Annotated in this window: 50 protein-coding genes, 1 other RNA gene and 1 pseudogene; 44 read left to right on the top strand and 8 right to left on the bottom strand. The window is 64.9% G+C overall.

Annotated elements, in window-relative coordinates; genetic code table 11:
* Positions 1–204: 204 nt before the first annotated feature.
* Positions 205–711 carry a glycine zipper 2TM domain-containing protein gene (locus tag QZ609_RS05435; protein ID WP_295492019.1) on the bottom strand — a complete coding sequence of 169 codons (507 nt, stop codon included), beginning with the start codon at positions 709–711 and terminating at the stop codon, positions 205–207.
* A gap of 161 nt (positions 712–872) precedes the next feature.
* On the opposite strand from QZ609_RS05435, the gene ubiG reads away from it, so the two are divergent.
* The 4 genes from ubiG (at position 873) to ssrA (ending at position 6,527) form a co-directional block, all read left to right on the top strand.
* Complete coding sequence (gene ubiG, locus QZ609_RS05430) at positions 873–1,589, top strand: bifunctional 2-polyprenyl-6-hydroxyphenol methylase/3-demethylubiquinol 3-O-methyltransferase UbiG (protein WP_295492017.1); 717 nt, start codon at positions 873–875, stop codon at positions 1,587–1,589.
* Positions 1,586–2,275, top strand: coding sequence for an HAD-IA family hydrolase (locus tag QZ609_RS05425; RefSeq protein ID WP_295492016.1), 690 nt, complete (start codon positions 1,586–1,588; stop codon positions 2,273–2,275). The genes ubiG and QZ609_RS05425 overlap by 4 nt, the downstream gene beginning before the upstream one ends.
* A gap of 99 nt (positions 2,276–2,374) precedes the next feature.
* Positions 2,375–6,136, top strand: coding sequence for a DUF748 domain-containing protein (locus tag QZ609_RS05420; protein WP_295492014.1), 3,762 nt, complete (start codon positions 2,375–2,377; stop codon positions 6,134–6,136).
* A gap of 32 nt (positions 6,137–6,168) precedes the next feature.
* Positions 6,169–6,527: a transfer-messenger RNA gene (gene ssrA, locus QZ609_RS05415) on the top strand.
* A 285-nt stretch (positions 6,528–6,812) separates the two neighbouring features.
* Here ssrA and QZ609_RS05410 read toward each other — a convergent pair.
* From QZ609_RS05410 to QZ609_RS05385, 6 genes are all read right to left on the bottom strand, one after another.
* On the bottom strand, positions 6,813–7,262 hold the full coding sequence (locus QZ609_RS05410) for a LacI family transcriptional regulator (RefSeq protein ID WP_295492012.1): 450 nt from the start codon (positions 7,260–7,262) through the stop codon (positions 6,813–6,815).
* A complete protein-coding gene (locus tag QZ609_RS05405; protein ID WP_295492010.1) occupies positions 7,259–8,614 on the bottom strand; it encodes a recombinase family protein in 1,356 nt (451 codons plus the stop codon). Before QZ609_RS05405 ends, QZ609_RS05410 begins: the two co-directional genes overlap by 4 nt.
* Entirely contained in the window at positions 8,611–9,111 is a 501-nt protein-coding gene (locus QZ609_RS05400) for a DUF2924 domain-containing protein (protein ID WP_295492008.1), read from the bottom strand. Before QZ609_RS05400 ends, QZ609_RS05405 begins: the two co-directional genes overlap by 4 nt.
* Complete coding sequence (locus QZ609_RS05395; RefSeq protein WP_295492006.1) at positions 9,111–9,326, bottom strand: hypothetical protein; 216 nt, start codon at positions 9,324–9,326, stop codon at positions 9,111–9,113. Before QZ609_RS05395 ends, QZ609_RS05400 begins: the two co-directional genes overlap by 1 nt.
* 291 nt (positions 9,327–9,617) lie before the next feature.
* Positions 9,618–10,526 (bottom strand): ImmA/IrrE family metallo-endopeptidase, encoded by a 909-nt coding sequence (locus QZ609_RS05390; RefSeq protein ID WP_295492004.1) that lies wholly within the window; start codon positions 10,524–10,526, stop codon positions 9,618–9,620.
* The gene (locus QZ609_RS05385; protein WP_295492002.1) at positions 10,523–10,846 is read right to left on the bottom strand and encodes a helix-turn-helix domain-containing protein; all 324 of its coding nucleotides are present in this window, start codon (positions 10,844–10,846) and stop codon (positions 10,523–10,525) included. The genes QZ609_RS05390 and QZ609_RS05385 overlap by 4 nt, the downstream gene beginning before the upstream one ends.
* Positions 10,847–11,012: 166 nt before the next feature.
* Between QZ609_RS05385 and QZ609_RS05380 the strand changes: the two genes are divergently transcribed.
* From QZ609_RS05380 to QZ609_RS05310, 15 genes are all read left to right on the top strand, one after another.
* Positions 11,013–12,281: a hypothetical protein gene (locus QZ609_RS05380; protein WP_295492000.1), complete on the top strand. Its 1,269-nt coding sequence runs from the start codon at positions 11,013–11,015 to the stop codon at positions 12,279–12,281.
* Positions 12,244–13,248, top strand: coding sequence for a hypothetical protein (locus QZ609_RS05375; protein WP_295491998.1), 1,005 nt, complete (start codon positions 12,244–12,246; stop codon positions 13,246–13,248). The genes QZ609_RS05380 and QZ609_RS05375 overlap by 38 nt, the downstream gene beginning before the upstream one ends.
* 183 nt (positions 13,249–13,431) lie before the next feature.
* A complete protein-coding gene (locus QZ609_RS05370) occupies positions 13,432–13,644 on the top strand; it encodes a helix-turn-helix domain-containing protein (RefSeq protein WP_023873750.1) in 213 nt (70 codons plus the stop codon).
* Positions 13,641–14,111: a hypothetical protein gene (locus tag QZ609_RS05365; protein WP_295491995.1), complete on the top strand. Its 471-nt coding sequence runs from the start codon at positions 13,641–13,643 to the stop codon at positions 14,109–14,111. The genes QZ609_RS05370 and QZ609_RS05365 overlap by 4 nt, the downstream gene beginning before the upstream one ends.
* A 20-nt stretch (positions 14,112–14,131) precedes the next feature.
* Entirely contained in the window at positions 14,132–14,431 is a 300-nt protein-coding gene (locus tag QZ609_RS05360) for a hypothetical protein (protein ID WP_295491993.1), read from the top strand.
* A complete protein-coding gene (locus QZ609_RS05355) occupies positions 14,428–15,321 on the top strand; it encodes an ATP-binding protein (protein WP_295491991.1) in 894 nt (297 codons plus the stop codon). Before QZ609_RS05360 ends, QZ609_RS05355 begins: the two co-directional genes overlap by 4 nt.
* 1 nt (position 15,322) lies before the next feature.
* Positions 15,323–15,928, top strand: a complete 606-nt coding sequence (locus tag QZ609_RS05350) for a hypothetical protein (RefSeq protein ID WP_042549014.1) — start codon at positions 15,323–15,325, stop codon at positions 15,926–15,928.
* A 15-nt stretch (positions 15,929–15,943) separates the two neighbouring features.
* Positions 15,944–17,617 carry a DEAD/DEAH box helicase gene (locus QZ609_RS05345; RefSeq protein WP_295491989.1) on the top strand — a complete coding sequence of 558 codons (1,674 nt, stop codon included), beginning with the start codon at positions 15,944–15,946 and terminating at the stop codon, positions 17,615–17,617.
* Positions 17,618–17,772: 155 nt separating this feature from the next.
* Positions 17,773–18,036, top strand: a complete 264-nt coding sequence (locus QZ609_RS05340; protein WP_295491987.1) for a DUF6511 domain-containing protein — start codon at positions 17,773–17,775, stop codon at positions 18,034–18,036.
* Positions 18,036–18,791: a hypothetical protein gene (locus tag QZ609_RS05335; RefSeq protein ID WP_295491985.1), complete on the top strand. Its 756-nt coding sequence runs from the start codon at positions 18,036–18,038 to the stop codon at positions 18,789–18,791. Before QZ609_RS05340 ends, QZ609_RS05335 begins: the two co-directional genes overlap by 1 nt.
* Positions 18,788–20,977, top strand: coding sequence for an AAA family ATPase (locus tag QZ609_RS05330; protein ID WP_295491983.1), 2,190 nt, complete (start codon positions 18,788–18,790; stop codon positions 20,975–20,977). Before QZ609_RS05335 ends, QZ609_RS05330 begins: the two co-directional genes overlap by 4 nt.
* Positions 20,978–21,249: 272 nt before the next feature.
* Positions 21,250–21,762, top strand: coding sequence for a hypothetical protein (locus tag QZ609_RS05325; RefSeq protein ID WP_295492021.1), 513 nt, complete (start codon positions 21,250–21,252; stop codon positions 21,760–21,762).
* A gap of 1 nt (position 21,763) precedes the next feature.
* Positions 21,764–21,976: a hypothetical protein gene (locus QZ609_RS05320; RefSeq protein ID WP_295491981.1), complete on the top strand. Its 213-nt coding sequence runs from the start codon at positions 21,764–21,766 to the stop codon at positions 21,974–21,976.
* Positions 21,969–22,349: a DUF6362 family protein gene (locus QZ609_RS05315; protein ID WP_295491979.1), complete on the top strand. Its 381-nt coding sequence runs from the start codon at positions 21,969–21,971 to the stop codon at positions 22,347–22,349. Before QZ609_RS05320 ends, QZ609_RS05315 begins: the two co-directional genes overlap by 8 nt.
* Before the next feature lie 191 nt (positions 22,350–22,540).
* Positions 22,541–23,803, top strand: a complete 1,263-nt coding sequence (locus tag QZ609_RS05310; RefSeq protein ID WP_295491977.1) for a site-specific DNA-methyltransferase — start codon at positions 22,541–22,543, stop codon at positions 23,801–23,803.
* On the opposite strand, the gene QZ609_RS05305 is transcribed toward QZ609_RS05310, so the two are convergent.
* Positions 23,785–24,258 (bottom strand): DUF3489 domain-containing protein, encoded by a 474-nt coding sequence (locus QZ609_RS05305; RefSeq protein ID WP_295491975.1) that lies wholly within the window; start codon positions 24,256–24,258, stop codon positions 23,785–23,787. The genes QZ609_RS05310 and QZ609_RS05305 overlap by 19 nt on opposite strands.
* A 107-nt stretch (positions 24,259–24,365) precedes the next feature.
* Between QZ609_RS05305 and QZ609_RS05300 the strand changes: the two genes are divergently transcribed.
* From QZ609_RS05300 to QZ609_RS05185, 25 genes and pseudogenes are all read left to right on the top strand, one after another.
* A complete protein-coding gene (locus QZ609_RS05300) occupies positions 24,366–24,764 on the top strand; it encodes an HNH endonuclease (RefSeq protein ID WP_295491973.1) in 399 nt (132 codons plus the stop codon).
* 119 nt (positions 24,765–24,883) lie between these two features.
* A complete protein-coding gene (locus QZ609_RS05295) occupies positions 24,884–25,345 on the top strand; it encodes a phage terminase small subunit P27 family (RefSeq protein ID WP_295491970.1) in 462 nt (153 codons plus the stop codon).
* Between the two features lie 5 nt (positions 25,346–25,350).
* Complete coding sequence (locus QZ609_RS05290; RefSeq protein WP_295491968.1) at positions 25,351–25,965, top strand: glycosyltransferase family 2 protein; 615 nt, start codon at positions 25,351–25,353, stop codon at positions 25,963–25,965.
* Positions 25,955–27,664 carry a terminase TerL endonuclease subunit gene (locus QZ609_RS05285; RefSeq protein WP_295491966.1) on the top strand — a complete coding sequence of 570 codons (1,710 nt, stop codon included), beginning with the start codon at positions 25,955–25,957 and terminating at the stop codon, positions 27,662–27,664. Before QZ609_RS05290 ends, QZ609_RS05285 begins: the two co-directional genes overlap by 11 nt.
* Positions 27,664–28,956 carry a phage portal protein gene (locus QZ609_RS05280; RefSeq protein ID WP_295491964.1) on the top strand — a complete coding sequence of 431 codons (1,293 nt, stop codon included), beginning with the start codon at positions 27,664–27,666 and terminating at the stop codon, positions 28,954–28,956. The genes QZ609_RS05285 and QZ609_RS05280 overlap by 1 nt, the downstream gene beginning before the upstream one ends.
* The gene (locus QZ609_RS05275) at positions 28,946–29,869 is read left to right on the top strand and encodes a S49 family peptidase (protein WP_042549006.1); all 924 of its coding nucleotides are present in this window, start codon (positions 28,946–28,948) and stop codon (positions 29,867–29,869) included. The genes QZ609_RS05280 and QZ609_RS05275 overlap by 11 nt, the downstream gene beginning before the upstream one ends.
* 128 nt (positions 29,870–29,997) lie before the next feature.
* On the top strand, positions 29,998–31,383 hold the full coding sequence (locus tag QZ609_RS05270) for a phage major capsid protein (RefSeq protein ID WP_295491961.1): 1,386 nt from the start codon (positions 29,998–30,000) through the stop codon (positions 31,381–31,383).
* Positions 31,384–31,411: 28 nt separating this feature from the next.
* Positions 31,412–31,867: a hypothetical protein gene (locus tag QZ609_RS05265; protein WP_295491959.1), complete on the top strand. Its 456-nt coding sequence runs from the start codon at positions 31,412–31,414 to the stop codon at positions 31,865–31,867.
* Between the two features lie 69 nt (positions 31,868–31,936).
* Positions 31,937–32,566: a hypothetical protein gene (locus QZ609_RS05260; RefSeq protein WP_295491957.1), complete on the top strand. Its 630-nt coding sequence runs from the start codon at positions 31,937–31,939 to the stop codon at positions 32,564–32,566.
* Entirely contained in the window at positions 32,566–33,207 is a 642-nt protein-coding gene (locus QZ609_RS05255; RefSeq protein ID WP_295491955.1) for a head-tail connector protein, read from the top strand. Before QZ609_RS05260 ends, QZ609_RS05255 begins: the two co-directional genes overlap by 1 nt.
* Entirely contained in the window at positions 33,204–33,587 is a 384-nt protein-coding gene (locus QZ609_RS05250; protein WP_295491953.1) for a head-tail adaptor protein, read from the top strand. The genes QZ609_RS05255 and QZ609_RS05250 overlap by 4 nt, the downstream gene beginning before the upstream one ends.
* An 8-nt stretch (positions 33,588–33,595) precedes the next feature.
* On the top strand, positions 33,596–34,033 hold the full coding sequence (locus tag QZ609_RS05245; protein ID WP_295491952.1) for a hypothetical protein: 438 nt from the start codon (positions 33,596–33,598) through the stop codon (positions 34,031–34,033).
* The gene (locus tag QZ609_RS05240; protein WP_295491950.1) at positions 34,033–34,716 is read left to right on the top strand and encodes a hypothetical protein; all 684 of its coding nucleotides are present in this window, start codon (positions 34,033–34,035) and stop codon (positions 34,714–34,716) included. Before QZ609_RS05245 ends, QZ609_RS05240 begins: the two co-directional genes overlap by 1 nt.
* A gap of 82 nt (positions 34,717–34,798) precedes the next feature.
* Positions 34,799–35,095, top strand: a complete 297-nt coding sequence (locus QZ609_RS26730; RefSeq protein WP_365900976.1) for a DUF2635 domain-containing protein — start codon at positions 34,799–34,801, stop codon at positions 35,093–35,095.
* The gene (locus tag QZ609_RS05235) at positions 35,092–36,660 is read left to right on the top strand and encodes a phage tail sheath subtilisin-like domain-containing protein (protein WP_295491948.1); all 1,569 of its coding nucleotides are present in this window, start codon (positions 35,092–35,094) and stop codon (positions 36,658–36,660) included. The genes QZ609_RS26730 and QZ609_RS05235 overlap by 4 nt, the downstream gene beginning before the upstream one ends.
* Positions 36,661–36,673: 13 nt before the next feature.
* Positions 36,674–37,042, top strand: coding sequence for a phage tail tube protein (locus QZ609_RS05230; protein ID WP_042549277.1), 369 nt, complete (start codon positions 36,674–36,676; stop codon positions 37,040–37,042).
* The gene (locus QZ609_RS05225) at positions 37,039–37,413 is read left to right on the top strand and encodes a phage tail assembly protein (protein ID WP_295491945.1); all 375 of its coding nucleotides are present in this window, start codon (positions 37,039–37,041) and stop codon (positions 37,411–37,413) included. The genes QZ609_RS05230 and QZ609_RS05225 overlap by 4 nt, the downstream gene beginning before the upstream one ends.
* A gap of 101 nt (positions 37,414–37,514) precedes the next feature.
* Positions 37,515–39,320 (top strand): hypothetical protein, encoded by a 1,806-nt coding sequence (locus QZ609_RS05220; protein ID WP_295491943.1) that lies wholly within the window; start codon positions 37,515–37,517, stop codon positions 39,318–39,320.
* Between the two features lie 15 nt (positions 39,321–39,335).
* Positions 39,336–40,598 carry a DNA circularization N-terminal domain-containing protein gene (locus tag QZ609_RS05215; RefSeq protein WP_295491941.1) on the top strand — a complete coding sequence of 421 codons (1,263 nt, stop codon included), beginning with the start codon at positions 39,336–39,338 and terminating at the stop codon, positions 40,596–40,598.
* A 1-nt stretch (position 40,599) separates the two neighbouring features.
* Positions 40,600–41,895 carry a phage baseplate assembly protein gene (locus QZ609_RS05210; protein WP_295491940.1) on the top strand — a complete coding sequence of 432 codons (1,296 nt, stop codon included), beginning with the start codon at positions 40,600–40,602 and terminating at the stop codon, positions 41,893–41,895.
* A gap of 10 nt (positions 41,896–41,905) precedes the next feature.
* Complete coding sequence (locus QZ609_RS05205; protein WP_295491938.1) at positions 41,906–42,544, top strand: phage baseplate assembly protein V; 639 nt, start codon at positions 41,906–41,908, stop codon at positions 42,542–42,544.
* Positions 42,545–42,547: 3 nt separating this feature from the next.
* Positions 42,548–43,015, top strand: a complete 468-nt coding sequence (locus tag QZ609_RS05200; RefSeq protein WP_295491935.1) for a phage GP46 family protein — start codon at positions 42,548–42,550, stop codon at positions 43,013–43,015.
* Positions 43,008–44,069, top strand: a complete 1,062-nt coding sequence (locus tag QZ609_RS05195) for a baseplate J/gp47 family protein (protein ID WP_295491933.1) — start codon at positions 43,008–43,010, stop codon at positions 44,067–44,069. The genes QZ609_RS05200 and QZ609_RS05195 overlap by 8 nt, the downstream gene beginning before the upstream one ends.
* On the top strand, positions 44,060–44,683 hold the full coding sequence (locus QZ609_RS05190) for a putative phage tail protein (RefSeq protein WP_295491931.1): 624 nt from the start codon (positions 44,060–44,062) through the stop codon (positions 44,681–44,683). Before QZ609_RS05195 ends, QZ609_RS05190 begins: the two co-directional genes overlap by 10 nt.
* A gap of 8 nt (positions 44,684–44,691) precedes the next feature.
* Positions 44,692–45,120: pseudogene (locus QZ609_RS05185) on the top strand (hypothetical protein); the annotation flags it as partial.

Raw genomic sequence — 45,120 nt, 5'->3', positions numbered from 1 at the left:
CCTGCCAGCAACCGAACCGCCGCGTGGACGTCGAAGTGGTCGGCACCCGCAAGGCACAGTAATTCGGTACCTGCAGGTCAAAAAAAGCCCAGCGAAAGCTGGGCTTTTTTTTCGCCCCTATTCCGGGCAAACCAGCGGGATCAGACCATAAAAAGCGGTGATGCCCCGCGTCACCGCTTTTTGCTTTGGCTGACGCCCGTGCATTTAGTAAGACGGCGTTGCCTGATCGTTGGCGACCATTGCGCGATCACCCACCCGAAGGTTGTTCGGACTGCGCTGCGTGACGGTGGCGAGACGGCCATCGTCCAGACGCACGTTCACACGATAGACGGTCTGCCCACCGGCACCCGCTGCGCGTTCAACCTGGTTGCCGGCCAGCGCGCCGAGCGCGGCGCCACCAATCGTCGCGACCGTGTTGCCGGTGCCGCCGCCGACCTGATGCCCCAGCACACCACCCGCCACACCACCGATGATGGTGCCGAGAATGCCCGGGCTATTGACCGGCGCCTGCATCGGCTCGATCGACTCGACCCGGCCATAGAGGGCGCCCGGCTGCTGCTGCGGCTGGCCGCCGTAAGCGGGTGCGGGGGCCGGCGCATAGCCGCCACCATAACCGCTGCCATATCCACCGCCGTAACCCGGGGCGGCACAGCCCGCCAGCACGGCGAGGCCCGCGACGCCGAGTCCCGCCAGAATGCGTTTCGATTTCATGATTTCTCCTAGAGCGAGGGTGATCATTGGAGAGAGTGCACGCGTATTTGTTCGCCTTTGTTTCAATGTGAAACCATTTAATCGCGTTGTGTGATTTGGTCGGTGCCGGGCTTTTTGGTACATTTCCTCACCTAGCCGTTTGAGCCCAGGCGCAGCGCACCATGACCACGACCTACGCGAACGCCGATCCCGGCGAACTCGAAAAATTCAGCGAACTCGCCCACCGTTGGTGGGACCCGAACAGCGAGTTCAAACCCCTGCACGAAATCAATCCGTTGCGCCTCGACTGGATCCAGTCGATCGCACCGCTGGTCGGCAAGCGTGTCGTCGACATTGGCTGCGGCGGCGGCATCCTCTCCGAGAGCATGGCGCGCGTTGGCGCCAACGTCAAAGGCATTGACCTGTCACGCAAAGCCTTGCGGGTGGCGGATCTGCACAGCCTTGAAGCCGGCGTTGCCGTCGATTATGAGGAGATCGCAGCAGAAGCACTTGCTGCGCGCGAGCCTGGCAGCTACGACGTCGTGACTTGCATGGAAATGCTCGAACATGTGCCCGATCCGGCGTCAGTTGTGCGAGCTTGCGCGACATTGGTCAAGCCGGGCGGCCACGTGTTCTTCTCGACCATCCACCGCAACGCCAAGGCGTATCTGCTGGCGGTGATCGGCGCGGAGTACGTGCTGAACCTGCTGCCGCGCGGCACGCACGATTACGACAAGTTCATCCGCCCTTCCGAGCTGGCGACGTTTGCGCGCACGGCGGGGCTGGAGCCGCAGCAGATGCGCGGCCTCGAATACAACCCGATCACAGGTCGCTATGCGCTCACGCAGGACACCAGCGTCAACTACCTGATGGCCACGCAGCGGCCGGCGGCGGCATGATCATCGGCAAATTTCCGAATCCGTTGGGTGCGGTGCTGTTCGACCTGGACGGCACCCTGGCTGACACGGCGCCCGACCTCGCTGCGGCCGCCAACAAGGTCCGTACCGACCGCGGCCTCGAACCCCTGGCCTACGAGGCGCTGCGCCCGATGGCCTCGCACGGGGCGCGCGGGCTGATCGGTGTGGCCTTCGGCGTGGGCCCCGGCGATGCGGAGTTCGAATCGCTCAAGCACGCGTTCCTGGCCAACTACGAGGCGGACATCTGCGTGCACACGCGCCTCTTTCCGGGCATGGACGATGTGCTGGCCGAACTGGGCCGCGCGGGTGTGCCGTGGGGCATCGTCACCAACAAGCAGGCGCGGTTCACGGTGCCGCTGGTTGCGCAGCTGCGCTTTCCGGTGCCGCCGGTCTGCGTGGTCAGCGGCGATACGACTCCGCATAGCAAGCCCCACCCTGCACCGCTGCTGCATGCCGCGCAATCGATCGGGGTATCGTCGCAGCATGTGGTGTACGTGGGCGACGATGTGCGCGATATCGAGGCCGGACGCGCCGCCGGCATGCCTACCATTGCCGCCAGTTACGGCTATTGTGGTAACGGGCCGCCGCCCGCCGAGTGGCAAGCCGATGCGCTGATCACGCACGCGACCGAGCTGATCCCGCTGCTGTTCGACGCGCAGCGCGCCTGATTGGCCCACCGCATGACACTTGACCGCCGCCTCCTCACCAGGACGCGGCGGTCGACTCACTGACGACGTACGCCACGCCGTGGCCGAACTGACACCAGTATGACGACCTCCCCCGATTCGCGTCCTGAGCAGCACTCCAACAACAACGGCCTGCGTGCACGGCTGGGCCGCTTGCGCGACACCCCAGGCTGGCAGCGCGCTGCGCAATTCGGCGCGCGGATGCGCACGTCGCGGCGCACCAGGCGTATCGGGCTGGGCGTGCTGATCTTCCTGGTGGTGTTCGGGCTGCTGGGCGCGGTGGGCGGGCCGCCGCTGCTGCACTATCTGGCCGAGACCCAGCTGAGCAAGGTGCTGGACCGGCCGGTGACGGTCGGCAAGATCCGCCTGAACCCGTACACGCTGCGGCTGGAAGTGGACCAGCTGCACATTGCCGAGCGCGACGGCAAGACGCCCTTTATCGACATCGGCCACCTGCATGTGAATGCGGCGTGGAGTTCGGTCTTCCGCCGCGCACCGGTCATCGAAGAGCTGACGGTGGATGCGCCACGCGTGCGCATCGTGCGCACCGCCGAGCAGCGTTTCAACTTCTCCGACATCCTCGACCGGCTGAATCAGCCGGAGGTGCCGCCCAAGCCCAAGTCAACCGAGCCGGCGCGCTTCGTGCTGGCCAACCTGAAGCTCAACGACGGTGCGATCCAGTTCATCGACCAGCCGCTGGGCGCGCAGCACACGGTGGATGGCCTGCAGATCGGCGTGCCGTTCCTGGCCAGCCTGCCGGCCGATGTGGACATCTTCGTACAGCCGCTGCTGGCTGCGCGCGTCGATGGATCGCCGCTGCATTTCGCGGGCAAGACCAAGCCGTTTGCAGAATCGTTGCAATCGGACCTGACCATCAAGATCGACGGCCTGGACCTGCCGCGCTACCTCGGCTATGTGCCCGGCCCGTTGCCGGTGGCCATCCCGCAGGGCAAATTGAGCACGGACCTGACCATCGATTTCCAGAAGCCCAAGACCGGCGCCCCGGTGCTGCGCGTGCATGGCACGGCGGGGCTCGACAACCTGGAAGTGACCGACCCGAAGAAGGCGCCGCTGGTGGCCGCCAAGCAAGTGCGCGCGACGCTGGCCGACGTGCGCCCGCTGGACAGCGTCTACCACCTCGATGCGCTGTCGCTCGACGGCGTGCGCGTCGATGCCGCGCGCGCGGCGGATGGCGCCATCAACTTCGCACGGCTTGGCGGCAAGCCGGCACCGACCGAGGCCAAACCCACCTCGCCCGAACCCGCCAAGCCGAAACCACTCGACGTCGTCGTCAGCAAGCTGCAGCTCGCCAACAGCAGCGTGCACTGGCGCGATGCCACCACGCAGCCGGCGGCCGACCTGACGCTGGAAGACCTCCACGGCGACGTGGCAGTGCGCACGCTCGGCGGCCCGACCACACTCGACGTGGGCGCCAAGCTGGCGCAGGGCGGCACGCTCAACGTCAAGGGCAGCACGTCGCTGGAGAAGAACAACGGCGAGCTGGAACTGAAGCTCGACGGCGTGAAGCTGGCCGGCATCGGGCCGTACCTGCGCCAGGCCGGTGCGCCGCAACTGCAGAGCGGCGCGCTGTCGGCCGACGGCAAGGTCGCGCTCGATTTCGGCGCGGACAAGTTCAACGTGCGCGCCGAGCCGTTGACCGCTAGCCTGGCCGATCTCGCCATGGCGCCGGCTTCGGGCAAGGACACGGCATTGCGCGCCAAGCTGTTGCGCGCCGATGTGAAGAGCTTCGACCTGGCTGCGCGCACGATCGTGCTGAACGAAGTGCGCACCGATGGCCTGCAGCTCGACGCGCTGCGCAAGAAAGACGGCACCACCACGCTGACGCTGCTCGACAGCACGGCGCCTGCCGCGGCCAAGCCCGCCGCCGCAAAATCGAACGCCGCCGCCGAGAAGCCATGGGCGGTCACCGTACAGACGCTGAAGGTGGACAACAGCGCCGTCGGCTTCGAAGACCAGACCAACTCGCGCCCGGTCAAGGTACGCGTCGAGCCGCTGAACGTGGTCGTGCAGAACGCCTCGACCGATCTCGGCAAGCCGGTCAACGTGCAGATCGGCGCGGGACTGGGCAGCAAGGGCAAGCTCGATGTGCGCGGCGATGTCGTGCCGCAACCGCTCAAGGCCGACCTGCGCGTGAACACGCAGAACCTGTCGCTGGCGGGCTTCGACCCGTACCTCGACAAGGCCCTGAACGCCGCCATCACCAGCGCGCTGCTGACGATGGACGGACGCCTCGTGCTCAACCAGGGCAAGGCGCTGACCGTCAACTACCAGGGCAACGCGACGCTGGGCAACGTGCGCCTGCAGGACCGCGTGAGCGCCGACGACTTCCTGCGCTGGCGCTCGCTCGCGCTCAACCGCATCCAGGCGAATTACGACGGCACCACACCGCACGTGCGCGTGGGCGCGGTGGCGCTCTCGACGTTCTATGCGCGGATCATCATCAATCCGAACGGCCGCCTGAACCTGCAGGACATCCGCGTGCAGCCGACCGAGGAGCGCCGCTCGCTGACGCAGTCGGAACCGGCCTCGGCACCTGCAGCGCAGACTGCCGCACCTGCCCCAACGCCTGCGGTGGCGGAAAGCGCGGCCCCCGCATCGTCGATGGCGGCAACCAGCGCACCTGCGCCCAAGGCCAGCGGCGCCGACCTGCGCATCGATGCCATCACACTGCAGGACGGCAACATCCGTTTCACCGACAACTTCGTCAAACCGAACTACACCGCCAACCTGACCGCCATCGGCGGCTCGGTCGGCACCATCAGCACGGCCGCCAACCAGCCACCCGCCGATGTGACCCTGCGCGGCAGCGTGGACAGCACCGCGCCGGTCGACATCCACGGCAAGGTCAACCCGCTCGCGCCCACCGCCTTTGTGGACCTGACCGCCAAGGCCGACGGCGTGGAGCTGACCAACCTCACGCCCTACTCCGCCAAGTACGCCGGCTACCCAATCACCAAGGGCAAGCTGACGATGGACCTGCACTACCTGCTCGACGGCGGCAAGCTGACGGCCGACAACCACATCTTCATCGACCAGCTCACCTTCGGCGACCGCGTGGAGAGCAAGGACGCGACCAACCTGCCGGTGCGCCTGGCGGTGGCGCTGCTGAAGAACTCGCGCGGCGAGATCGATGTGCGCGTACCGGTGTCGGGCTCGCTCAATGATCCGCAGTTCAGCGTCGGCGGCGTGATCCTGCGGGCCTTCGTCAACCTGATCGCGCGTGCGGTGACGGCGCCGTTCTCGCTGCTGGCCAGCGCGTTTGGGGGTGCCGGCGGCGAAGAGCTCGGCTATATCGAGTTCGACCCGGGCACGGCGGCCATCAGCCAGGCGTCGATCGCCAAGCTCGACAAGCTGGCCGCCGCGCTCAAGGACCGCCCGGGGCTGAAGGTCGACATCGTCGGCCGCGTCGATCCGGAATTCGACCGCGACGGCCTGCGCCGTGAGGCGGTGAACCGCCAGATCCGCGAACAGAAGCTGAAGGACGCCGGCGACGCCGCCGAGGCCGACACCAGTGTCAAGCCGGAAGAGGTGGACAAGTACCTCGAGCGCGCCTACAAGGCGGCCAAGTTCCCCAAGCCGCGCAATGTGATCGGCCTGGCGAAATCGCTGCCACCGGACGAGATGCGCAAGCTGATGGAAACCAACGTGCAGGTGACGGAATCGGACCTGCGCGAACTGGCCCAGCGCCGCGCCAACGCCGTGCACGTGGCGCTGGCCGAACGCGTGGACCCGGGCCGCCTGTTCGTGGTGGCGCCCAAGCTCGACGCCGAGGGCATCAAGGACAAGGGCAAGACCACGCGGGTTGATTTCGCGCTGAAGTGACCCATCTGTGGGATAATCATCTTTCTTCTATTGGGGCCGACCTGGTTTCGACGTGGGTTGCGAAGCAGTAGCGGGCATACCGAGGACCCGTCACCTCGTTAATCAATGGGAATGCAATAACTGCTAACGACGAACGTTACGCACTGGCAGCCTAAGGGCTGCCGTCCTCGCACTGGCTCGCTGACGGGCTAGGGTCGCAAGACCAGCGAGGTCATTTACGTCAGATAAGCCTCGGGTGCGTCACGGGCCCGAGGACGAAAACCCTAGTGAATCGCCGTCGTAGAGCGTGTTCGTCCGCGATGCGGCGGTTAAATCAAATGACTGAACTAAGTATGTAGAACGCTCTGTAGAGGACTTGCGGACGCGGGTTCGATTCCCGCCGGCTCCACCAATATCGAAACCCCAACCACTCTCGGTTGGGGTTTTTTCTTGCCTGATCGCAGCGGTTCCCGCGTGTTTGCGCGGATTTCTGCGAACGCCTGCGGACTTCGCCGGCCGGCCAAGTGGCCCGTCCATGGCCGCTTTCCACTCTCTCCAGGCCATTCTTCTCTCCGGTCGTGCTCTCCGCGAAAGGCCGGAAGTCCGCAAAGACCCTGATCTGCACCATTAAAAATCAACAAGTTACGCGCGGACCGATCAAGCGGTTGTTTTTCAGCATTGCCTACCCGGAGGGAACTCATTTCGTCTCTGCGACGGCGCCGTGGAGCCTGGCGCGCTGCTCCTCCCATAGCGCCGGCGGATCGACAGCCAAGTCGAACAGCGTGACATGGTTCGGCATGGCATCGTCCAGGATAGCGGCAACGATGTCCGGCGCCAGCGTGGTCAAGTTGACCATGCGACTGACGTAGCTGTTGTCGATCCCTTCGGCAGCGGCGATCTCCTTGAGGGACTTGGCCTCGCCCGACTCCAGTATGGCCAGCCACCGATGGCCTCTGGCCAGCGCCAGTTGCAGCGGTGTGGCCGCCGCGTCCCACGGTCTGGCCTTGGTCGTTTCGCCGGTGGGCAGCGTGACCAGCTTGCGCCCGCTGCGCCGCTTGATCTGGATCGGCACCGACAACGTCAGCCGGCCATCGCTGGCCTTGACGATGTCGGGCTCGCCCGTCTTGTGGATGCGGATCTCGCTCATGACAAGGCCTCCTCGGGCTGGGCAACGCCCGCCGGTTGCAGTTCCAACACCAAGCGCTCGATGCCGTTGGCGCGCAATCGCACTTCGAGATCGTTGGGCGACACGATCACCTTCTCGACCAGCAGCTTGACGATGCGCGTCTGCTCGGCCGGGAACAGCTGGTCCCAAATCGTGTCGAGCCGTGTCATGGCGACCGTGACCTTGGCCTCGTCGAGACTGGGATCCAGTTCAATAGCGCGCGGCAGGACGTCGCCCAAGAGAGCCGGCGATCGCAGGATCGAGCGCAGCTGGTCCAGCACGGCGGATTCGAGTTCAGCGGCTGGTAGTCGCGGCAGCCCCGACGCGCCCGCGTGCTCCTTGTTCTCGCGCTGCGGCACGTAGTAGCGGTAGCGCCGGCCGTTCTTCTTGGTGGTGTGAAACGGCGACAGCGCCCGTCCGTCGTTGCCGAATACGATGCCCTTGAGCAGGTACGGCACGGTCGCCCGGGTGGCATTGCCGCGCACCCGGCCGTTGGTGGCCAGGATGGCGTGCACCTGATCCCACAACGCGCGGTCGATGATGGGTGGATGTTCGGCCTGGTACCACTGCTCCTTGTGGCGCAGTTCGCCGAGGTAGGTGCGGTTGTTGAGCAGCTTGTAGATCAGTCCCTTGTCGATCGGCTTGCCTTCGCGAGTCTTGCCGTCCTGCGTGGTCCATGCCTTGGAGGTCACGCCATCCAGCTTCAGCTCCTTGAACAGCAGCGTGCCGGAGCCGAGTTCGACGAAACGCTGGAAGATATTCCGGATGAGCTTGGCCTCCTTTTCGTTGGGTACCAGCCGCCGGTTCTCGACGTCGTAGCCGAGCGGCGGGACACCACCCATCCACATGCCCTTGCGCTTGCTGGCGGCGATCTTGTCGCGGATGCGCTCGCCCGTGACCTCGCGCTCGAACTGGGCGAAGGACAGCAGGATGTTCAACATCAGTCGCCCCATCGACGTGGTGGTGTTGAACTGCTGGGTGACCGACACGAAGGACACGCCGTAGCGTTCGAACACCTCGACCATCTTGGAGAAGTCGGCAAGGCTGCGTGTGAGGCGGTCGATCTTGTAAATGACGACCACATCGATCTTGCCCGCCTCGATGTCCGCCATCAGCCGCTTGAGTGCGGGACGATCCATGTTGCCGCCGGAGAACGCCGGATCGTCATAGTCATCTGCGACAGGAATCCAACCTTCGGCGCGTTGGCTGGCGATGTAGGCGTGGCCGGCATCGCGCTGGGCGTCGATGGAGTTGTATTCCTGGTCCAGCCCCTCATCGGTGGACTTGCGGGTGTAGACGGCGCAGCGCATGCGGCGCTTCAAAACTTCGCTCATCGCCGCGCTCCCTTCTTCGCCTTCGTCTTGGGTGTGGCGGGTGCCTTGAGCCCGAAGAACAGCGGCCCAGACCAGCGCGTGCCGGTGATTTCGCGGGCGATCATCGACAGGCTCGGGTACATCCGGCCCTGGAAGTCGTACTGACCGTCCTGGGTCACGATCACGCGGTGCTCAACGCCCTGGTACTCACGGGTCAGCACGGTCCCGGCTGCCGGTCGGTAGTCGCGATCGCGCTTCTTGACCTTGCCGGTCTCGATCAAGGATGCGATGCGGCGCTTGTTGCGCTCCAGCAGGCCGACATCGACCTTGCGGAACTCCATCTCCTGCAGGCGGTAGGCAATGCGGCGCTCGAGAAACTGGCGGTTGTGGGTGGGCGTATCGCCGCCGAAGAGCCATAGCCAGAGCGCTTTGATTTCCGGCATAGGAAGCTCGGGCAATCGTGCGATCTGCGCAGCCACCGAGGGTGACGTGGTGAAGGTGCTTGTATTCGTTCTCATCAGGACTCCGTTTTTGTGTTGTTGACGGTGTCTGAATGAACGCTCTGGTTGCCATGAAAGCCAAGTAAAACTTCGCTATCTTCAGCACTATCTGCGGACCGGAGATCGTCGGCCAGTCGAAGGCGCGCGATCCCATTTGCCAGCAACGACGCGAGCTCGCGCCGACGCTGTTCGGGGGTCATCCGGTCGGGTGGTATTTGGTTGATTGCGTGCATCGGTGTCGGTCCTCTCCGTCAAACTCGCTTGAATAGCGAAATTCTCCGGACGAATGCTGACCGACACCATGAGGGAGTTTCGGGCGCAGGCGTACTAGTGCGGGCCGCTGCGAATACACAGTATCGGCGCAGCCAGAACGCAGTGCCGTCAGAGCCCAAACCGCGCGCGAATCAGCCCGGCAAATGTTGGGCGAGGACTTCCTTGATACGCTGAATCGGCGTGTCGGATCGCCAGCCGAAGGCGTGACGGCGGAAGCGGGAACTGAACAGCCAGTTGCGCGCGCTCATGATCTATCGCACAGGGAATTGGCCGTTGCGGATGAATCGGTCAAAGGTGTCCTCCTCAGCCTCTTCATCATGCCGAGGCCGTTGCCATTCGGCATCGGGCATCAACAGCAGCGTCAGTGTGTAGTCGTACTGCCCGGCCACGCGGGTCATTTCGGTGACGGGCATGCTCGCGGGCTCCCTTGGAAACCAGGACTGTGCGCGCCCCGTCTGCTGATCGCCTGCGTCCCAGCCGTTGTAGCTGTGGGCCAGCGCCTGGCGAGGCAACTCGACGGTGTTCTTGCGGGTGGCAAAGTATGCGCCGGACCGAAGGGCCGCCTCATTCGACTTGGCCCACAGCATGTGATCGTCACGGCTGGCTACCAACACGGCGCGCTTCGGGGCGATTTCGGTCCAGCGCAAGGCGGCGGCTGTCAGCGAAACACCGTAGCGATCGGCGCAGTGACCCAGCAGATCGAAGCTGATCGGCTGCCCATCCACTTGGCGCCGGAAATCATCCAGCGGCATCAACAGGGTCGAGGCGAACGAGTCCGATTCGACCTCGATGTCGCGCTCATTGTTGTCCCCGGTTTCGATGTCGTCGCCACCGCACTCGAAGCGATCCTGTTGGTGGCGGTGCAGGAGGTAATGTCCAAACTCGTGCGCAATGGTGAAGCGCTTCCGACCTTCCGAGGCTGTTGCACTGTTGTAGAGGATCAGCCATTTCGAGCGCGACTTGTTGGCCGCCAACATGCCGTCGAAACCGTCCAGGTCTTCTCCCTGAACCTTGTCGATCGGCGACGCGGCAAAACACTGGCGCGAATACTCCAGCGCCAGCTCATCGACCTTCACCGGAAATCGTTCGGTACCAAGCACCGCGTTGAGCATCTTCGAGATGCGGTTGGCCTCGGCCATCGGTTTCTTGTGTTCGGTCACTCGTCGTCTTCCCAAGCATCGAGAATTTTGCGGATCTTCTTCTTGTCCGGCTCGGACATGGCTTTGAACTTGCGGAAGAACGCCTCATCGAGCACAGCCTCGTCTGGCGTCGCCGAGGACTCGGTGAGCAGGAACTCTGTGGTCACCTCGAGCACCGCCGCAATCTTGCTGATCTTGTCCGCCGACGGTTTCGGATCGTCTTTGTTCTCCAGCTCCCAGATGTAGCTCTTGCTGGACTCGGTCAACTCCGCCAGCTGTTCAAGGCTGAGCTTCTTCTGCTTACGCAGTGCACGGATCTTGTCGCCCAGGGGGGATGGCACCGTCTTCTCCTCATTCGTCTGCTTCAACCCAAAAATGATACCACCATACCGAACAAAACTGTACCTGCTTGACAAACCACTATCCGACCGGAAATAATCTGAATCGTTCGGTACGCCGAACGTTATCGGTCTGAAATCCCCAACAAGAAGACGGGGGCCTGGGCTGGTGCCAACCCAATCAAAACCTTGCAAAGGGGGAATGTCGATGAACGATGCTGAAAATCTGTCCAAGCTGCTCGGCCACCTGCCGCCGGCAGTCTTCCGTGAATTCATGGTGGGGGAATTCGGTCTGGCCATGCCGGAACTGGACAAAAAGCAGGGCAAACAGGACCAGCGCGCCGTCATGGAGCCGGTACTGTCGGCCCTGACGGTGAGCGAGCGCCAGAAGATCGAGGAAGTGGCCGAGCGCATCGTGCTGCTGTCGGACGGCGCCGGGCAGGACGTCATCGAAGGCATCAGTCAGGACATCTTCGGCGACGCAGAAAAAGCGGCGTTTGCCGCCATCCCGAATCAATATGAGCGCGCGCTGTGGCTTCACCTCCATGAGCCCGCGCTCTTCGAGGAGGCTTTGAACGCTCGCCAGGCCGACGTGTTCCGCCAGAGCGCGTCGTGCTATTCCGGCTACGTCGCGCCCAAGGACCTCACGGTGCTGGACGACGCAACAGCGCGGCAGGCATTCCATCAGGCCGTCGCTCAGCACCTTGGTTGCGCGGCGGACACTGTCGCCGTCCAGGTCTTCAAGCGGCTGCGCCCCGACACACTCACCGGCGAAGACGTCGACCTGTACCAGGTCAGCGTGCATCACAACCGCCCGCCCGAGATCATCGACCGCGTCCAGGCCAGCGAACTGGTGCCGCAGGAAGTCATCCGTGCGGTCTCCTCGCACATCACCTATGAGCCGGCCAACGGCCATCTGGAGGTCCTGTCCAAAGACACGGATGGCCGCGAGGCGCTGGCCCGCATCGTTGCGGACTCGCTGTTGCAGTCGCCCATCACCGGCGACAAGATTCCGCTGAAGCAATATGACTACCAGAGCCTGGCTGCCCCTCGCACCTTCGATCTGTCCGGCGAGGACGTCGCGTCGGTCAAGGTGATCGAACTCGGCTACACCTTGGCCAACCACCGGTCCCTGCTGGTGAAAATCTGGTCCAAGGACGTCGACGACATCTACACTGCCGCCCGCTCACTGATCTCCCTGTCGTTCGATTTCCGCAACCACCATCTCAACTACGCAAAGCTGTCGATCCGCATCAAGAAGGTCGGCAAGGAACGTGCGCGCACGATCACGGTGATCCTGCGTGACGACAACAAGTGCAACGTCAAGACCAAGCGCGAAAAGGATCGGGCGCTGTGCGACCGTTTGCTGGCCAAGTGGCAGTTGGTGAAGGAAATCACAGATGTCGCCGAAGAGCCTGTCGACGCGCTCGTTGCTTGATTTGCTCGATCTCTTCGAGCGATCGGCCGATGCCATAGCCGATGGAGATGGTCAGCGACTGCATGGTGTGCCCGGTTGGGATCTGTCGCGCCGCGCGACGCTCTCCGACCGGGATCTCGCGCAATGGACCGAACGTATCGGTTATGCCGGATGCTATCCGGCGCCCAGAGGTGACGAAAGCGTGCCGGTTGAAATCGAGGAAGACGATGACCCGGGACGCTATCGCTACCGGTGCCCCGAGACCTTCCGTACCAAATACGTGTCTGCCGATCTGGTGGCGGTCCATGCCATCACCGACACCAAGCTGCTGAACTACCTGGCGGACCTGCTCGGAATTCCACAGGCACATCGACGTGGCATCACGGCGCCTGCCATCGGTGGCGTGCTGTGGAATCTCGGCAAGATGCGCATAGCCGATGCGCAGGTCGACGTATGGCTGGCGCGAGCGCTTTCTTCATCCATCGATCGGGTCTTCGACCATTTCCGTGCGGCATCACAACCCGAACAGGGCTTGATCTTCACAACGGGCCAAGCCCTGCCCGACATCGTGCCGCCGCCCCGGAGCTACCGCATCGTTCCGATTGCCAGCGTTCTGGTGGACTACGCGGTCAAGCCACACCTTGATACCGACCTGATCCACCGCTTGCTGGTCGCACCGGCAGGCAGCAAAGAGGAAAAATCCCTCCCGGTTCGCTTCGACCCGTACTCCAACACACTGGTCATCGCCACCAAGGCCGACAAGCCTTGGGCCATCAAGGGTGCCAAGCAGGTCGCCGTGGTGAAGTACCTGGTCGAACAGTTCGAAAACGGTCGCGCGCGAGTTTCTGCGGGAGACATTCTGGTCGCGGCTCACGGTTCACGGGAGGCCGCACGCGGCAAGCGGGTTCCGAGCATCTTCAGCAGCAACAGCCAGTGGCTCGACTACATCGAACATGACGACGATGGGTATGGCATCAAGCTGGAATGAACCAGCGCCGACATTCATCCTCACGCACAACCGCCTTCGGGCGGTTTTTTGCTTTCTGGGTCCCACTTTTTCCTGTTTTGGCTGAGCCCGTACATCAGCCCGTACATGGCGGTGGCTGACGCCCGTACAGGCCGAATTTGAAGATGACCTCACGTTTTCGCAATCACCTGAAAGGAGAAAAACGTGAGTGTCAAACACCTCAACCAACGCCAATTGGCCGACCGTTGGGACGTCAGCGAAGCCACCTTGGAACGCTGGCGGTCCGAAGGAATCGGTCCGGTCTTTCTGAAACTGCAAGGGCGTGTCCTGTACCGCCTTGAGGACGTCGAAGCCTTCGAGTCCGAGAGCCTGCGCAAGAGCACGTCCGAGCGCGTCGAAGCGGGAGGTGCGGCATGAACCTCCTCTCCCCCGATCAAGTGCTGACCACGCCGGCCGGCGAACTCGCCCAGCAATCCGGCGAGTCGCTTTTCCAACTGAAGAACGACGCAGCTGACCTGCTGGCCGCTGCCAAAGCCATCGTCGAACACGTCGATCGCGCCCTGGATCTGAAGTACGCCCAACGCGCGCACGAACTGCGCCTGGCGGCCGGCAAAGACACCGGCGTCGTGCACTTCGATGACGGCCGTATCCGTATCACTGCCGACCTGCCCAAGAAAGTCGAGTGGGACCAGGCAAAGCTGGGCGACATCACCCGCCGCATCGCCGCCAACGGCGAAGACCCCGCCGAGTACGTCGAGATCAGCTACCGCGTCTCCGAAACCAAGTTCAACGCCTGGCCCGAGACGCTGAAGACCGCGTTCGCCTCGGCGCGAACGCTCAAGACCGGCAAGCCCGGGTTCCGTCTTGCATTGATTCAGGAGTGATCCCAATGAAAACCAAAACCATGTTGATCGAGCTGCTGCGCAAGCAGCCCGAGATGTACCTGCGCGATCTGCCGGAAACGATCCGCATCCCGGCGCTCGGTGACAACCGTGCCGACGAGGTGGTGCGCCCGCTGGAGGACGCGACCGTTGATGACCTGGCCTTCGCGATCCAGGGCATGGAAGCCGAGTCCCGCGTTCAACACCGCCGCCTGCAGGGCTTGCGCGATCTGTATGACCTGGCCCGCAAGCGCGGCGCCTTGGGCGTCACCACGGTGGCTGCTGCATTCGCCGATCTGGGTGGTGAAGGAGGCCGGAAATGAGTCTGCCCATCATCACCGCAGACCAGCGTCTCGCAGAGCGCCGTGGCGTCAAGGGCGTGCTCGTTGGCAAGAGCGGCATCGGCAAGACCTCACAGCTCTGGACCTTGAAGCCAACGGCGACGCTGTTCTTCGACCTCGAGGCCGGCGATCTCGCCGTCGAAGGCTGGGCGGGCGACGCGATCCGCCCACGGACATGGCAGGAATGCCGCGACTTCGCCGTCTTCATCGGCGGCCCGAACCCGGCACTGCGCGAGGACCAGCCCTACAGCCAGGCGCACTTCGACGCGGTCTGCGATCGCTTTGGCGACCCGTCGGCTCTGGACAAGTACGAGACCGTCTTCGTCGACTCGATCACCGTGGCCGGACGCTTGTGCCTGCAGTGGTGCAAGGGCCAGCCACAGGCCTACTCGGAGAAGACCGGCAAGCCAGACAGCCGTGGCGCCTACGGTTTGATGGGCCAGGAAATGATCGGCTGGCTCACCCACTTGCAGCACACGCGCCGCAAGAACGTGTGGTTCGTCGGCATCTTGAACGAGGCCTTGGACGACTTCAACCGCCGGGTGTTTTCGCTGCAGATCGACGGCTCCAAGACCGGCCTCGAGCTGCCCGGAATCGTCGACGAGGTCGTGACCCTCGCCGAGCTCAAGGCCGACGACGGCAGCGGCTACCGCGCATTCGTCTGCCACACGCTCAACCCATGGAACTACCCGGCCAAGGACCGTTCCGGTCGGCTCGACGCCATCGAGGAGCCGCATCTCGGCCGCCTGATGGAAAAGATCGCCGGCCCCGCGAGGCCCGCCACCGAGCGACTCGATTTCGCCCGTCCCAATCCGGCGTCTGCCTCTGATTCAGCTGCCGCCCCCGAATCCACTTCGACTCAGGAGTCCTGATATGACTTATTTCGATTTCAATTCCGCTTCCGAACAGACGTCCTTCGATCTGATCCCGAAGGGCACCCTGGTCCGCGTCCGCATGACCATCCGCCCGGGCGGCTTCGATGACGCGTCGCAAGGGTGGACTGGCGGCTATGCCACCCGCAATGCCGAGACCGGCTCGGTCTACCTCAGCTGCGAGTTCGTCGTGACGGACGGCGAGTTCGCCCGCCGCAAGATGTGGTCGCTCATCGGCCTGCACAGCCCCAAGGGGCCGGAATGGGCCAACATGGGCCGCACCTTCGTCAAGGCGGTCCTCAACTCGGCGCGTGGGGTGCACCCCGGCGACAACAGCCCTGCCGCACAGAACGCGCGACGCATCGGTGGATTCGCCGATCTGGATGGCATCGAGTTCCTGGGCAAGGTCGACTGGGAGAAGGACAAGAACGGTCAGGACAAGAGCGTCATCAAGGCCGCCGTCACGCCGGACCACAAGGACTACGCCGCGCTGATGGGCGGTGCGCGTCAGCCAGCACCTACGTCCCCCGCTGCCAGCGCTCCCAACGCGTATGCACAGGCCACCGGCCGAGCACCCGTTTCGGGCCGCCCCAGCTGGGCGCAGTGACGGAGGGCTAATCTCATGATGCTCCGTCCCCGCCAATCCCTCCTGATCGAGCGCACGCTTGCGGCGCTCGACGAGCACGGGAACACGCTGGCTGTCGCACCGACCGGGTCGGGCAAGACCATCATGCTGTCGGCAGTCACCGGCAGGGTGTTGGCCGAGCCCGATGCGAAGGCCTGCATCCTCGCCCATCGCACTGAACTGACCGGTCAGAACCGCGACAAGTTCTCGCGTGTGAATCCGAGCATGAGCACGTCGGTGTTCGATGCCAACGAGAAGTCCTGGCGCGGCCAAGCGACGTTCGCGATGGTGCAGACCCTGTCGCGCCAGACGCACCTCGACCAGATGCCTACCCTGGATCTGCTCGTGATCGACGAGGCGCACCACGCTTCGTCACCGACCTACCGCGCCGTCATCGACACGGTGCTGGCCCGCAATCCTCGGGCTGGCGTCTGCGGCCTGACCGCCACCCCGAATCGCGGTGATGGCAAGGGGCTGCGCGAGGTCTTCTCCAACGTGGCAGACCAGATCACCTTGGGCGAAATGATCGCCGCCGGGCACCTCGTTCCGCCGCGCACCTTCGTGATCGACGTCGGCGTACAGGACGCACTGCGCAACGTCCGCCGCACCGCGATGGACTTCGACATGGACGAGGTCGCCTCCATTCTCGACAAGCGCCTGATCACCGAGGCGGTGATCAAGCATTGGAAGGCGAATGCGTCGTCGCGCAAGACCATCGTCTTCTGTTCCACGGTCGCCCATGCGCAGAACGTCTGTGATGCCTTTGTCGAATCGGGCATACACGCCGTGCTGATCCACGGCGAGTTGTCCGACGCCGATCGCAAAGCGCGCCTGGCCGAGTATGAGTCCGGGCACGCCCAGGTCGTGGTCAATGTCGCGGTGCTGACCGAGGGCTATGACTACACGCCCACCAGTTGCGTCGTCCTGCTGCGTCCCAGTTCCTACAAGTCCACCTTCATCCAGATGGTCGGCCGTGGTCTGCGCACCGTGGACCCCGAGGAGTTCCCGGGCGTCATCAAGACCGATTGCATCGTGCTGGATTTCGGTACGGCCAGCTTGATGCACGGATCTCTCGAACAGGAAATTAACCTCGACGGGCATCCGGGCGACGGTGATGCGCCGACCAAGGACTGCCCGGAGTGTGGTGCCATCGTTCCGCTGGCCTGCATGGAGTGCCCCCTGTGCGGCCACGTGTGGGAGCGCGAGCCGCAGGAGCTTGGCGTACTGACGGACTTCGTCATGAGCGAGATCGATCTGCTCAAGCGCTCCAACTTCCGCTGGTGCGACCTGTTCGGGCATGACGACGCGCTGATGGCCACGGGGTTCAGCGCATGGGGCGGCATCTTCTATCTCAATGGCCGCTGGCACGCCGTCGGCGGCGGGAAAGACTTGAGGCCACACCTGCTGGCCGTCGGCGAGCGCACGGTGTGCATGGCCAAGGCCGACGACTGGCTCAACGACCACGAATCCGCCGACTCCGCCCACAAGACCCGGCGCTGGCTGAACGAGCCGCCGACCGACAAGCAACTGCGCTACCTCCCAGAGCACATGCGGGTGGACTTCGGCATGACCCGCTACCAGGCATCGGCCTTGTTGGCGTTCCAGTTCAACAAATCGTCAATTCAGCGGCTAGTGGTCGCGGCCAACGAAAGCCATCGGGAGGCCGCTTGAAATGCGCGATCTGCTACCGCAAGGCCAAGGGCTATGGCTGGTCCAACCCTCGGTTCAAACCGGGCGACCCACAACGCTACTCAGATCGCTGGGTGTTCTGTTCGCGCCGTTGCCAGGACGCGTTCTGCAAATTGATGACCAAGACGGAGGCACGCATGATCGATCCGAGTGACATGGAACTGGCAGCCATGCGGGCGTGCCTGTCGCCGCTGGGTGAGTACGTCGGCTCCATCGGCATGGAGCGGCCCTTGGCGGACTACACGCGGGATGAGGTGCTGACCCTGATCGATGTCGTCGTCACCACCTATCAGGACCAGATGATCGAAGAGCACGAGCGCATGGCCGCCAAGGATCGTGCCTTCCTGGAGGAGCGCCTGGCCCGTCAAGGTCAAGCCGCTCCGAAGGGAGTGCCGTTCTGATGCTGGATTTCAACCACCGCCCCAAGATTCACGAACAGATCGGCGCTCTCATCGATGCCGCCCTCGCTAGCGATCGTGATGGACAGGCACCGCGCACCTACCTCGGCGCTTCGCGGCTGGGTGTGGCCTGCGAGCGCGCGCTGCAGTACGAGTACCTGCGCACGCCGGTCGATCCCGGCCGTGAAATTCCCGGTCGCATCCTGCGCGTGTTTGAGGTCGGGCATGCGCTCGAAGACCTGGCCGTTCGCTGGCTGCGTTTGGCTGGCTTCGACCTGTACACCCGCAAGGCCGGCGGAGGCCAATTCGGCTTTTCCGTGGCGGGCGGCCGCATCCAGGGCCATGTCGACGGTGTGATCAACGCCGCCCCAGGCGAGCTCGGGCTCCGGTGCCCGTCGCTATGGGAATGCAAGACCATGAACGACAAGTCCTGGCGGGACACGGTCAAGCTCGGCGTCGCCCGGTCCAAGCCGGTGTACGCAGCGCAGATGGCGATCTACCAGGCCTACATGGAAGCCGCCATTCCCGGCATATCGCGCAACCCCGCGCTGTTCACCGCGATCAACAAGGATTCGCAGGAGATCTGGTTCGAGCTGGTGCCGTTTGACGGCGGACTGGCCCAGCGCATGTCCGATCGCGCGGTCCGGGTCATTTCCGCATCCGATGCCGGCGAGTTGTTGCCACGCCATGCAACGACCCCGACCCATTTCGAGTGCAAGTCGTGCTCCTGGCAAGACCGCTGCTGGGGGGCGACGTGACGACGAACGATATCGTGTGGCTCGACTTCAACGACGCGGCCGAACCTCGAAATGAACTCGTAAATGACACGGAGACGTTGCGTACCGGGTTGCTGGATCGGCTCGAAGCCGTCTTGCACTACCTGTTCCCCCAAGGCCGCATGCGGGGCGGCAAGTTCTATGTCGGCGACACCGACGGCTCACCCGGCAAAAGCCTGGTCGTCGAGCTCGACGGCGCTCGTCGCGGTTTGTGGAAGGACTTCGCCACCGACGATGGCGGTGATGTCATCGACCTGTGGGCACGATCCCAGGGGCTGTCCACGCGCCAGGATTTTCCCCGTCTTGCCACGGAGATTCGCCAGTGGCTGGGAGTCGCACCGCCTGCGCAGTCCATTGCTCCTCACGCGGTCCGTACCGTTGCTGTCGATGAGCTTGGCCCCTACACCGCGAAATGGGATTACCTCACGCCCGAGGGCGAGCTGATCGCCTGTGTGTACCGCTACGACCCACCGACCGGCAAGGAGTACCGCCCCTGGGACGTGCGCGCCCGGATGTGGCGGGCACCCGATCCGCGCCCGCTTTACAACCTGCCGGCAATCTCAAAGCTGCAGGACGTGGTGCTGGTCGAGGGCGAGAAATGCGCCGATGCGCTAATCGCCTGCGGCATTGCGGCCACCACCGCGATGAACGGGGCCAGGGCGCCGATCGACAAAACCGACTGGCGACCGCTCGCTGGCCGCTCGGTGCTGATCTGGCCAGACCGCGACGCGCCGGGCTGGGACTACGCCGAGAACGCCGCACGCGCTTGTGTCGCGGCGGGCTGCGCTTCCGTAGCCATTCTGGTGCCGCCATCCGACAAGCCCGACAAGTGGGACGCGGCTGATGCCGTCGCCGAAGGCTTCGACTGCGATGGGTTCATCGCGCAGGGCGAGCGCCGCGTGGTCAAGGCGGCATTGCCGATGCTGCCGACATTCACGCTGGGCGCGCTGCTGGATGACGATTCGCCGCTGCCGCCTGATCTCATCTCGCCGCGCGTGCTGACGCCGGCCGGAATGCTGGTCTTCGGCGGCGCGCCCAAGGTCGGCAAGAGCGACTTCCTGCTGGCCTGGCTGACCCACATGGCCGCTGGTGCCGCCTTTCTCGGCATGCGCCCGTCACGCCCTTTGCGCGTGTTCTACCTGCAGGCAGAGGTGCAGTACCACTACCTGCGCGAACGGGTCAAAGAGCTGCGCATTCCACCCAGCCGGCTCCTGGATGCCCGCGCGAACTTCGTGGCCACGCCCCAGCTGCGCCTCGTGCTGGACGACGCCGGCCTCGCGCAGGTGATTCCTGCCATTGCGAATGCGTTTGGTGGCGAGCCTCCGGACATCATCGCCATCGATCCCATCCGCAATGTGTTCGATGGCGGCGACGCCGGTGGCGAGAACGACAACGGCGCGATGCTGTTTTTTCTCTCGCAACGGGTGGACCGGCTTCGCCAGGCGGTGAATCCGGATGCCGGGGTGATCCTGGCCCACCACACGAGGAAGCTGGGCAAGAAGCAGTTCGAGGAGGACCCGTTCCAGGCTCTGGCCGGTGCCGGCAGCCTGCGCGGCTACTACTCGAGCGGAATGCTGCTGTATCGGCCCGACGAGCTGCGCACGACGCGGCAGCTCATCTTCGAATTGCGCAATGGGCCGGGCATCCCCCTCAAGCACGTGGACAAGGTGCAGGGGGAGTGGCGCGAGGTCGAACCCAATGAGCGGCTGGTCATGCAGGAGTATGGCCAGCGGCTCGATGCCGAACGCCGCCGCAAACGCGATGTGATCCTGCAGATCCTGTTCGATGAGGCTGCGCAGGGTCGCTGCTACACCGCCAATCAGTTCGCCGAAGGCTTCGAAGGCAAGGCGGGGCTCGGCGGCGAGCGCACGATCCGCGAGCGGCTTTCTGCGCTCTCGACGCAGGGCTACATCAAGTATTTCCGCAATGCAGTCGACTACGGCCTGCCGCCAGCCCGCACCAAATTCGGCTACCTCTGCGTGGAAGGCATGGTCCTGCGCTCGGTCGCTGGCGAACCCGATCCAGACACCGGCGAAGTGCCGTTGCGCGAACTCGCCGTACAGCCCACCCACTTCAAATGCCCGCAATCGGGGGCCGCCTTGCCGGTCGAGAACCCCGAGGTGTGGGTTTACCAAGACGACATCAACGATCCTCAGGAGCCCGCATGAACACGCATCGACAAGTTGGCAAAACCGTTGCCAACTTCCCCCTGCTTTTTGCCGACGTCGGCAAGTTGGCAAACACCTGCCAACTTCAATCCATTTCAAATCAACGCCTTGCGGAGTTGTCGGCAAATTGGCAAGTTGGCAGCGCCGCCAACTTGCCAACTTCAGCAAACCCGCATGGATACTGGGTTTTCCGGGAATTCCAAGTTGGCGAAAACTCCCCCTCCTACTACGTAGGAGAGGGAACAGCAGTTCCCTCTACCTTACGTGGAGGTTTGCCTGGAGGTCGGGATGGGGGCGGTCTGCCGGCGAACGGAAACGCGATCTTGGCGCTGGATCTCGGCACCCAGACCGGTTGGGCTCTGCTGGACCGTGACGGCGACATCAGCAGTGGAACCGAAGGGTTCAAGCCACAGCGCTTCGAGGGTGGCGGCATGCGCTACCTCCGCTTCAAACGCTGGCTCACCGAACTCAAGCAGGTTGCTGATGGTTTGGATGCCGTGTTCTTCGAAGAGGTCCGTCGTCATGCCGGCGTCGATGCCGCGCACGCCTACGGCGGTTTCATGGCCCATCTGACTGCCTGGTGCGAACACCATCAGATCCCGTACCAGGGCGTTCCGGTTGGCACGATCAAGAAGCACGCGACCGGCAAAGGCAACGCAAGCAAGGACGACATGATCGCTGCCGCCCGGCTTCTTGGATATGCGCCTACGGATGACAACGAGGCCGATGCCCTGGCGATCCTGCACTGGGCCATCCAGATCTACCACGATGGGCAGGAGGTGTGACATGAAGATCCCCACACCTCAGTACCGCAGCCCGCTGGGACGGCTCGTGCCAGAGCCCCGACGAGATCCCGAAGAGATCAAACGCGAGGGATGGCTCGACCAGCACATCCTCGTCATTTCACCCGAGGACACACGACTCGACTGGTCCGAGCGTGAGCTGCTCCGTCGCATTGGCAACCGCCTGTATGGGAACAAGGAGCGTCGCCATGGCTGAATGGAGCATCGATGAACTTGCAGATCGTTTTGTCGAGGCTGCACGCACTGCACATCGATTGCCCCCTGTGCGGGTGCAAGGCTATTTCAACGTCTGGCCGACGATCGTGCGCACGGAGTTCGAACGCCTGGCCTCCGACGATCCTGCACCCATCCGTTTTCCGCCGAGCCCTGCCGATGTCGACAGAATGCTGGAGGTCATGCGATGGGTGCAGTGTTTGGAGATGGACCAACGACACCTCGTGTGGATGCGGGCGGAGCGGTATCGCTGGTCAGAGATCGCCAAGCGCTTCGGTTGTGCACCGCGCACGGCACAACGACGGTGGGACATGGCCCTGCATCTCGTGGCACTCCATCTGGCATCGGGAAATTAAGTGAAGTTGCTGGTGGCTGCTAACGAGCGCCAGCCATTGCTAACGCTTGATGGGATTGCACGCTTTCCGGCGTGTCGCGTTTTGCGGCGATCGAGGGTAAATTCTCTCTATGGTTGCGAGAGCTGTGTCTCGCATCGAATCGACTTGTAGCCCGCCCGGAGCATCGCTCTCGGCGGGCTTTTCATTTATGAATGCCGATGAGCGCGCTGCAGATCCACTACCGTCCGATCGACTCGCTGATCCCGTACGCCCGCAATGCCAAGCAGCACTCGGATGCCCAGGTCGCGCAGATCGCCGCCAGCATCCGCGAGTTCGGTTGGGGTGCGCCGATCCTGATCGATGGCAAGAACAATGTGATCGCCGGCCACGGTCGCCTGCTGGCTGCCCGCAAGCTCGGCATGACGGAGGTTCCGGTCGTCCCGCTGGAGCATCTGACGGACACCCAACGTCGGGCGCTGATCCTGGCTGACAACAAGATCGGCGAGAACGCCTCCTGGGAAGACGAACTGCTGGGCATTGAGTTGTCCGAGCTGAAAGACGCCGGCTTCGACCTCGGCCTGACAGGCTTTTCTCCCGACGAATGGGAAGCGCTGATCGCAGGCGACGAAGCTACCAAGGACGGGCTCACCGACGACGATGCTGTGCCGGAAGTGCCTGAAACACCCATCTCCAAAACGGGCGACGTGTGGTTGCTGGGCGATCACAAACTGCTGTGTGGCGACGCCACCAAGACGGACGACTACAAGCTGCTGCTCGGTGACGAATTGCCGGACATGGCTTTCACCGATCCACCGTACAACGTGAACTACGCCAACACGGCCAAGGACAAATTGCGCGGCAAGAATCGTCCGATCCTGAACGACAACCTGGGCGACGGCTTCGAAGCATTCCTGCTTGCCGCCTGCCAGAACATCTTGGGCGTCACCAAGGGCGCCGTCTATGTCGCCATGAGTTCCAGCGAACTCGACACCCTGCAATCGGCCTTCCGCGCTGCCGGCGGTCGCTGGTCGACCTTCATCATCTGGGCCAAGAACACCTTCACCCTCGGACGCGCCGACTATCAGCGCCAGTACGAGCCGATCCTCTATGGCTGGCGTGACGGCACCGATCACTACTGGTGTGGCGCCCGTGATCAGGGCGACGTCTGGAACATCAAGAAGCCGGCCAAGAACGATCTGCACCCGACCATGAAACCGGTGGAACTCGTCGAGCGCGCGGTGCGCAACAGCAGCAAGACCAAAGACATCGTGCTCGATCCGTTCGGCGGCTCCGGCTCCACGCTGATCGCCTGCGAAAAATCCGGCCGCCGTGCCCGTCTGATCGAACTCGATCCGAAGTATGTCGATGTGATCGTGCGCCGCTGGCAGGACTACACGGGGCAAGAAGCGATACGCGCCAGTGATGGCGCGAAATTCGGAACGGTGCCGGAGGCGGATCAGCCGGTGATGGCGTAGATCCGCTCGCCGCCGTTCACCTTGGTCGACGTGATCGTCAGGCCCAGCTTCTTCTTGAAGGCGCCAGCAAAGGTGCCGCGCACCGTGTGCGGCTGCCAGCCAGTCACCTCAACGATCTGCGCGATGGTGGCGCCCTCCGGTCGCTTGAGCATCGCGATCACCTGGGCCTGCTTGCTGTTCTCGCGCGTGCGCGGCTTGGCTTGTTCGATGGCCTCGTCGATCGCCTTGGCGCTGACCGGCGCCTTGCGCGGTACGCCCAGCGCCTCGTAACCCTCGGCGGCGATGAACCAGTCGTCGCCGGTGTTCGTGATCAGAGTGCGGTTGGACAGTCCGTCGAGAACCTTCTTGCGCGCGCCGCCTTTGATGTGGTCCGGGAACCAGGTGATCTTGCCCTCGGTGTGTTGATGGGCATAGGCCAGGATGGCGTGTTGGGCGGGTGTGAGCTGAGTGGTCATTTGGATCTCCGTCGACGTGGTTGATGGTGTTCGCATGAACGCTTCAATCCGCCACGAAGACAAGTCGTTTCGGCGCATTCGTCGCTTCTTTCTTGAACAGGCCATCGATGCCCCGCAAAGCCCCCACGCCCTGTCGCCACCCCGGTTGCGGCAAGCTGGTCCAGGACGGCTCCGGCTACTGCGCCGAACATCAGCGGAACAAGGTCGGCTGGTACCAGGACCGTCGCAGTGCGCATCAGCGCGGGTACGGCGCGAAGTGGCAAAAGCTGCGCGCCTTCGTCATGCGACGCGACCAAGGGCTGTGCCAGCCGTGCAAACGGTCCGGACGCCTGACGCCGGCCGTGGCGGTGGACCACGTCGTGCCCAAGTCACAAGGCGGCGCCGACCACCCCGACAACTGCCAGGCGATCTGCCACCGCTGCCACGTGCTCAAAACGGCCCAGGAGTCGCGCCAACCGCGTGACCCGGCGTTCAAGCCTGGGGCGCCCGGCAACGACAGCTTTTGATGCCCCCGGGTAGGGGGTGAAATCCTTGGGCGCGATTCGCAAAAGACCGCGCGCCCCGTCAAATTTTTCCGCGTGCAAATTGAAACAGGGGGGACTCCCCCTGCGAGGACCCGAATCCAATGGCCGGACGCAAGCCGCTGCCCACCACCGTCAAGCAAATCAAGGGCACGCTGCAGAAGTGCCGCACCAACCTGCGGGAGCCCAAGCCGCAAGGGGATCTGGTCGAGCCACCAGAGTACATGAGCGAGGGCGCGAAGTCCGCCTGGCGCTATGCGCTGGAATGCGCACCGCCGCACCTGCTCAAGAAACTCGACATGTCGGTCCTTGAAGTGTGGGCCTGCGCCGCTGATCTGTACCGCAAAGCGCAGGCCGGCATCAGCAAGACCGGACTGCTCGTGAAGGCGCCGAACACTGGCGTGCCGATGCAGTCGCCGTACCTCGCCATTGCCAACAAACAGGCGCAGATCATGACCAAGGCCGCGACCGAGATGGGCTTCACGCCGGCATCGCGCTCCCGTGTCACGCTGCCCATGGAAGCCGCTGAGGACGATCTCGATCCTTGGGCGGACATCGCGGGATAGATGGAATGATGGCAACCCAAGCGCGTATCGATGTTCATCTGCTGACCCTCAACGAGCCTGATGAATGGCGCGAGGCCTGCATCGCCAGCCTCGCGGGCGCACCGATCCAGTTGCACGTCTTGCCGGGAATTCCTGGTCGCATCGGCCAGGCGCGTGCCGCTGGCTACATGCAAGGCACTTTGCCCCTGGTGTCCTTCGTCGATCCCGATGACCGGTACGAAGCCAGCACCTTCACTCAGCTGGCTGATGCGCTCGATGCTAACCCGCAGGCCGTGATGGCCTACACCGACGAAACGCTGACCGACGAACGTGGACGAGACATTGCTATGCGGCGCCTCCCCTACAGCCGCCAGCAGCACGAGGGCAGCGCCAGTCATGTGCACGGCCTGATCGTGATGCGTCGATGGGCCGTCGAAGCCGTGCTGAAAGAAACCACCGACATCAACAATTTTTCCGACTGGCTGCTGACGCTGCTGGTTGCCAAGGCAGGCGAAGTGCTGCACCTGCCCGTCATCGGACGGCATTGGCGACAGCATCCGCGCCAAAGCCATCGCATGGGCGACCTTGGGGCCGTCCGGCGCGTTCGCCAGTCTTTGGATTTCTCGCCCGATGAGCTCTAACTACGCCACCGTCGCTCGTCGCTACGCCGAAGCGGTGGTGGCCGGAGAAATCCTGGCCTGCCGCTGGGTGCAACAGGCCTGTCGCCGGCAGCTCGATGATCTGGCCCGGTACACGGGCAAGGCCAGCCCCTACCGCTTCAACCCGAAGTTGAAGGACAAGGAAGGCCGGACCTTTCAGCCCGCCGACAACCTGTGCGCCTTCATCGAGCGGCTGCCGCACGTCAAGGGGCCGCTGGCCGGTGAGCCGATCAGCCTGGAACCGTGGCAGGTGTTCATCCTCTCGACGGTGTTCGGCTGGGTGAAGTCCGACGGCAAGCGACGGTTCCGCCGTTCTTACATCGAGGTGCCGCGCGGCAACGCCAAGTCCACGCTGTCCTCGGCGGTGGGCCTGTACATGCTGGCCGCCGATGGCGAGGGGGGCGCCGAGGTGTATTCACTGGCCACCACGCGTGACCAGGCGCGCATCGTGTTCGGCGACGCGCAGACCATGGCGCGGCGCAGTGCCGGCTTTCGCAGCCGCTTCGCGGTGAACGTCGGCGCGCACAACATGCATGTGCTGGCCAGCGGCTCCAAGTTCGAGGCGCTGTCGGCCGAGGGCTCGACGCTGGACGGCTTGAACATCCACTTCGGCTGCGTCGATGAGCTGCACGCCCACAAGACGCGCACGGTCTATGACGTGGTCGAAACCGGCACCGGTAAACGCGACAACTCACTGCTCTGGGTGATCACCACCGCCGGCAGCAACCGCGCCGGCATCTGCTACGAGGTGCGCACCTTCGTCACCAAGCTGCTCGACGGGGTGATCCAGGACGACACCCAGTTCGGGATCATCTACGGGCTGGATGACGGCGACGCCTGGGATACCGAGCCGGCGCTGATCAAGGCCAATCCCAACTGGGGCATCTCGGTGCGCCCGGAGGTGCTGGGACCGCTGCAGGCCAAGGCCATGCAGTTGCCCAGCGCCATCAACAACTTCAAGACCAAGCACCTGAACGAGTGGGTCAACGCCGACACGGCGTGGATGGACATGCGGGCCTGGGACGCCTGCGGCGACTCCACGCTCGATCTCGACGCCTTCGAGGGCCAGCCCTGCTGGGTCGGGCTGGATCTGGCCAGCAAGACCGACATCGCGGCGCTGGTGCTGGTGTTCCAGCATCCCGACATCGCTGATGCCTACGCGGTGTTCGGCAAGTACTACCTGCCCGAGGACACGGTCCAGGCCGCCGGCAACAGCCAGTACCCAGGCTGGATGCGTACCGGGCGGCTGACCGTGACGCCCGGCAATGTGATCGATTTCGGCTGGATCGAGGCCGACCTGACGGAGATGGCCTCGCGCTTTCAGATCCAGGCCGTGGCCTTCGACCCGTTCCAGGCCACGCAGCTCTCGACCCGCATGCTGGCTGAGGGCCTGCCCATGATCGAGGTGCGGCCGACGGTGCTCAATTTCAGCGAGCCGATGAAGACCCTGGAGGCGCTTGTGCTGCAGAGGAAGCTGGTGCACGACGGCGATCCGGTACTGGCCTGGATGGCCTCCAACGTGGTCGCGCATCTGGACGCCAAGGACAACATTTACCCGAGGAAGGAGCGCCCGGAGAACAAGATCGACGGCATCGTCGCTCTGATCATGGCGATCTCGCGTGCGATCAAACCGGGTGACGGCATCGTGATCGACAGCAGCTACGAGCTGATGGTGCTGTGATGGGCAAGGTCGCCGACTTCTTCCGACGTCTCGGGCCACGCTCGGACTCGGACGATCGCAGTCCGTGGGGATCGTTCTGGTTCGAGCCGGTCACCGTGCGCAGCATGAGCGGCGCGCGCATCTCGTCCGAGTCGGCGCTGCGGCTCTCCGCCGTCTATGCCTGCGTGCGCATCCTGGCCGAGAGCATGGCCTCGTTGCCGTTCATCCTCTATCGACCCGGCTCCAAGCGCGGCAAGGTGGAAGTGCGCGACCACTGGCTGTACCGCCTGTTCCATATCCGCCCGAACCGGTATCAAAACCCGTTCGAGTGGCGCGAGATGCTGATGGGCCACCTGGCGCTGCGCGGCAATGCGTTCTGTCGCATCGTCAGCAATGCCGCTGGCGAGATCACCGACCTGATCCCGATCCACCCGGACCGAGTCAGTCTGGTGCTCTCGAATACCCAGGCCGACGAGTACAGCTATCGCATCCTTGACCGCTTCGGCAACCAGACCATCCTGCCGCGCGGCGCGGTCTGGCATCTACGTGGACTGTCCTCTGACGGCATGATCGGCCTGTCGCCGATCGAGATGGCGCGCGAGAGCTTTGGCCTGGCGTTAGCCGCCCAAGACTACGGCGCGCGCTTCTTCGCCAACGATGCCAAGCCCACCGGTGGCTGGATCGAATATCCGGGCACCTTCAAGGACAAGCCCGCCCGAGACAATTTCCGCGAGTCCTACCAGAACGCGCAGGGCGCGATGAATCGCGGCAAGGTGCTGGTGCTGGAAGCGGGCATGAAGTACCACGAGGTCGGCGTCACCAACAAGGAGGCGCAGTTCCTGGAGCTGCGCAAGTTCCAGGTCACCGATATCGCGCGCCTGTTCCGCGTGCCGCCGCACATGATTGCGGACCTGGACCGCGCGACCAACAACAACATCGAGCAGCAGTCGATCGAGTTCGTGCGCTACACCATGCGTCCCTGGGCCGAGCGCTGGGAGGCCAGCATCCGCGCCGACTTGATGCTCGACAACGAAGGGCTGGACTGCGAATTCGACTTCGCCGCTTTGATGCGCGGCGACGCCAACAGCCGGGCGACCTACTACTCCGCGATGGTCAGCATGGGCGCGCTCACGCGCAACGAAGTGCGCCTGGCCGAGAACTATGCGCCGCTGCCAGGGCTCGACGAGCCGCTGGTGGCGCTCAACATGGGGGCGACCGGCACCAACCAGCAGCCGTTCCAGGCGCCGCCGCCCGATGACGACAACGCGCAGCCGAACAAGATCAACGACCGAGAAGATGACGATGAAACGTGAACTGCTGCTGGCCGAGTTCCTGGCCACGCCGTGGGCCTTGATGCCGGAACGACTGAATGCATTGACCGCCGTCTTCGGGCGGTGGGCCAGGAACGAGCCGGCCGGCGACGACATCCTGGCCCGCGTGATGGCCGACCGTGACGCACGCCAGCTCAAACGCCAGGCGGCGCAGACCGCCGGTGGCAATGGCATCGCGGTGCTGCCGCTGTATGGCGTGGTGACCCAGCGCGGCAACATGGTCGACGACGTCTCTGGCCCGGGCACCACCAGCACGCAGATGTTTGGTGCCGCCTTGCGCCAGGCGCTCGCTGACGACTCGGTCGGCCAGATCCTGATCGACATCGACAGTCCGGGCGGCAGCGTCTACGGCGTCGCCGAACTCGCGGACCAGATCCAGTCGGCGCGCGCGGCCAAACCGGTCGTGGCGATCGCCAACAGCCTCGCGGCCAGCGCCGCGTACTGGATCGGCTGTGCCGCCGCCGAGTTGTACGTCACGCCCGGTGGCGAGGTCGGCTCCATCGGCGTGTGGCAGGCGCATTTCGATTACTCGCAAGCGCTGGCCACCGATGGGGTGAAGCCCACCCTGATCTCGGCCGGCAAGTACAAGGTCGAAGGCAATCCTTACGAGCCGTTGGACGAGGAAGCGCGCGGCTTCATGCAATCGCGCGTGGACGATTACTACGGCGCGTTCACGAAAGCCGTCGCCAAGGGGCGCGGCCAGCCGATTGCCAGTGTGCGCGAGGGCATGGGCCAGGGCCGGGTGCTCGGCGCGGATGCCGCGCTCACGCAGAAGATGGTCGATGGCATCGCTACCTTCGATGAGGTCGTCACGATGATGCAAAAGCGCGGACGTGCTCAAGGTCGAGCCACGTCCCGCCTCACGCAAGCCAGGAACACGCTTGCCTTGATTTGATTTTCTGCCTGCCCGGCGTCACTGGGCAGACCCAACGAACAGCCGCTTGAGGGTGACCTCGGCGGCTTTTTTCATACCCGCTCCGGTGATGCTCACCCGCGCGGGTTTTTTCATTTGGAGAACCCGCAATGAGCAAACACCTACGAGAGCTTCAGGCCAGGAAAGCGAATCTGGTCAAGGACGCCCGTGCCTTGACGGAAGGCGCCGCTGCCGAGAATCGCGATCTCACGGCCGAAGAGGCCAGCCGCTTCGACACCCTGCGCGCCCAGATCGAAACGGCCTCCGCCGCCATCGACCGGGAGATGACCCTGGTTGCGGAGGAGGCGCGCTCGGCCGGCGTCGCCGTGGCCTTGGCAACGGCTGGTGCCGTGCAGCCCAATCCGCCTGCCGCCAGCGCACCGGCAGGCGCGAGCATCATCACCGTCAGCGACAACCGCGAACTCGATCCCCGGCGCGGTTTTGCCAGCGTCGGCGACTTCCTGAAGTCGGTGCGACAGGCCGAGATCGCGCGCCGCGCGGGCGGCGTGGTCGACGAGCGGCTGCTGGTCGGCTCCGGGATCGGTGCCGTCGCCCCCGGCCTGGCGGCCAACGAATCGGCCGGCGTGGACGGCGGCTTTGCCGTGCCGCCTCAGTTCGCGCAGGAGATCTTCACGCTCTCGCTGGGTGAGGACGGCCTGCTGCCGATGACCGACAACGTCGAGATCTCCGGCAACAGCATGTCCTTCCCGAAGGACGAGACCACGCCCTGGGGATCGAACGGCGTGCGCGCCTACTGGCAGGGCGAGGCCTCCGTCGCCCAGGCCACCAAGCCGCAACTGGGCCTGACCACGCTGCGCTTGAAGAAACTCATGGCGCTGGTGCCCATCACCTCGGAACTGCTGGAGGACACCAACGCGCTCACCTCCTACCTGCCCAAGCAGATCGCCGAGCGTATCCGCTGGAAGACCAACGAGGCCATCCTGAACGGCCAGGGCGATGGCGTGCCGTTGGGCGCCTTCCAGTCCGGTGCGGTGATCACCGTGCCCAAGGACCAGGGCCAAGCGACCCAGACCTTGACCCTCACGAACCTGCTCAACATGCAGTCACGCTTCATGCCCGGCTCGGAGAACAAGGGCGTGTGGATCATCAACAAGTCGGTCCAGGCCGCCCTGTACGGCATCACCTGGAACGGCATGCCGGCCTTCATGCCGATCGGCTACCAGGTCAACCTCGGCGGCTCGCTCGCCCAGGTGCAGCGCAACACGCTGCTGGGCCTGCCAGTGATCTTCTCGCAGCACCCGGCGCCGTTCTCGAGCCAGGGCGACGTGCTGCTGGTGGACCTGCAGTACTACCACACGATCACCAAGGCGGGCGGCCTGCAGACCGCCACCAGCATGCATCTGTATTTCGACGCCGACGCGGTGGCCTTCCGCACCACCTTCCGCATGGACGGGCAAAGCAAGATCGCGCAGGCCGTGTCGCCCGCCAAGGGCGCGGCCACGCTCTCGCCCTTCGTCCAGCTCGGTGCGCGCTGATCTTTTCACTCACACAGAAGGACATCCCATGGGCTTCCCCAACACCAAAGGCTCGGAACAGTTCGCCATTCTTGGCCGCACCGGCCCCCTCAATGCCAATGCCGCGCAATCCGCCTGGGTCCCGGTCAGCAACGTCCATCGCTTGCTGGCGCTGATCGATACCGGCGCCAACGCGAACGGCGTGCTCAATGCGCAGCTGCTGCAGGCACTGGACGCCACCGGCACCGGCGCCAAGCCGATCACCGGCGTCAATGGCCAGGCCAAGGCACTCACCCCGATCGCAGCCGGCAATGCAATCAACGTGCAGGCCCTGATCGATTGCTCGGTCGACGAGCTCGACACCAACAACGGCTACGCCTTCGTGCAGTTGCAGATCACGCTGTCGAACGCCGGCCTGATCGCGGGCCTGCTGCTGGGCATCAATGCGCGGTTTGAGCCGGCCAGCTCGCTCAACGCCGCATCCGTCGCCCAGATCACCGGCTGAGCCACGACTGGTCGCGAACGGTCTTCCCATTCCTGATTTTTTTCACCCCCCTCAACAAGGAGCTTTTCCATGAACGTGATCCGCTATCTCATCGATTTCTTCCACATCAACGGCGCGGGCGTGCAGTCCGTCAAGTACGCCAAGGGCCAGACCTATCCGGCTGACGACGAAACCCTGTCGCATGTGGAGGCCGGGCACGCCGAGATTGTGGTGATCGATGTCACCGCCACGACCAGCGACGCTGCGACTGCCGAGCCGGCCCAGCCCGACCCGACCCCGGTGTCGGATGCGACCCCGGACACCGCACCGGTCGCCCAAGCGGCAGACGTAGCACCGGCGACTACGGCGGCAGCGCCCGCCGCAGATCCCGCTCCGGCTGCGGATGCAAGCGCGTCCTCGGCGACTCCGGCGACCACCGCAACCGATCCTGTGCCGGCTCCCGCCGTCGTGGTGGCGGCAGCGCCTGTGACCAGTCCGTCGGCGACCGATACGCCTGGCGATCCGTCTCTGACGGCGGCCCAGCCTGCCGACGCCACCGGGACCCAGGCAAGCGCGGCGGCAGCCTCCGCTGACTCGGCGGCGCCGGCAGCACAGGCGACGACCGCTACGCCGCCTGACGCGCCCGCCGCTTCGACGAACGAGCCGGCTGCTGCGGCGCCGTCGTCCGCGACCACGGCAACTGCCAGCACCCAAGGCTGATGCCATTTCACCTGGTGACACCACCGGCCGTCGATGCCACCACCGGCATCGCCGAGCCGGTGTCCCTGGCCGAGGTCAAGCAGCATCTGCGCGTCGACATCCCGGATGATGACGCGCTGATCCTGGCGTTGATCAGCAGTGCGCGGCAGATGGCCGAGACGCTGACCAACCGTCAGTTGCTCCCGGCCACCTGGAACCTGGTGCTCGATGCCTTCCCTGGGCCAAGCCTAATGGGCGTGCCGGCGGGTCTGTCGTACTCGATCCCCGGGCACGCCATCCTCATTCCGAAGGGGCCGGTGCAAACCGTGACTTCGATCGTCTACCAGGACATGAATTTCAATCTGGTGACGATGCCGCCCGAGGACTACGTGGTGACCTCCACCGACGATCTGACCCGCATCACGCCGATCTTCGGCCAGATCTGGCAGCCGACGTTGCCGCAAATCGGCGCGGTCGCCGTGCAGTTCGTGGCGGGCTATGGCGATTCGACGCAGGTGCCCGAGGGCATCAAGCACTGGATCAAGCTGCGCGTCGACAGCCTCTACAACCAGCGCGGCGAAGTGGCCTTCGCACGCGGGCGCATGGACAAGCTGCCCTATGTGGACGCGCTGCTCGACCCCTACCGGATCGCCATCCTATGAGCGAAGCGCTGATGCTCCCCGATACCGGGGAGCTCAACCGTCGCATCGTCATCCGGCGTTGGACCGACGTCCCCAATGCCAGCTTCAACGTCGATCAGACCTTCGATGCCGGCATCAACCGCTGGGCCAAGGTCGAGCCCATCCGGGGCATTGCCTCCCGCATGGGCGTGGCGACGGTGGAGGAAGCGACGCATTACTTCTGGGTGCGCTACAGCGCCGAGACGACGGCTGACTATTTTTCGCAGGACCGCGTCATCGAGTACCGCGCCCGGCGCTATCGCATCCTCGACGCGCAGAACTTCCAGGATGCCGACCGCTACATCCGGATCACCGCCAAGAATCTGGGTGCCATCGCTTCGCTCAACACGAGCGCACCGTGAGATTCGCCATGACTCAACAAAGCAGTGACGGACAGGTGGCAGGCATCAGCCTGCACGTCGGTCTCGATTTCCACAGCACGATCGACTACGACCGCAAGGCCATGCGCCGTGCCTTGGTCAAGGGCGCGGCGGTCGTGCGCAAAGAGGCACGCACGCTGGTGTCCCGCCGCGTGGTGTCCCAGCCTGGCGAGTTCCCCGGTGAAGTGACGGGCGCGATGCGCCGCGCCATCGGCGTGATCGGCAGAGGCTCCAAGGGCGGCTGGGTCAAGGTGGGTGTGCGCGCGATTCCCGGCAGCTTCTACTACCCGGCCGTGCTGTTCTACGGCAGCCCGGCGCGCCACATCGCCGCGCGCGGCAACTTCATGACGGCGGCGCTGGCGAATCGCGGCAGCGAGATCCGCGAGCAGGTGCGCGACGCGCTGCGCCACGCCTTGGTGCCCAGGTAATGCAACTCGAACTCGTCATCGCGCAACTGCGCGCACTGTGCCCGTCGTTCAGCGGCCGGGTGGCCGGTGCCGCCGAATTCAAGCCGGTGCAGGAAGCGGCAGCGTTGCCGGTGCCGTGCGCCTTCGTCATCCCGCTCGACGACCGTCCCGAGCCACCCAAGGCGCTCAACGCCGTGGGGCAGGAGATGACCGACAGCTTCGGCGTGATCATCGCGCTCGACAACCGTGCCGATGAGAAGGGCCAATCTGCCTTCGATGGCGTGCATGCCGTCCGCGCCGAAATCTGGCGGGCCTTGCTCGGCTGGGTGCCGGGGCCGGTGAACACCGTCAATCCGGCCACCGACTACAACGGCATCTTCTACGAGGGCGGCAGCCTGCTGGCGATGGACCGCGCGCGGCTCTGGTACCAGTTCGAGTTCGGCGCGCAGATGTGGATCGGTGCCAGCGATGGCTGGGAAGCCGGTGCATTGCGCACCTTGCCGGACTTTGGCACCGAGGATGCCCAAGGTCGATGGCTACCGGGCTCCGCCGCCAACGTGGAAGTCGATGTCGGCAGGCCGATCTTCGACGCCACGGCCGATTACCCGGCCAACCCGATCGCCGACTTTGCCCAGGCTACCGTGAGCGCGCCGCGCACGCACGGCCCAGACGGACGCATCGAGTTCGACATTTCAGTTCCCTGACCTGGCTGCCCAGGCCACGACGGATTTTCATGACCGCCCGCCACGACTCGCGTCGTCGCGGGCTTTTTGCACTGGAGCACGCATGTTTGCCATTCCCACACCGGGCCGATCGGTCCCCATCCCTGGAACCAGGACACTGTTGCCGGCCACCGGCCAGAACATCGGCCAGGTCACCCAGTACTGGCAGCGCCGGCTGCATGAGGGCGATATCACGCTGAGCGAGGCGCCTCCCGCTGCGACCCCGGCGGCGACGGAAGCAGCAAAGGCCGCGTCAACGGCTGCATCGCCGGCCCCGGCATCCGCACCGGCGGCAAACAGCCCGCCCCCAGCCACCTCCGTAGCACCTGAACCGGCGGCTTCCGCAAGGAGTACGACATGAGCGGCGTGTCCTTCGAACACATTCCATCCAATCTGCGCGTGCCGCTGTTCTACGCGGAGATGGACAACAGCCAGGCCAATCTGGGCGACCAGGCGCTCAATGCGCTGTTGATTGGTCAGATGTTTCCCTGGGGAACAGCCACGCCCAACAAGGCGGTGCTGGTCACCGATCCAAAGTCGGCCTTGGTCCTGTTCGGCCAGGGATCGATGCTGGCGCGCATGGTGGCCAGCTATCGGCTGCAGGATGCTGGTTCCTGCAACCTGTGGTGCATCCCCGTACAAGATGACCCCGCTGCCTCGCAGGCCTCGGGCACGATCGTCATCAACGGCTTCGCCAGCGCGGCGGGCGCCATCGCCCTCTACATCGCGGGCCAGCGCGTGAATGTCGGCGTCCAGCTGGGTGACAGCCCGTTCAACATCGCCGCCAACATGGTCAGCAGCATCAACGCCAATGCCGATCTGCCGGTGACCGCCACGACGGGGGCGTATGCCTTCGCCGCCGTGCGCCCCATGTCGGCGATCGCCGAGGGCTCGGCCGTCGTCACGCTCACCAGCAAGTGGGCTGGGCAGACGGCCAACGACATCACCGTCCTCGACTCCTTCCTGGGGTGGAGCGCCGGTGAGCGCGTGCCCGCCGGTGTGACGCTGAGTTATTCCGGCCCCACGCTTGCGGGTGGGTCCACCGACCCGACGCTGGCGGCCACCGCCATCCCGGGCATGGGCGATGACCCCTACGACTTCATCATCCACCCCTATGGCCAGGCGCAGGCCCTGAACGACCTGCAGCTGGAACTCAACGACATCACCGGGCGTTGGTCCTACGCCAAGCAGATCTACGGACACGGCTACACCGCCTTGCGCGGCATGCTCAGTGATCTGGTCGCCTTCGGCATGACGCGCAACGACCAGCACCACACCGTTGCCGCCATCGATGCCGATTGCCCGAATCCCTGCTGGGAATACGCGGCAGCCTATGGCGGCGCCAACGCGGTCGACATCGCCGCCGATCCGGCGCGTCCCACCCAGACGACGCCGCTGCTGGGCCTGCTCGCGCCGCGCGCCGGCAATCGCTTCCTGTTCGAGGATCGCCAGGCGCTGCTCAATTTCGGGATCGCGACGAGCTTCGTCTCCGGCGGCCAGTTGCGCGTGGAGCGCGCGATCACGACCTACCAGCAGAACGCCTTCGGCGCGCCGGACACCAGCTACCTCGACTCGGAAACCCTGCACACCTCGGCCTACGTGCTGCGTGCGCTCAAGGGCGTGATCACGTCGAAGTATCCCCGGCACAAGCTGGCGAGTGATGGCACACGCTTCGCCGCCGGCCAGGCCATCGTGACGCCCGCCGTCATCAAGGGCGAGCTCTGCGCGATCTACGGGCAGATGGAATACCTGGGCATCGTCGAAAACCTCGACACCTTCAAGCAGTACCTGATCGTCGAGCGCGACACCACGGACCCCAACCGGGTCAATGTCCTCTTCCCGCCCGACTACGTCAATCAACTGCGGGTGTTCGCGGTACTGAACCAGTTCCGACTGCAGTACCCGGCCAACCAGATCGTCAGCTGACCAGGAGGCAACCATGGCTCAACGTATCGCGGGCATCTGTTTCGTCAAGGTCAACGGCGCCCAATTCGAAATCTCCGGCGACATCGAGATTCCGCTGACCGAGTTCAAGCGCGAGGCCGTCATGGGCCTGTCCGGACCGGCCGGCTACAAGGAAACGGCGCTGGAACCCTACATCAAGGTGGTGGCGCTGTTCACGCCGGACTTTCCGGTGAACACCTTGCGCACCAACACCACACTGACCGTGACGGCGGAACTCGCCAACGGCGTCGTCTACACGCTCTCCAACGCCTTCGTGCGCGGGGAGCCCAAAGCCAAACCCATCGACGGCACGATCGAGATCGAGTTCTCGGGAAGCCAGGGACAGTGGAGTAACAACCAATGAGCGACCAAGAACTGACCATCCCCCTGTCCGCGCCGGTGATGGCGCATGGCGAGGAAATCACCTGCCTGGTGCTGCGCCAGCCGACCACGGCGGACCTGATCGAACTGGGGCAACCGATGCGGCTGCTGCCAGGCAATGGCATGGAGGACGCCGCCGTCGAAGTGCGCATGGGCGTGGTGGCGCATTACGTGGCGCGCCTTGCGTCGATTCCACTGTCCAGCGTCAAGTCCCTGTCGCTGGGTGACTTTGGCCGTGCGACGCAGGCGGTCCTGGGTTTTTTCGGGGAAGACGGCTCGGATCGGACGAACAGTTCGCCGAGCGCGTCTTCGAAGTCGCCTGGTTCTTCAAAACATCCCCGCGCGACGTCCTGAGCTTGACCCTCACCGAATTCGAACTCTGGAACCGGCAGGCCGAGCGCATCGCGCAGCGCCTGCAGGGCGACGAGTGACGGCATCCGAATCAGAAACCAATCATGTCTGACCGTTTCGAGCTCAAGGCCATTTTGTCGGCCAACGCGGAGAGCCTCATCCATGCCCTGAAGTCGGTCGAGGCCCCCGCGCAGGCTGCGCGCAAATACCTCACCGACATCGGCAAGTCCGCCTCCGGCCTGGCGGGCAAGTTCGGTTTGCCGGTCGGGATCGCCGGTGGCCTGGCGGCCGGTTTCGGCCTCGCCAAGGTCAAGGATGCGGTGCACACCTATGCCGAACTAGGTGAGGCGGTGCACCACGGCGCCACGCGCGCGGGCATGAGCGTCGAGCAGTTCCAGCGCATGAAGTACGTGGCGGAGCAAAACGGCGTCGCGGTCGAACAGATGGAAGGCGCCATGGGCAAGCTGAACCTGACGCTCGGGCGCGCGGCCGGCGGGCGAGGCAAGGAAGCCGCCGCGCTGTTCGCTCGCCTGGGCATCGCCATGCGCGATGCGTCCGGTCAACTGCGTTCGGGCATGACTGTGCTGCCCGAACTGGCCGATGCGTTCGTGCGCAACGAAAACCCGGCCGTGCGTGCCCGTATGGGGATGGCCTTGTTCGGCAAGAAGTGGCAGGAGATCGTGCCGCTGCTGGAAGCCGGCGGCAAGGGCATCGAGGAAGCCCAGGCGCGCATGTCGCGCTTCAAGGGCGTCATGAACGAGGAGAATATCGACCGATCGCGGGAATTCGCCAAGTCGCTGCGCGATCTGGAGATGGTCAGCAAGGGCTTCCAGATGACCATCGCCAAGAGCCTGGTGCCGGCGATCAAACCGCTGCTCGATGGCTTCAACGACTGGATGGCAGCCAACAAGAAGCTGGTGTCCGCCGAGGTCGGCCGCATGGCCAAGGATCTCGGACATTGGCTGTCCAGCATCGACTGGCGCGGCATGGCCCGCAGTGTGTTGGCCTTCGGCCAGGGCATCGGCAAACTGGTCGATTTCGTCGGCGGCCCGCGCAATGCGCTGATCGGCCTGGCGGTCGTGATGAATGCCCAGACGATCATGGCCCTGGGCGGCCTGGTTGGCGCCATCGGCCGCGCGGGCCTGGCATTTCTTGGTATGGCGGCACGGGCCTATGTCGCGAGCAATGCGGCGCTGCTGTCGATGGCGCGCACCGGCATCGCGGCCACGCTGCTCACCGGCCCGCTTGGGCGCTTGCGCGCACTGTGGACGTTGCTCGCCACCACGACGGTGTCGATGAGCGGCCTGATGTCGGGCGCCATGGCGATGGTCAGTGGCGGCATTCGCGCCGTCGGTGCGGCGCTGATGGCCAACCCGCTGGGCATCATTCTCGCGATCGCCTCGGCAGCTTGGCTGATTTATGAGAACTGGGACACCGTCAAAAGCTGGTTCACCGGCTTCTGGAACTGGATCAAGGCCCATGCCGAACTGATCCTCACCTGCCTCGGCCCGATCGGCTGGGTCGCCAGCACGATCATCGAGCATTGGGAGCCGCTCAAAGCCTGGTTCGGCGATTTCGTGCGCTGGCTGTCGGACAAGCTGCGCTGGATGGTCGATGCCGCCAAAGCCGTGGGCCATGCCTTCGGTATCGGTGGCGGCGACGAAAGATCGGCGAGCCCCGAGCCAGGCAACCCCTCCCGGGGCACGCCTCTGGGGGCGATGGCATCCCCGGTTGCCGGTAACCGCCCCTCCTTGCTGGGGACGGCTGCCGGCGCCGCCAAGGTGGAGGGCCAGGTGAACATCAAGATCGACGGCCTGCCTGCAGGTTCACGCGTCGAACAGGTGCGCGGCGGCACCATGCCGATCAATGTCGATGCCGGCTACAGCGCGCATGCGCTGCTTATGCCATAGCGCCGGATTCCTCTCATGGCCAAGTATTCCGACTCTCTGCATACGGCATCCTTTCGCGGGGTGGTGTTCCAGGTCAATGGCGCCGACTGCGGCGCCGGCCGACGCGTGCAGGTCCATGAATACCCCCAGCGCGACATGCCCTGGGTGGAGGACCTGGGCCGTGCCACCCGCGAGATCGCGCTGGACGCCTTTCTGATCGGTGCGGACTACATCGATCAGGCCAATCGCCTGCTCTCAGTTCTGGAGATGGCTGGGCCGGGGACGCTCGTGCATCCCTGGCTGGGAACGATGCAGGTGTGCCTGTCCGCACCGGCTCGCGTGCGCTTCGATTCCGGCCTGGGCGTGGCGACGGTATCCCTGTCCTTCGTCGAATCGGGCGAACTCACGTTCCCGATTCCGACGAGTTCCACCCAGGCGGCCAGCCGGCTCGCGGCCGATGGACTGGCCACGGCGGCCATCCAGGATTTTGCGGGCAGTTTCACGGTCGCGGGCTTTCAGAGCTTCGTCGCGGCGGCGGCCCAAGGACGACTGGCCGCCATGCTGGGTTTCGTGGGGGCTGGGCAGATCGCGCAGGTGCTCGCGAACTTCACATCGCAGGCCACCTCGGTCGCCAACCTGGTCACCCAGGCGGCGTCTTTTCTGAGCAATCCGGCGATGCTGGGTCAGACGCTGCTCAATGCCTTCGGCCTGTCGGGCGCGGCGGGCGCCGTCGCCGCCTGGTCCAACGTGGTCAAGCTGCTCACCGGCACGGCGTCGTCGAACGCCATGCTGGCGCGCACCCCGGTCGTGGCGGCCACGCCGTCACGCCGGCAGATCGATACCAATGCCGTCGCGCTCTACGGCCTGGGCCGGCAACTCCTGCTCGCGCAAGCGGTGGGCATTTCGTCCCTGGTGGGCACCGAGCAGGACAGCGTGCAGGCCGGCATCAGCCAGCCGTCGGGCGGCATGCCGGTCGCCCCACAACAGGTCACGCAAGACAGCATGCTGGCGGTGCGCGACGCGCTGCTCTCCACGCTCGACGCCGAGATGCGCCGCTGCGGGGACGCCGCCTATGAGGCGTTGCAGACCGCGAGCGCGGCGGTCTATGTGGATTTGACGGCCCGGGCGCAGGGCGCGGCTCGTCTGACCGCCTGGACGCCGCCCGAGACGATGCCGATGCTGGCCGTCGCCTACGAGTTGTACGCGGATGCGTCGCGCGATGCCGAGATCCAGTCGCGCAACGGCATCCGCCATCCCGGCTTCGTGCCGCCCGGCGCGCTTTCCGTGATCGTGGCCTGACATGGCGAGCACTGATCCAGGCTATCCGGCGGGCCTGCCGGAGAATCAGGTGCGCCTCGTGGTGGGCGGCCAGGAATTCGGCGGCTGGAAGAAGATCCGCATCGAGGCCGGGATCGAGCGGCAGGCGCGCAGCTTCGAGCTGGAAGTCACCGACCGCTGGCCCGGACCGACCTCGGCCGCCACCGCAGACACCGCACCACCGGTCTGGCGCCGTATCCGGCCATTCGATGCCTGTCAGGTGCTGATCGGCAACGACCTGGTGCTGACCGGCTATGTCGATGCCACCCCGATCCAGTATGACGGCAAGCGCGTCAGCGTCACCGTCAAGGGCCGCAGCCGCACCTGCGATCTGGTCGACTGCTGCCCGCCCGATTCCGGGCGGGCAGCACCGGCGGGCAACGGCCTGTGGGCGGACGTCAAAGGCAAGGACGGCAAGACCGGCACGGTCGTCAAGCCGGCGGCGGCCAACACCAACGTCTGGCGCAACGCCAAGCTGGAGACCATTGCCGCCGCGCTGGCCGCGCCCTATGGCGTGCGCGTGCTGACCGAGATCGACAGCGGTGCGCCGATCACCGAGCACCACGTCCAGGTCGGGGAAACCGTGTTCGAGAGCATCGACCGGCTGATGCGCCTGCGCCATGTGCTGTCCACCGACAACGCCCGGGGCGACCTGGTGTTCATCGATGTCGGCAGCGCCGGCAATGCCACCACCACGCTCGAGTTGGGCCAGAACATCCGGGAGGGGAGTTGCGAACTCGACTTCAAGGCGGTGATGTCCAGCTACGTCGTGAAGGGCCAGCGTGCGGGCAATGACGGCGACTTCGGCGTCATTGCCAACGAGGTCGAAGGCGACGATGACGGCGAGGCCGAGTTCGAAGGCGGGATCTCCGACGCCGGCACGCCGGTGACGGCGAGTCTGACGGATGCGCGTTCCAAGCGCTTTCGGGTGCTGGTGCTCAAGCAAGCCGGCCATGCCGACGCCGGCACCTGCCAGGACCGGGCGCTGTACGAGCGCGCGCACCGGGCCGCCAAGGCGCTCGAAGCCACCTATACGGTCGCTGGCTGGCGCCAGGGTGACGGACAGCTGTGGGTGCCGAACCTGCTGGTACGCGTCCGGGACGACTTGATCGGCTTCGACCAGACCATGGTCATCGCCGAAGCGCATTACCTGCTCGACGACAACGGACTGCGCACGCAATTGCGTGTCGGGCCGCCCGATGGTTACCGCTCCAAGGCGGCCAAGCCGCGCAAGGGCATCAAGCGCGGCGGCGCCGACACCTGGGGAGATGTGGAATGAGGTTCAATCCATGACGGATTTCGCGCGCCTGGTCGCGCCCTATGCGCGCCGCCTGTCCAACATGGTCGCGCGTGGCAGCGTGTCCCTGGTCAACGCGGCGACCAAGATGCAGAGCCTGCAACTGCGCCTGTTGGCCGGCGAGTCCAAGGATGACGTCGAGCATTTCGAGCCGTATGGCTTGACCAGCCATCCCCAGCCCGGCGCCGAATGCGTCGCGCTTTTTCTCGATGGCGACCGCTCGCATGGCGTCGTCGTGTGCGTGGCCGATCGTCGCTATCGGGTCAAGGGCCTGGCGAGCGGCGAAGTCATCTTGCATGACGACCAGGGGCAGTCCGTCTATCTCATGCGCGGCGGCATCAAGCTGACTGACAAGGCGGGATCGACCGTTGTGATGCAAGGTGACGGCAGCGGATCGATGACGTTCGCGGCCGGCCTCACGATCAACGCGAACAGCAAGATCGTCGGCACGCTGGAAGTGACCCAGAACATCACGAGCGACGCCAGCATCACGGCGGCACAGGACGTCGGTGACCAGGGTGGTGTCAAGACGATGGCCGGCATGCGGGAGATCTACAACGGCCACACGCATGCCGGCACCGACAGCCACGGCGACGGCTTCACCACCAACCCGCCGAACCAGCAGGAATAAGCCATGCGCGACACCATGCCGCTGACCGTCACCTTCGACGGCCAGACGACCCCGCTCGGCCTGCTCCAGGACATCGACAACGACAAGGCCCATCCGCTGGTGCGGGCCGTGCTCATCAGTCTCTTCACCTGGCGCCGCGCCAATGCCGACGACACCTTGCCCGACCCGAAGGGGTTTCGCATGGGCTGGTGGGGCGACTCCTACCCGGCGGTGGCCAACGACCGCATCGGCTCACGCCTGTGGCTGCTGGCGCGCGCGAAGCTCACGCTGACCACGGTGCAACGAGCCCAGGACTATGCCGAAGAGGCCCTGCAGTGGCTGATCGACGATGGCGTCGCCGCCCGCATCGCCGTGCGTGCGGAGCGCCAGGGCCTGTCGACGCTGGCCCTGCAATGCACGCTGTTCGCGGCCGATGGCACGGCGAACGCGGTGCTCAGGTTCGACAACCTCTGGAGTCTCTTGAATGTTTAACCGTCCGTCCCTCGCGGACCTGATCAATCGCACGACGAACGACGTGTTTCAACGGCTGCAGCAAGACAACGTGCTGCGCCGCGCCGACGCCCAGGTCTATGCCCGCGTGCTCGCCGGCGTGGCCCATGGCCTGTACGGTTTCATTGAATGGATCAGCCGCCAGATCATCATCGACACCGCCGAAGCCGAGTTCCTGGAGCGCTGGGCCTCCATCTGGGGCGTGCAGCGTCTCGCGGCAACACCCGCCACCGGCACCATCACCTTCACGGTGGCGCCGGGGGCAGCGGACATCCCGGCCGGTACGCTGGTGCAGACGCTCGATGGCACGCAATTCCAGACGACAGCGGACATCACGGTCAGCGGACTCCAGGCCACGACCACCGTCACGGCGGTCGCACCGTCTGCCGCCAGCAACGGCTACGCCGGGCAGACGGCCAATCTGGTCACGCCGGTGCTGGGCGTGCAGACCGCTGCCGTGCTCGGGCTGCTTGCCGGTGGCGGCGACCTCGAGTCCGACGACAGTCTGCGCGAGCGGCTGCTCAACCGCATCCAGCAACCGCCGCAAGGCGGGGACGCCAACGACTACGTGCAATGGACCCTGGCAACGCCCGGCGGCGGCGCCACCCGTGCTTGGGTCGTGGCCGAGCAATTCGGGCAAGGCACGGTGGGCGTCGCCTTCGTCTGCGACGGCAACGGCGCGGGCGCGGCGATCCTTCCCTCGGCCGCGCAGATCGCGGCCGTCGCCGCCTTCATCGACACGGTCCGCCCGGTCACCGCGCATGTGACGGTCTATGCGCCGGTCGCCGTGCCGATCGATTTCGCGATCGAAGGATTGAGCCCGGACACGCTGGCCGTTCAACAGGCCATCACGGCCGAACTCGCCGATCTGCTGGCGCGTGAGGGGCAGCCCGGCGGCACGATCCTGCTGTCGCACATGCGCTCGGCGATTTCCTCTGCGGCCCAGGAATGGGACTACGTGCTGGTTACTCCGGCCGCCAACGTCGTGTTGTCGCCCGGCCAAATCCCGGTCATGGGGAGGGTGGTATGGCAGTGACGCAGCAGGTCAGCCAGCCACTGGCCGCCGCCGACTACCTGGCGTCGCTGCAAAAGCTCCTGCCCTATGGCCCGGCGTGGACCGATGACGCCGACGCGGCCATCACCCGGCTGCTGACGGGCCTCGCGCAGGAACTGGCACGGATCGATGCCAGAAGCTGGCAACTCATCGACGAGGCCGATCCGCGCACCACCAACGAATTGTTTCCCGATTGGCAGCGGGTGGCGGGCTTGCCCGATCCGTGCGTGGTAGCGCTCGGCAGTCAGCAGACGTTTGCGCAGCGACGGGCCACGCTGGTGTCCCGGCTGATCCAGGTCGGCGGCCAGTCTCGCGGTTACTTCATCGCCGTGGCGCGGGCATTGGGCTTCGCCATCTCGATCACTGAAGGCTGGCAGGAAATCGACACCGTCATTTCGCCGGTCAACAACCCGCTGGCCAATAGCAACTGGATTTACACCTGGACGATTCACGTGCCCCTCGGGGACACGCGCAGCACGCTCACCGTCAACGGCCGCGTCTCCGATCCGCTCGCGGCCTGGGGCAACACCTTGCTCGAGTGCGTGATGCGGCGGCTCAAGCCCGCCCACACCACGCTGCTCTTCAGCTACACGTAGGAGATCACATGGACAACCGCGTCTGGGAGGCCAACGCCGCCCAAACACCACCTGCCGTGCCGGCCAATCCGTCGATCGGCTACCCGACCGACGGGAATCCGGCCACCAATACGCCGGCCACCACGCCGGGGGATTACTGGTTCTATCAGGTCAGCGAGGAGATCCGCAATGTCATCCTGGCCGCTGGGCTCGCACCCGACCGCAACGCGCTCAACCAGCTCAGGCAGGCGATCGAGGTCCTGATCAATGCAGCGGTCGCCGCCGCGCTGGCGAACTACCGACCACCGGCGCCAGCTCCCACGCCCACACCGACCCCCGCACCGACCCCGACGCCGACGCCGACGCCGACACCAACACCAACACCAACACCGACACCGACACCAACGCCTACGCCTACGCCAACTCCACCACCGCCGCCTCCACCACCTCCACCACCT

Origin of the sequence: uncultured Ralstonia sp., assembly GCA_913056305.1 — a bacterium.
Taxonomy (GTDB): Bacteria; Pseudomonadota; Gammaproteobacteria; order Burkholderiales; family Burkholderiaceae; genus Ralstonia.
Note: the sequence above shows the minus strand (reverse complement) of the source record. Positions and strands in the feature narration are given on the sequence as shown.

What these genes read in the sequence shown, in the direction of transcription:
- QZ609_RS05270 (WP_295491961.1), top strand. Translation starts at nt 29,998, where the DNA reads ATGAGCAAACACCTACGAGAGCTTCAGGCCAGGAAAGCGAATCTGGTC.
- QZ609_RS05400 (WP_295492008.1), bottom strand. Translation starts at nt 9,111, where the DNA reads ATGAGAACGAATACAAGCACCTTCACCACGTCACCCTCGGTGGCTGCG.
- QZ609_RS05365 (WP_295491995.1), top strand. Translation starts at nt 13,641, where the DNA reads ATGAACCTCCTCTCCCCCGATCAAGTGCTGACCACGCCGGCCGGCGAA.
- QZ609_RS05215 (WP_295491941.1), top strand. Translation starts at nt 39,336, where the DNA reads ATGGCCAAGTATTCCGACTCTCTGCATACGGCATCCTTTCGCGGGGTG.
- QZ609_RS05200 (WP_295491935.1), top strand. Translation starts at nt 42,548, where the DNA reads ATGCGCGACACCATGCCGCTGACCGTCACCTTCGACGGCCAGACGACC.
- QZ609_RS05250 (WP_295491953.1), top strand. Translation starts at nt 33,204, where the DNA reads ATGAGCGAAGCGCTGATGCTCCCCGATACCGGGGAGCTCAACCGTCGC.
- QZ609_RS05420 (WP_295492014.1), top strand. Translation starts at nt 2,375, where the DNA reads ATGACGACCTCCCCCGATTCGCGTCCTGAGCAGCACTCCAACAACAAC.
- QZ609_RS05265 (WP_295491959.1), top strand. Translation starts at nt 31,412, where the DNA reads ATGGGCTTCCCCAACACCAAAGGCTCGGAACAGTTCGCCATTCTTGGC.
- QZ609_RS05305 (WP_295491975.1), bottom strand. Translation starts at nt 24,258, where the DNA reads ATGACCACTCAGCTCACACCCGCCCAACACGCCATCCTGGCCTATGCC.
- QZ609_RS05290 (WP_295491968.1), top strand. Translation starts at nt 25,351, where the DNA reads ATGATGGCAACCCAAGCGCGTATCGATGTTCATCTGCTGACCCTCAAC.
- QZ609_RS05230 (WP_042549277.1), top strand. Translation starts at nt 36,674, where the DNA reads ATGGCTCAACGTATCGCGGGCATCTGTTTCGTCAAGGTCAACGGCGCC.
- QZ609_RS05240 (WP_295491950.1), top strand. Translation starts at nt 34,033, where the DNA reads ATGCAACTCGAACTCGTCATCGCGCAACTGCGCGCACTGTGCCCGTCG.
- QZ609_RS05335 (WP_295491985.1), top strand. Translation starts at nt 18,036, where the DNA reads ATGCTGGATTTCAACCACCGCCCCAAGATTCACGAACAGATCGGCGCT.
- QZ609_RS05190 (WP_295491931.1), top strand. Translation starts at nt 44,060, where the DNA reads ATGGCAGTGACGCAGCAGGTCAGCCAGCCACTGGCCGCCGCCGACTAC.
- QZ609_RS05195 (WP_295491933.1), top strand. Translation starts at nt 43,008, where the DNA reads ATGTTTAACCGTCCGTCCCTCGCGGACCTGATCAATCGCACGACGAAC.
- QZ609_RS05295 (WP_295491970.1), top strand. Translation starts at nt 24,884, where the DNA reads ATGGCCGGACGCAAGCCGCTGCCCACCACCGTCAAGCAAATCAAGGGC.
- QZ609_RS05210 (WP_295491940.1), top strand. Translation starts at nt 40,600, where the DNA reads ATGGCGAGCACTGATCCAGGCTATCCGGCGGGCCTGCCGGAGAATCAG.
- QZ609_RS05395 (WP_295492006.1), bottom strand. Translation starts at nt 9,326, where the DNA reads ATGCACGCAATCAACCAAATACCACCCGACCGGATGACCCCCGAACAG.
- QZ609_RS05275 (WP_042549006.1), top strand. Translation starts at nt 28,946, where the DNA reads ATGAAACGTGAACTGCTGCTGGCCGAGTTCCTGGCCACGCCGTGGGCC.
- QZ609_RS05435 (WP_295492019.1), bottom strand. Translation starts at nt 711, where the DNA reads ATGAAATCGAAACGCATTCTGGCGGGACTCGGCGTCGCGGGCCTCGCC.
- QZ609_RS05360 (WP_295491993.1), top strand. Translation starts at nt 14,132, where the DNA reads ATGTTGATCGAGCTGCTGCGCAAGCAGCCCGAGATGTACCTGCGCGAT.
- ubiG (WP_295492017.1), top strand. Translation starts at nt 873, where the DNA reads ATGACCACGACCTACGCGAACGCCGATCCCGGCGAACTCGAAAAATTC.
- QZ609_RS05205 (WP_295491938.1), top strand. Translation starts at nt 41,906, where the DNA reads ATGACGGATTTCGCGCGCCTGGTCGCGCCCTATGCGCGCCGCCTGTCC.
- QZ609_RS26730 (WP_365900976.1), top strand. Translation starts at nt 34,799, where the DNA reads ATGTTTGCCATTCCCACACCGGGCCGATCGGTCCCCATCCCTGGAACC.
- QZ609_RS05260 (WP_295491957.1), top strand. Translation starts at nt 31,937, where the DNA reads ATGAACGTGATCCGCTATCTCATCGATTTCTTCCACATCAACGGCGCG.
- QZ609_RS05285 (WP_295491966.1), top strand. Translation starts at nt 25,955, where the DNA reads ATGAGCTCTAACTACGCCACCGTCGCTCGTCGCTACGCCGAAGCGGTG.
- QZ609_RS05375 (WP_295491998.1), top strand. Translation starts at nt 12,244, where the DNA reads ATGTCGCCGAAGAGCCTGTCGACGCGCTCGTTGCTTGATTTGCTCGAT.
- QZ609_RS05340 (WP_295491987.1), top strand. Translation starts at nt 17,773, where the DNA reads ATGATCGATCCGAGTGACATGGAACTGGCAGCCATGCGGGCGTGCCTG.
- QZ609_RS05350 (WP_042549014.1), top strand. Translation starts at nt 15,323, where the DNA reads ATGACTTATTTCGATTTCAATTCCGCTTCCGAACAGACGTCCTTCGAT.
- QZ609_RS05425 (WP_295492016.1), top strand. Translation starts at nt 1,586, where the DNA reads ATGATCATCGGCAAATTTCCGAATCCGTTGGGTGCGGTGCTGTTCGAC.
- QZ609_RS05345 (WP_295491989.1), top strand. Translation starts at nt 15,944, where the DNA reads ATGATGCTCCGTCCCCGCCAATCCCTCCTGATCGAGCGCACGCTTGCG.
- QZ609_RS05235 (WP_295491948.1), top strand. Translation starts at nt 35,092, where the DNA reads ATGAGCGGCGTGTCCTTCGAACACATTCCATCCAATCTGCGCGTGCCG.
- QZ609_RS05245 (WP_295491952.1), top strand. Translation starts at nt 33,596, where the DNA reads ATGACTCAACAAAGCAGTGACGGACAGGTGGCAGGCATCAGCCTGCAC.
- QZ609_RS05355 (WP_295491991.1), top strand. Translation starts at nt 14,428, where the DNA reads ATGAGTCTGCCCATCATCACCGCAGACCAGCGTCTCGCAGAGCGCCGT.
- QZ609_RS05300 (WP_295491973.1), top strand. Translation starts at nt 24,366, where the DNA reads ATGCCCCGCAAAGCCCCCACGCCCTGTCGCCACCCCGGTTGCGGCAAG.
- QZ609_RS05410 (WP_295492012.1), bottom strand. Translation starts at nt 7,262, where the DNA reads ATGAGCGAGATCCGCATCCACAAGACGGGCGAGCCCGACATCGTCAAG.
- QZ609_RS05220 (WP_295491943.1), top strand. Translation starts at nt 37,515, where the DNA reads ATGTCTGACCGTTTCGAGCTCAAGGCCATTTTGTCGGCCAACGCGGAG.
- QZ609_RS05315 (WP_295491979.1), top strand. Translation starts at nt 21,969, where the DNA reads ATGGCTGAATGGAGCATCGATGAACTTGCAGATCGTTTTGTCGAGGCT.
- QZ609_RS05255 (WP_295491955.1), top strand. Translation starts at nt 32,566, where the DNA reads ATGCCATTTCACCTGGTGACACCACCGGCCGTCGATGCCACCACCGGC.
- QZ609_RS05280 (WP_295491964.1), top strand. Translation starts at nt 27,664, where the DNA reads ATGGGCAAGGTCGCCGACTTCTTCCGACGTCTCGGGCCACGCTCGGAC.
- QZ609_RS05225 (WP_295491945.1), top strand. Translation starts at nt 37,039, where the DNA reads ATGAGCGACCAAGAACTGACCATCCCCCTGTCCGCGCCGGTGATGGCG.
- QZ609_RS05310 (WP_295491977.1), top strand. Translation starts at nt 22,541, where the DNA reads ATGCCGATGAGCGCGCTGCAGATCCACTACCGTCCGATCGACTCGCTG.
- QZ609_RS05320 (WP_295491981.1), top strand. Translation starts at nt 21,764, where the DNA reads ATGAAGATCCCCACACCTCAGTACCGCAGCCCGCTGGGACGGCTCGTG.
- QZ609_RS05405 (WP_295492010.1), bottom strand. Translation starts at nt 8,614, where the DNA reads ATGAGCGAAGTTTTGAAGCGCCGCATGCGCTGCGCCGTCTACACCCGC.